Raw genomic sequence first — 57,671 nt, 5'->3', positions numbered from 1 at the left:
CTCGGAGGGCACGGCGCGAATCCCGGCGTAGACCGTCACCATCACGAACGGGAAGGAGCACCACACCACTTCGAGCAGCACGAGGAAGAACGCGCTGAGGCGCCCGTACGTCCAGGAGTGGTCACCGAGGCCCAGGATGCGGTTCACCGGCCCGAAGTCCGGGTCGAAGAGCAGCAGCCAGACCGTCGAACCGGTCACCGCCGGCGTCGCCCACGCCCCCAACGCGGCCAGCATCAGCACGAGTCGGGGCACGGCACGCACGCGCGTGAGCAGCACGGCGAGCGCACACCCGACGGCGAGCGTCGACACCACACACGCCCCCGCGAACAGCACGGTGGCCAGCAGTACTTGCCAGAACTGACTGTCCGAGAAGAGCGCGGAGTAGTTCCCGACCCCCTCGAAGGTCGTCGGTTCCCCACCACTGACCTGGGCCTGTGTGTACTGGAAGAAGGAGATCAGGCCGAGCTGATAGATGGGGTAGACGAGCAACCCACCTAGGACGACGAGAGCCGGGGCAAGATAGATCCAAGGAGTCGTCCAACCCCCCAAGGGGCGCGGGGAACTGCGCGATCGGCCACGACGGGCCCGCGCCCGCGAACGGTCCGCGGTCAACGAGCTATTGGGCGCCATCCGCTCAACCCGCGGAGCTGAACGCGTCGTTCATCTTCTTGGCCGCGTCCTTCGAAGCCGCCGCCACGTCCTTCTTGCCGCTGATGACCTCCTGCAACATCGTCGGCAGCACCAGCGAGGAGTCGATCTCGGACCAACCGGGCGACGCAGGAACGAACTTCGTCCCCGCGGCCAGCGTCTGAACGAACGGCTTCTCGAACGGCACCTTCGCCGCAGCCGCGTCCCGGACGTCGGTGAACGTCGGCAGGAACCCCATCGCGTCGAACATGGACGCCTGCGTCGTCTTCGAGGTGAGCTGCTCCATCAGGTCCACCGCGAGCGTGCGGTGCGAAGTGCTCTTCAGGACACCGATGTTGTTGCCCCCGGCGAACGCAGGGGCGACAGACCCGGACGCGACACCCGGCAACGGCACGACCGCGTACTTGCCCTTGACCTTGCCCGCCTCGACAGCCGTGTGGCTGAAGTCGCCCCCGATCGCCATGCCCGCCCTGCCGGCCGCGAACGCGGTGATCGTGTCGTTGCCGCCCATCACCGCGCACTTGGCGGCGGGACAGTTGTCGCTCGTGAAGAGGGAGGTGTAGGCCTTGATGCCCTTCTGGGCGGCGGCGCTGTCGATCGCGGAGGTGTACGAACCCCCCTCGGCCGTGGCGAGTTCGCCGCCGTTGGCCCACACGAAGGGCATCGCGCCGTACGTGTAGGCGCCGCCGACGACAAGGCCGTAGAGGTCGGACTTCGCCTTGTGGATCTTCCGGGCGGTGGCCGCCAACTCGGCCATGGTCTTGGGGGGTTGGAGGCCCAGGTCCTTGAAGACGTCGGTGCGGTAGTACAGGGCGCGGACGCCGACGTAGAACGGGGAGCCGTACATCTTGCCGTCGACCGTGACGGACTGCTTCGCGGTCGGGTCGGTGTCCTTGGCCTCGCTCCACGCGCCGAAGTCCTTGGTGACGTCGAGGAGTCCGCCGTCCTTCACATAGCCGGCCGTGTCGGTGTTGCCGTACTCCATGACGTCGGGCGCGGACTTCGGGTCGTTGAAGGCGGCCTTCACGCGCTGGGCGCGGGTGTCGATCGGGATGTACTCGACGTCGACCTTGGTGTCCTTGTGCGCCTTCTCGAAGGCGGCGACCACGGAGTCGACGACCTTCGCCTTCGGGTCGTTGCCGACCTCCTGGAAGAGCCACACCCGCAGGGTGCCGCTCTGGTCGTCCTTGTCGGAGGACGAGTTGTCGGAGGTCTGGGGCGCGCAGCCGGCGACGACAGCGGCGGCCGCCACGAGTACGGCGAATCGGGGGGCGAGCTTCATGGAGCGTTCCTCCGGGAATCCGGGCGTGCGTTGCAACATATGCAATGGGCGTTTCGCGCTGCACAACACCACGGAGATTAAGGAGTAGATGAACGCCGCCACAAGAGGTCTCAACCACTTCGTGACACGCGAAAGCCCGCCGAAAAGCCGTCGAAACATGCAAAAGGCCCTCGGGGCGCACCGAAGCGCGCCCCGAGGGCCTCAGAAACCGAGAGCCTCAGAAAGTCGGACCGGCCGAACGGCTACTTGTCGCCGCCCTTGCCCTTGTCGCCGTCCCCGCCCGAGCCCATGGACTCGTAGATCTCCTTGCACATGGGACACACCGGGTACTTCTTCGGGTCGCGCCCCGGCACCCAGACCTTGCCGCACAACGCCACCACGGGAGTGCCGTCGAGGGCGCTCGCCATGATCTTGTCCTTCTGGACGTAATGGGCGAAGCGCTCATGGTCCCCGTCACCGTGCGACACCTGGGGCGTCGGCTCTACGAGGGTCCCCGTACCAGTCCCGCGCTCGGGCTCAAGAGTGCTCATAGTGCCAAGGGTACTGAAGCCCACCGGCATCAGTTCCGCGAAGGGCCCCTCAGTTCAGGGAAGGGTCGTCCGGATACGTCGCCACCATCGCCAGCTCGCTGCGCTGGCGGCGCAGCACCTCGCGCCAGAGTCTCTCCGGGGACGGCGAGGACACGTCACCGGGCTCCGACTCGACGACGTACCAGGCGCCCTCCACCAGTTCGTTCTCCAGCTGCCCGGGCCCCCAACCCGCGTACCCGGCGAAGATCCGCAGCGAGCCGAGTGCCGCGGCGAGCAGCTCCGGCGGGGCCTCCAGGTCGACGAGTCCGATCGCTCCGTGCACGCGCCGCCAGCCGAGCGGGGTGCTCTCGCCGGTCGCGCCGCCCGGGATGACGGCGACGCCGAGGGCCGAGTCCAGCTGGACCGGGCCGCCCTGGAAGACGACGCCCGGTTCGCCGGCGAGATCCGCCCAGCCCTCCAGGATGTCGCCGACGTCCACGGGCGTCGGGCGGTTGAGGACGACACCGAGGGAGCCCTCCTCGTCGTGGTCGAGAAGGAGCACCACCGCGCGGTCGAAGTTCGGGTCCGCCAGGGCGGGTGTTGCCACGAGCAACCGCCCTGTGAGCGAGGACACCTCGGTCATGCCTGACATGATCCCGCATCTTCCCCGTGATGGGGGAGGCAATGCGGGTACCTGAGTGAACGCAGCTCAGGGCGCACCGAAGCGTCCGAAGCGCACACCCCCACCCTGTGACCCCATGTGCCCGATTGGGAACGGTTCGTGTTGTGACACAGCTATGACGTAGCTGGGTACTCCTTGGGCTTACAGGAGGGGGGTGGGCGGCCATTACGCTTACGTCTTCGGCCCCTGCCCAACTCCACGGAACGCGAGATTCATGACCGTCAACGGCTCAGACGACGTACTGCTTGTCCACGGCGGAACCCCGCTGGAGGGCGAGATCCGTGTCCGCGGTGCGAAGAACCTCGTACCCAAGGCCATGGTCGCCGCCCTGCTGGGCAGTGAGCCAAGTCGACTGCGCAACGTTCCGGACATCCGTGACGTTCGTGTCGTACGCGGACTCCTGCAACTGCACGGGGTGACGGTCCGTCCGGGTGAGGAGCCGGGCGAGCTGGTGCTCGATCCGTCGCACGTGGAGAGCGCCAACGTCGCCGACATCGATGCCCACGCGGGCTCGTCGCGCATCCCGATCCTGTTCTGCGGTCCGCTGCTGCACCGGCTCGGGCACGCGTTCATCCCGGGGCTGGGCGGCTGCGACATCGGCGGCCGGCCGATCGACTTCCACTTCGAGGTGCTGCGGCAGTTCGGCGCGAAGATCGAGAAGCGGGCGGACGGCCAGTATCTGGAGGCCCCGCAGCGGCTGCGCGGCACGAAGATCCAGCTGCCGTACCCGTCCGTGGGCGCGACCGAACAGGTGCTGCTGACCGCGGTGTTGGCGGAGGGCGTCACCGAACTCGCCAACGCGGCCGTGGAACCGGAGATCGAGGACCTCATCTGCGTACTGCAGAAGATGGGCGCGATCATCGCCATGGACACCGACCGCACGATCCGCATCACCGGTGTGGACTCGCTCGGCGGCTACACCCACGCGGCCCTCCCGGACCGTCTGGAGGCCGCGTCCTGGGCGTCGGCGGCGCTGGCGACCGAGGGCAACATCTACGTCAAGGGCGCGCAGCAGCGCTCGATGATGACGTTCCTCAACACCTACCGGAAGGTGGGCGGTGCCTTCGCGATCGACGACGAGGGCATCCGCTTCTGGCACCCCGGCGGCCAGTTGAAGTCCATCGCGCTCGAAACGGACGTGCACCCCGGCTTCCAGACGGACTGGCAGCAGCCGCTGGTCGTCGCCCTCACGCAGGCGACGGGCCTCTCCATCGTGCACGAGACGGTCTACGAGTCCCGGCTGGGCTTCACCTCCGCGCTCAACCAGATGGGCGCGCACATCCAGCTCTACCGCGAGTGCCTGGGCGGCTCGCACTGCCGCTTCGGCCAGCGCAACTTCCTGCACTCGGCGGTCGTCTCGGGCCCGACCCGCCTCCAGGGCGCCGACCTGGTCATCCCCGACCTCCGCGGCGGCTTCTCGTACCTCATCGCGGCGCTGGCGGCCCAGGGCACGTCCCGCGTCCACGGCATCGACCTCATCAACCGCGGCTACGAGAACTTCATGGAGAAGCTCGTGGAGCTGGGCGCGAAGGTCGAACTCCCGGGCAAGGCGCTCGGCTAGCAGCCGGTTGTACGACGATGGGGCGGCCACCCGGTCCGGGTGGCCGCCCCATTCGCGTTACTTGAGCCTCGTACGCAATCCCGTCGCGTACGCGAAGGCCTACTTGCCCTTGGCGGCTTCCTTGAGCTTCGAGCCCGCGGACACCTTGACGCTGTAACCGGCGGGGATGTTGATCGGGTCGCCGGTCTGCGGGTTGCGCGCGGTGCGAGCGGCACGGTGGGTGCGCTCGAAGGTCAGGAAGCCGGGGATGGTGACCTTCTCGTCACCCTTGGAGACGATCTCGCCGACGGTCTCGGCGAACGCGGCCAGAACGGCGTCGGCGTCCTTGCGGGTCACCTCGGCACGGTCGGCCAGCGCGGCCACCAGCTCACTGCGGTTCATGTTGTTACTCCCGTGTTCTTCTTGCCGTTTGAGGCGTGCCACGCGGCGGAGCCGCATATCGGGCACGGTGAAGCCGATGCTGCCAGGGTCCTCGGTGAGTCCCCGGACCCGGGTCCGTCGTCCAGACCCTCGCGCCCGAAGACGCATCCTGCCCCTACCTGCGGCGGGAAAGCCAATCCGGCACCCGTAGGAGTCGCGAGAACACCCTTGGGAGTCACACGAAGAGCGCCACGCCCTCTGCGTGATGACGCTCCGTCGGCTCCCGGCAGCGAGGGCCGGGCCTGGAAGGCCCGAAACCTGGCCGCCACGATAAACGGCTGCCGAAGGCCCCGGGTTCCGCGACGCGCCGGTGCGTGAGCGTCCGTGGCGATCCTCACAACCGCCGCACACCCGCCGTTCGAGGGGTTCTACGACGCGGAGGGCGCCGTCGAGGCCGCCACCACTCCCGCCGCCTTCGCCGCGTCACGGACCGCGCCCGCGACCGCGCCGGCGACCTTGTCGTTGAAGACGCTGGGGATGATGTAGTTCGCGTTCAGCTCGTCCTCGGTCACCACGTTCGCGAGTGCGGTCGCCGCGGCGAGCATCATCTCGGTGTTGACGGTGCGGGACTGCGCGTCCAGCAGACCGCGGAAGACACCCGGGAAGACCAGCACGTTGTTGATCTGGTTCGGGAAGTCCGAGCGGCCCGTGGCCACAACCGCCGCCGTCTGACGGGCGATCGTCGGGTCGACCTCGGGGTCGGGGTTCGCGAGCGCGAACACGATCGCGCCCTCGGCCATCGCGGCCACGTCGTCGCCGTCGAGGACGTTCGGGGCGGAGACGCCCACGAAGACGTCGGCGCCGCGCACGGCCTCCTTCAGGGTGCCCGTGAGGCCCTCGACGTTGGTGTTGTCGGCGATCCAGCGCAGCGGCGAGTCGGGCTTGGCGTCCACCAGGTCCTCGCGGCCGGCGTGCACGACACCGTGGATGTCGGCGACCACCGCGTTCTTGACGCCGGCGGCGAGCAGCAGCTTGAGGATGGCCGTACCGGCCGCGCCCGCGCCGGACATGACGACCCGGATGTCACCGATGCCCTTGCCGGCGACCCGCAGGGCGTTCGTCAGCGCGGCGAGGACCACGATCGCGGTGCCGTGCTGGTCGTCGTGGAAGACGGGGATGTCGAGGGCCTCGCGCAGCCGGGCCTCGATCTCGAAGCAGCGCGGCGCGGAGATGTCCTCCAGGTTGATGCCGGCGAAGCCCGGGGCGATCGCCTTGACGATCGCGACGATCTCGTCGGTGTCCTGGGTGTCCAGGCACAGCGGCCAGGCGTCGATGCCGGCGAACCGCTTGAACAGGGCCGCCTTGCCCTCCATGACCGGGAGCGCGGCCATGGGACCGATGTTGCCGAGGCCCAGCACCGCCGAGCCGTCCGTCACGACCGCGACGGAGTTGCGCTTGATGGTGAGGCGGCGCGCGTCCTCGGGGTTCTCCGCGATCGCCATGCACACGCGGGCCACGCCCGGGGTGTAGATCATCGAGAGGTCGTCACGGTTGCGGATCGGGTGCTTGGACTGCATCTCGATCTTGCCGCCGAGGTGCATGAGGAACGTACGGTCCGAGACCTTGCCCAGGGTGACGCCCTCGATGCCGCGCAGCTGCTGGACGATCTCGTCGGCGTGGGCCGTCGAGGACGCCGCGATGGTGACGTCGATCCGGAGCTTCTCGTGGCCGGAGGCGGTCACGTCGAGGCCGGTCACCGAGCCTCCGTGGGACTCCACGGCCGTGGTGATCTGGGATACCGCCGTTCCGCTGGCGGGCACCTCCAGACGGACCGTGATCGAGTAGGAGACGCTGGGCGCCGTAGCCATGGCCGACTTCCTCTGCTTTCACCGTTGAGCTGAGTACGCGCTCCGATGGTCGCACCTACTGTCGGGTAGGCGTTAGCCGCCCCCGATTGCGAACGTTTTGTTCTCAACGGTTCGCGAGAAAAAGAGGCCCCCGTCACTTTTCCCGTGACGGGGACCTCTCTGACAAGCAATGACACCGACCCGCCATGCTCGCCTCGCGGCAAGTGGTCGCTCTAAGCGACGAAGGTTGGGCCCGGGGGCTTGGATCGGGCCGGTGTCACATCCAGGCTAACAAACAGATCCCGTAAGACCATTCCCATCCCGAAGGTTCACCGTATTAGTCCCTGAGAAGGTCCGGCACCCCGTTCGCGTCCGGCTCGTCCCGCTCGGCCGAGACGACCGTGAGTTGCTGGGTCGCACGGGTGAGGGCGACGTACAGGACACGGAGCCCGGCGGGCGACTCGTCGGCGATCTCCGCGGGCGATACGACGACCGTCGCGTCGTACTCCAGACCCTTGGCCTCCAGGCTGCCGAGGGCTACGACCCGGTCCCCGAGGCCGGTGAGCCAACGGCGGGCCTCCTCACGGCGGTTCATGGCGACGACCACGCCGACGGTGCCGTCGACGCGGTCGAGCAGTTGAGCAGCCTCCGCGCGGACGGACTCGGCGAGCGAGTTCCGTACGACGGCGAAGTGAGGCTTCACTCCCGTCGAGCGGACCGCGGACGGGGACTCGGAGCCGGGCATCGCCAGGGCCAGGACCTTCGCCGCCAGTTCGGCGATCTCGGCGGGGTTGCGGTAGTTGACCGTGAGGGTGAAGCGGCGGCGGGGGCGGGAGCCGAGGGCCTCGTCGCGGGCCTCGGCGGCCTCGTCGGGGTCGGACCAGGAGGACTGGGCCGGGTCGCCTACGACCGTCCAGGTGGCGTGCCGGCCGCGGCGGCCGACCATGCGCCACTGCATCGGGGTGAGGTCCTGGGCCTCGTCGACGATGACGTGCGCGTACTCGACGCGCTCCTGGGCGAGCCGCTCGGCCCGTTCGCGCTGCGACTCCTCGCGTACGGGCATCAGCTCTTCGAGGCCGGTGAGCTGGTCCAGCGGATCCAGGTCGCGCCGCTTACGGGGGCGGGCCGGGGTGCCGAGGATCGCCTGGAGTTCGTCGAGGATCGCCACGTCGTGGACCGAGAGCCCGTCCCGCTTCAGCGCGCGGGCGACCCTGCGGACCTCGCCGGGGTTGAGGATGCGCCGGGCCCAGCGGCCGAGCCTGCGCTCGTCGGACATCGACGCCAGGACGGAGCGCGGGGTGAGTTCGGGCCACCAGGCGTCGAGGAACGCGATGAAGTCGTCCTCGCTCGCGATGTCCTCGTCGAAGGACGAGCGCAGTTCGGCGGCCAGTTCGGGGTCGGTGTGCCGGCCTGCCGAACCGGAGCGCTCCCACAGGGCGTCCAGGAGCAGCTTGCGGGCGCGCGGCCGCAGCATGTTGACCGGGGCCGTACCGCTGAGCGCGCTCTGCCGGACGCGCTCCAGGTCGGCGGCCTCCAGTTCGAGCCGGCGCCCGAAGGCGACGACCCGCAGCCGGTTCGACGCATCGCTCCGCTCCAAGGCCCCGCGCGCGGCCTTCCGCAGCACCGCGAGCATCCGGTACGACCCCTTCGCGCGGGCCACGGCCGGGGAGTCGTACAGGGTGGCCTCGGCGCCGTCGACGAGCGAGCCGATGGCCCGGATGGCGACCTGGCCCTCCTCGCCGAGGGACGGCAGGACGCCCTCGGTGTACGCGACCAGCAGCGGGGTCGGCGAGACGATGAGGATGCCACCCGCGTACCGGCGCCGGTCCTGGTAGAGCAGGTAGGCGGCGCGGTGCAGGGCGACGGCCGTCTTACCGGTCCCCGGGCCGCCCTCGACGTACGTCACCGAGGCGGCGGGGGCGCGGATCACCAGGTCCTGCTCGGCCTGGATCGACGCCACGATGTCGCGCATGGTGTGGCTGCGGGCCTGGCCGAGCGCGGCCATGAGGGCACCGTCGCCGATGACGGCGAGCTGCTCGCCGTCGAGGGAGGCGGTCAACTCCGGCCGCATCAGGTCGTCCTCGACCCCGAGGACCCGCCGCCCCTTGGACCGGATGACCCGCCGCCGTACGACCCGCCCCGGGTCGACCGGCGTGGACCGGTAGAAGGGCGCGGCGGCGGGCGCCCGCCAGTCGATGACGAGGGGCGCGTACTCGGAGTCGAGGACTCCGATACGGCCGATGTGCAGCGTCTCGGCGATGTCGGCGGTGCTGTCGTCCCGGACAGCGCCTTCAGCCGGCTCCACGGCGGTGTAGGCGCCGTCGGGCCCCTTCTGGCCGTCCTTCCCGAGCAGGAGGTCGATCCTGCCGAAGAGAAAGTCCTCGAACTCGTTGTTGAGCCGGTTGAGGTGGATACCGGCGCGGAACACCTGTGCGTCCCGTTCGGCGAGCGCGCCGGGCGTGCCGACCTGGCCGCGCTTGGCCGCGTCGTTCATGAGGAACTCGGCCTCGTGGATCTTCTCTTCGAGCCGCTGGTACACCCGGTCCAGGTGTGCCTGTTCGACGCTGATCTCCCGGTCCCGTAGTGAATCCTGGGCGGATTTGTCGGACACCGTGTCGAGCGCGGTCTCCTGTTGAGCCTGTGCGGCCACCGGGCCCCCTTCTGACGTGCTGGGCAGCCGTCAACCGTACGCGAAAAAAGGCCTCGGTAGTGAGGGGCCTGCCCGGTGGATCTTGACAAAGACGCGGGGCCCGGCACGCGCACCTTCCGCGTTCCGGGCCCCACACACCACAACCGGCCGGTTGTACCGGTGCTTACGCGTCCACTGCCACGAGCTTCTTGCCGTCGAAGGTCATGACCTCGAAGTGGTCGATCTCGTTCGGCGTGAAGGCCGCGCCGCCCTGGGCGTAGAGCGGGTTCTTGGCCTCGGCCTTCGTGGCGTTCGCGATGCCGTAACCCCAGGCCGGGACCGACCAGGAGCTCATGGTCTCGCGTTCGCCGTTCTTGCCGACGGCGATCAGGGAGCACTTCAGCGGGCCCTTGACGTTCTTGAGCTCGACGACCCCGAGGGTGCCCCAGTCCTTCTTGGACATCGCCACGGTCGCGGTGACCTTGGTGCTCGCGTCCGTCGCCGTGACCTTGTCGGACAGGTTTTCGAAGGTGGTCTTCGCGGTGCCCACGGCCACCGAGCCTCTCTGGCCCGAACTGTCGCCGCCGTTGGCCGCGATGACGGCCAGCGGTCCCGCGATGATCAGGGCCGCCGCGGCGGCGATCATGTAGAAACTGCGCCGACGCTTCAGGGCCCGACGGTCGCCGACGTCGTCGACCAGCCGCTCCACCAGTCGTGGACTGGGTTTCGCGGCCAGGGACTCGGCGATGGCCGGGGTGCCGGTGCCCGGCAGATCCGCGAGCGCCGCCAGCATCGGTTCCATCCCGGCCAGCTCGTCGAGCTGCTGGGCGCACCATTCGCAGGTGGCGAGATGGGCCTCGAAAGCGGTTGCTTCGGTGTCGTCGAGAATCCCGAGGGCGTAGGCGCCGACGGTCTCGTGTTCGTTCGAGCCCTGAGATCCCTGCGTGGAACCAGGACTACCCGTTCCGTATCCCCCGTACATGCTCATGCCGTCACCCCCCGCTCCTCCAGAGCAAGCTTCATCGATCGAAGGGCGTAGAACACCCTTGAGCGCACCGTGCCACTGGGGATGCCAAGCGTCTCGGCCGCCTCATTGACGGTACGCCCCTTGAAGTACGTCTCGACGAGCACCTCCCGGTGGGCCGGGGTCAGGTCGTCCAGCGCGTCCGACAGTGTCATCAGCCACAACGCCTTGTCGATCTCGTCCTCCGCGGGGATGACCTCCAGCGGCGACGGGTCCACCTCCTGCGGCCGGGCCTGCCGGCTGCGGTGACCGTCGATGACGATGCGCCGTGCCACCGTCACAAGCCAGGGTCGTACCGATCCGGTCGCCCGGTTGAGCTGGCCGGCGTTCTTCCAGGCCCGGATGAGCGTCTCCTGCACCACGTCCTCGGCACGCTGCCGGTCCCCGGCGACGAGCCGCAACACATAGGCGAGCAAGGGTCCGGCGTGCTCTCGGTACAGGGCACGCATCAGCTCCTCATCAGGTTCCGAGGACTGGGACATGCGATGTCGGGCCCTCGGTGCGTGTTCATTGGCCACGACGGAATCCTTGCGCACGCCCACCTCCGGTGTCCGGGGGTTCCCCCAGTCGGTCGCTCAGGGAGAGGTACGCGGGCGGGTGGTCGGGTGTTCAACGTGAGGCGACAGTTTTCTTTGAACTGACGTGACGAGCGGGACATGAGTGCACATTCCCACCGTACGATCTTTACATTTCCACCACACGAGCAAGATCACGAGGGCTGCCCGGACCGTGCCGGAGTGAAACGCACTGTTGTCGAAATCACTTCGACAATTGACGTCCCGTCACTTCACAGAAGCCGCATAAGGGATTCTCAGGCTCGGGCGAGCGCGGCGCGCCGCCGATGCCGAGCCACTCTTTCGCGGTTCCCGCAGACCTCACTGGAGCACCAACGCCTCCGTCGCCCCCGGGACGAATCCAGATAAACGATCGGGCAGTTGTCCCCCGCGCACTCCCTCAGCGAGGCCCGCGCGACGGGATCGGTGAGCAGTTCCACGGCGTCCCGCGCGATGACCGCGAGCAGCGCGTCGCACCCCGGAGTCCCGTCCAACTCCCGCACCAGCACGCCCTCTTCATCGCGTACGGCACGGGGGGCGGGGGGTGCGGCGCGGGCGAGGTCGTTGACGCGGGCGAGGGCGAGGTCATAGGTCCGGGTGTCGGAACCGCTGCTCCTGCGCACCAACTGACCCACCTGCCCCCGCAGTTCACGAAACCCGACAAGCCAGCCGGAATCGACGTGCGCGAGCGGGGTGGCCGCGGGGACGAGCCCCGATCGGACGATCCACGCGCGGAGCGGCTCCGGCACGTCGAGCCGTTCCTCGGGATGCGTGGTCGCGAGCAGATCCAGACAGATCCGCCCGGCGTCGAAACGCAGCTCGTACGGGGCGATGGTCGAACCCAGTGCCATGTGCCTGTCACCGCCTAGGGATTACCCCGGTCGTCGGGTCGGTCGGTGGGGGTGAGTGAGTGGGGTGAGGAGGGGTGAGGTGAGTGGGGCGAGGTGAGTGGGGCGAGGTGGGATGCGGGTGCGGGATGCGGGTGCGAGGTGCGGGTGCGGGAAACCGTTCTCTCTACAGTGCCTGCCCGCTCGCGTGGCCGTAACCCCTTGTGCGGGGCGCGCGTGGACATCGGTGTGGACGGTCGCGTATGCGGTCGCGCGTCTCGGCGATGTCCGGCGGGGTGCCCTGTCCGTTGACTGGAGGGCATGACAGAGAAACAGGGCACGATCGGCACGGGTTGGGTACTGGGTGCGGCCACCGTCGCGATGGGGTTGATCGCCGGGGTCTTCTACGTGTTCGCCTGCGCGATCATGCCGGCGTTGGCGCGCAGCGACGACCGGGTGTTCGTGGAGGTGATGCGCAACATCAACGACGTGATCCAGAACCCGGTGTTCTTCCTGAGCTTCATGGGGGCGTTGGTACTGGCCGGGGTGTCCGCGTGGCAGGTGCGCGGGAGGCCGTTTCGGGGGTGGGTGTGGGCGGGGTTGGTCGCGTATGCGTTGGCGTTTCTGGTGACGGTTGCCTTCAACATCCCGCTGAATGACGGCCTGGCGAGCACGGCTGATGTGGGGGTGGCTCGGGAGCGGTTCGAGGGGGCGTGGGTGGGGTGGAATGTGGTGCGGGCGGTGTTGTCGACGGTGGGGGTGGGGTGTTTGGTGCGGGGGCTGGTGTTGTACGGGGGGTTTCGGCGTGGGGGCGCTTCTTAGTGCGGGGCGTGCCTTCAGTGCCGGGGGGTCTGTCGGTGCGGGGTGGGGCCATTCAGCGCCGGGTGTTCTCTCGGTGCAGGCCGGGGGCTTCAGCGCAGGGCGGGGTCTTGTGCGGGGTGACGCGTTCGATGCCGGGTGGGCGCTTGGTGCGGGGTAGCGCCTTCAGTGCAGGGCAAGCTCCTGGCGCAGGCCGGCGCCATCCCGCTGGTGGAGGGCTACTTGTCAGCGCAGGCCGACGCAATCCAGCCGGTGCAGCCTCGCTTCTCGGTGCAGGGCGGGTCCTGGTGCGGGGGCACCTTCAGTGCCGGGAGGGCGCTCGGTGCAGGTCCGCGCCAACCAGCCTGCGGGGGCTCGCTTCTCGGTGCAGGGCGGGTCCTGGTGCGGGGGCACCTTCAGTACCGGGAGGGCTCTCGGTGCAGGCCGGCGCCAACCAGCCTGCGGGGGCTCGCTTCTCGGTGCAGGGCGGGTCCTGGTGCGGGGGCACCTTCAGTGCCGGGAGGGCTCTCAGCGCAGGTCGGCGCCATCCAGCTTGCGGGGGCTCGCTTCTTGGTGCAGGGCGGCGTCATCCGGGTCAGTTCGTGGTGGGTCGCTCGCTTCTCAGTACAGGTCGGCGAGATTCAGCCCGTCCGGCGTTTGAGGACGAGGCCCCTTCAGGGCCGATGGGGGTCTGGGGGCGGAGCCCCCGGGTACGTCGGCATCGACACCCCGCACCATCAGCCCCGTACCGACACCGGTTCACACGTCGGCGTACTTCGTGTCGGCCGACGGGTCCAGTGCCAGGCGATAGCCCCGTTTCACCACCGTCTGGATCAGCTTCGGGGAACCGAGTGCTGTGCGGAGGCGGGCCATGGCTGTTTCTACGGCGTGTTCGTCGCGGCCGGCGCCGGGGAGGGCGCGGAGGAGTTCCGCGCGGGCGACGACCCAGCCCGGGCGGCGGGACAGGGCGCGGAGCAGTGACATGCCGGCCGGTGGGACCGGCCGTAGCGCGCCGTCCACCAGGACCGCGTGGCCGCGGATCTCCACGCGGTGGCCCGCGATGGGCAACGTGCGGGCGCGGCCGGGGAGTTCCTGGCAGAGGAGTTGGACGAGGGGGCCGAGGCGAAAGCGTTCGGGCTGGACCGTGCTGATGCCGTGGTTCTGGAGCGGGAGCGCGGTGACGGGGCCGACGCAGGCCGGGAGGACGTCGTGGTGCAGGGCGGCGAGGAGTTCGGGCAGCAGGCCCCGGGTCTCGGCGCGGGAGAGCAGCGACGCGGCGGCCGGTGCGCTGGTGAACGTCAGCGCGTCCAGGCCGCGGGAGACCGTGGCGTCGAGGAGCCGGTCCAGCGGGGCGATGTCCTCGGGCGGCATCCACCGGTACACGGGAACGACGACCACGTCCGCTCCCCCGGCCCGGAGCGACTCCACGAACCCGGGCAACGGTTCGCCGTGCAGCTGGATCGCGACCCGGCGCCCCTCGACACCCTCCTCCAGCAACCGGTCCAGCACCTCCGCCATGGACTCGGACGACGGCGACCACTCCTCGGTCAGCCCGGCCGCGCGCACCGCCCCTTTGACCTTGGGCCCGCGCGCGAGCAGTTCCACCCCGCGGAGCCGGTCGAGGAGCGCCTCGCCGAGCCCCCACCCGTCGGCTGCCTCGATCCATCCCCGGAACCCGATCGCGGTCGTAGCCACCACGACGTCCGGCGCCTGGTCGATCAACTCCTTGGTCGCGGCGAGCAGTTCGCTGTCGTCGGCGAGGGGCACGATGCGCAGCGCGGGCGCGTGCACGACCACCGCGCCGCGCCGCTGGAGCAGTACCCCCAGCTCGTCGGCACGGCGCGCGGCGGTGACGCCCACGGTGAACCCGGAGAGGGGCCCGTGTTGCGCGCGCTCCGCTGGCTGCTGTTCCTCGTGCATGGCTCTCGTCCCGAACGTAGTCGTACACACAGTCTTGTTCGTACACGCAGTCGTGTTCGTACACGCAGTCGCGTATGGAATGACCCGGTGCCTACATGCCGAACGAGCCTGTCAACGGCGCGTGACAGGCTCGGTTCGGCTTTATGTCGCCGGTGTTACGTCACACCTCGGCATAGCTGAGCTGCGACTTCACCTCCGATGCGGAAGCCTTGGCCTGAGCCTGGGCGGTCGGGCGGCGAAGGTATACGGCCCAAGTCACCCCGAAGCAGAGGCCGTAGAAGACGAGGAAGGTGACGAACGCGCCGGTCCCCGAGCCGGAGGACAGGAACGACTGCCGGAAGGCGAGGTTGATGCCGACCCCGCCGAGCGCGCCCACGGCCCCGATGAGCCCCATGGAGGCCCCGGAGAGCCGACGCCCGTAGGCGGCGGCCTCGTCCCCTTCGAGCCCCTTCGCGAGCGCCTTGGTCTGGAAGATGCCGGGGATCATCTTGTACGTCGACCCGTTGCCGAGCCCGCTGAGCACGAACAGGACGATGAACACGGCGACGAACAGCGGCAGTGACTTCTGCATGCTGGCGACGACCAGGACGGCGGTCGCGGCGGCCATGGCGACGAAGTTCCACAGGGTGATCCGCGCACCGCCGTAACGGTCCGCGAGCCAGCCGCCGACCGGGCGGATGAGCGAGCCGAGCAGCGGGCCGATGAAGGTGAGATACGCGGCCTGCAACGGCGTACGGCCGAACTGGACCTGAAGCACCTGCCCGAACGCGAACGCGTACCCGATGAACGACCCGAACGTGCCGATGTACAGGAACGCCATGATCCAGGTGTGCCAGTCGCGCGCGGCGTCCTTGGCGGCGCCGGTGTCGTTCTTCACGGAGGTGAGGTTGTCCATGAAGCGGGCGGCGAGGACGGCGGCGACGAGGATGAGCGGGATGTAGATCCCGAGCAGCACGCGCGGCCCGCCACTGGCCCCGATGATCGCGAGGGCGACGAGCTGGATGACGGGCACGCCGATGTTGCCGCCCCCGGCGTTCAGCCCGAGCGCCCACCCCTTCCTCCGCAAGGGGAAGAAGGCGTTGATGTTGGTCATGGAGGAGGCGAAGTTGCCGCCGCCGATGCCGGCCAGCAGGCCGATCCAGAGGAAGGTGTCGAAGGAGGTCCCCGGCTTCATCACGACGAACGCGGCGATGGTCGGGACGAGCAGCAGGCTCGCGGAGACGATCGTCCAGTTCCGCCCGCCGAAGACGGCGACCGCGAAGGTGTACGGCACCCGGACGACCGCGCCGACGAGCGTGACCATCGACGTCAGCAGGAACTTGTCGGCCGGGGTCAGCCCGTACTCCGGGCCCATGAAGAGCACCAGCACGGACCACAGGGTCCAGATCGAGAAGCCGATGTGCTCGGAGAGCACGGAGAAGACGAGGTTGCGCCGGGCGACCTTCTCACCGGTCTCCCGCCAGAAGGTCTCGTCCTCCGGATCCCAGTGCTCGATCCACTTGCCGGGGGCGGGAGTTGGGGCCGGGGCTGTCATGACGCCTCCACGATGCACTACGGGGTAACGAGCAGTGATGCATCCCGAAGGTAGGGAGGGCGGGTTTCCGCGCTGTGGCTGTGGGTGACCGGAAGGGAACGTTGCTCTCACGGGCGGGGGGTGGGCGCGGTGAGGTGACGGCACCCTGCCCCCGCCGCCTACGACAAGTGCTGCTTGAGGAACGCGTCGATCCTGGCGATGGCGGGGCCGACGTACTCGGGGCGGTCGTAGAGGTCGAAGTGGGTGCCGCCCTCGATCAGGAACAGTTCCTTGGGCTCGTGGGCCTTGGCGTAGGCGGCCTCGCTCTGGGCCAGGGTCTCGGCCGCGGTCCCGGCGATCAGCAACAGCGGTGTGGGGGCGAGGAGTTCGATGGTGTCCAGGGCGGAGAAGTGGACCATCTTGTCGTAGGACCACAGCAGGGTCTCGTTGCGCCAGTTCGGGTCCTGGTTGCGGTCGGTGAGGTAGAACTTCTTGCCGTTCTCCCGCCACGGGTCGAGTGGGCCGTCCGCCAGGAACGGGACGTGGACGGGTCGGCCGGTGGCCCGGTAGGACTCCCGGGCGCCCTGGGCAGCGTCCATGATCGCCCGCCAGTCGCCCGCGGCCAGGACGGTGGCCCGCAGATCGGGCAGGCCGCTGGCGGTGGCCACGGCCTTGATGCGCCGGTCGGCCACGGCGGCGGCGGGCGCGTAACCGCCGCCCGCGCAGACACCGACCGCCGCGATCCGGGCGGCGTCCACCTCGGCGCGCGAGGTCAGGAACGTGACGGCGTTCTTGACGTCCTCGATCTTGGCGAACGGGTCCTCGTCGCTGCGCGGGTAGCCCTCGCTCTCGCCGTAGCCGGTGTGGTCGAAGGCGAGGGCGGCGTAACCGAGTGCGCTCAGCCGCTCGGCGTAGACCGCCGGGACCTGGCCCTTGGTGCCGGAGGCCGGGCCGACGACCACGACGGCCGGCAGCCGCTCGCCCACGGTGTGCTCGTCGGGCAGATACAGATGGCCGAGCAGATGGCGGCCGTTGCTGCGGAAGCCGATGTCCTGACGCATGGTGACTCCTCTGGTCCAAGGCTCCGGGGATCCGGTGATCCGGTGATCCGGGGAGGGAAACGGGGGGATTTCCTCCATCGTTGCTCCACTCCACACCGCTGACCAGGGCAGACTCTTTCCTGGGAAGGATCCTTCCTAGGAAGGAATTGGACCAGGCTGCTCACTCGTCCGCGGGAGAGAATGGTGGGTATGACCACGAGCAGCCGCCGTCCCGAGGAGCCGGGGACGGAGTTGGGGGCCTTCCTCAGGGCCCGCCGCAGCAAGCTCGACCCCGGCACGGTCGGTCTCGCCGAGACCGGCGGGCCGCGCCGGGTGCCGGGGCTGCGGCGCGAGGAGGTGGCGCAGCTCGCGGCGATCAGCACCGACTACTACACGCGCCTGGAACAGGGCCGCCTGCCCGGCGCCTCGCCCGCGGTCCTCAACGCCCTCGCCACCGCGCTGCGCCTGGGACCGGACGAACGCAGCTACCTCTACCGGCTGGCCAACAAGAGCGACCGGCAGCCGCCGAGCGGCCCTCGCACGGAGCGGGTCCTGCCGCACACGCGGATGTTGCTGGACAACCTGCGCGACAGCCCCGCCGTACTGCTCGGCCCCTACCTCGACGTCCTCGCCTGGAACGGGCTGGCCACCGCGGTCTTCACCGACTTCGCCGCCCTCCCCCGGCGCGAGCGCAACTTCCTGCGCCTGCTCTTCCTCGACCCCACCGTGCGGGGGCGCTACGTGGACTGGTCCGGCATCGCCCGGATCTGCGTCGCGTACGTCCGCACCGCGGCCGAGGGCCACGACGATCCCCGCCTGTCGGCACTGATCGGCGAACTGTCCCTGCGCGACCCGGACTTCCGCACCTGGTGGGCCGAGCGCCACGCGACGTACCAGAGCCACGGCACGAAGACCTTCGTCCACCCCGCGGCCGGCCGGTACACCCTCCACTGGCAGACCCTCCGCATTCCCGACACCCAACAGACCCTCATGGTGATGACGGCTCCGGCCGACAGCGAGGACCTTGCGGTGCTACGGCGGATCGAACGCCTGGATACGTCCACCGCTACCGGTGCGCCGTGACACAGCGCCCGCCGACCTCGAACCACAGCAGCTTCCCCGCGCCCCGGTCCATCAGCCCACCGTCCCCGATCGGCCAGCCGCCCCAGGAGGTGGCGTACGTCTGGACGAGGTGGAGGCCGCGTCCGTTGTCGGCGTCGGTCGGAGCGGGCGGGAGTTGTTCACCGGGCCGTTTGTCGAAGGGGGCGGGGATGTGGGGGTTCGAGTCCCAGACGCCGACGCGGAGCCGTCCGTCGCCGAGGGCGGTGAGGCGCAGTGACGCGGGGCCGTGGGTGTGCCGGTAGGCGTTGGTGACGAGTTCGCAAGCTACTTGCGAAAGTGTGTCATCGAATCTACTGGTCACGCGCTGATCCCGGTCCGGCCAGGCTTGCCGAACTCGCGTTGTGCGGTTGGCGCATGGGCATACGCTTGTTGTGAGGTGAGTGCTGATGTCCACAGGATTGGCCGACAACGTCAGGAAGTACCGCCGCACGGCTGGACTGAGCCAAGAGGGCCTTGCCGAAGCGGCGGACCTGTCACTGAGCACTGTCCGGAAGGCTGAGCAGGGCGGGCACGTGAGCATGGAGACGCTCGCCGCGCTGGCGCGTGCGCTGGGGGTCTCCACCTCTGCGCTGTTCGCGACGGAGACGCCAAAGTCTGTGCTGGGCACGGAGGATGAGGCGAACCGCCGATCTTTGGCGGAGCTGCGGCGGGCCCTGATGCCTCCCATCGGACTCTCTGCATCCTTGTCGGAACCCGGGGTGGCAGGGGAACTGTCTGCGATCCGGCGAAGCGTTCAGGACGGTCACGCGCTCTACCAGGCCGACCGCTACACATCTGTCGCACGCATGCTGCCCGAGCTGCTGCGATCTTCCGAAGCGGCCGTGGCAGCTCTCGAAGGTGAAGAGCTGCAACATGCCATGATCGCCCGGAGCCATGCGCTGCTGCTCACCGGCAAGTACCTCACACAGGTGAGGCAGTACGACATGGCCTATTACGCGCTGGCCGAGGCGATTCGGCTTGCCCGTGAGGCGGGGCAAACTCAGCTTGCGGCCACGGGAGTTGTGGGGCTGTGCTGGCTGCTGCTGCGGCAGGACCGGTTCGACGAGAGCGAGCAGCTTTCAGCGCAGACTGCGGCGGAGATCGAACCGCGTATGTCCGAGGCGACGCCCGCGCACCTTGCCGTGTGGGGTGAGTTGTGGCTCAGGGTCGCTGCGGCATCGGTACGAAACAACCGGCCGGACGTGGCGCAAGAAGCCCGCAGGATGGCACGCACTGCCGGGGGCGCACTGGACAGTGAGCACCTCGACTTCCCGGCGCACTGGAGTGCGTTCGGGCCAGTGACGGCTGAAGCGAAGGCCGTTGAAGACCTGTCGCTCGTGGGTGATGCGCGCGGCGTACTCCGACGGGCCGATGACGGGCCGCTGAGCGCCAAGGCGATGCGGAACTACGGAAAGTTGAGCCCGAACAACTGGGGCCGTCACCGCCTGGACGTCGCTCGTGCCAACGTCGCGCTCGGGTCGCACCAGGACGCCATGGACGAGTTGAACAGGCTGCGCCGTACGTCGGGCGAGTGGCTGACTCATCAGCCCATGGCACGACGCGTGATGGGAGACCTCCTCAAGACCCGTAAGCGGACGCTGACGGAGGACATGCGCAGCATGGCGACTCATCTCGGGGTCGCCGGATAGCCGCTGCGGAGCGTGGTAGTTCGGCGTTGCGAGCTGCTGAACTACCGCTCTGTGCCCGTGGGTTGGGGATCTGGGCGCCCGTACGTTCTCTCTACCGATCAGCGGCAGAGGGGACCGAAGCGATGCAGAGAGCGGATGGCGACCGGCAACGGCGGCAGGAGCTTGCCGACGTGTCATCGGGGCATCTACCCCGATTGCTGCCCTGGACGACAGATGACGGCAAGCGGTGCCTGTTAAGCGCCGATACCGAGGGCGGGTTCCTGTCCCGTCTCGCTGATGACTTCGAAGCCGCGCAACTCGGCCTGGGCTCGGACATGGTCACGGAAGCGTCCACGGTGCTGGGCAACCCCATGGCCACGCACGCCGAGGTGCGCTACGCGACGCTGCGCCTGTCCGAGTGTCTGACTGATGTGCTGCGGATCGCTGAGAGCCGAGGGCTGCGTCTGTCGGTGCCTGACGGCGACGAGGACGACGACAGTCCCGCAGCGTCCGCTGAGGCGGTCGGATGACCACCGCCCCGGTACGACCCCGGAAGCCGACAGTGCAACGGGAGTTCGCGGGCATGCCGCTGGAGGATCTTCCGGGGCACTGCAAGCGGTGCGTCGGGCGCCGGGCGGTGTGGTGTCCGGGGTGCTGCGGCTTCGGCGGATGCTCCCGCTGTCAACAGACTGGGATGCTGCCCTGTCCCGAGTGCGCGGGCGGCCCCCATGTCCCCGTGATCATGTGGTGACTCCGGCACGCTGAGAACGGCCTGAGCAAGGCTCAGAGTGTCGGCTGCCCCGCCCGTGCGTCCTCCCCCGTGACGCTGGGCGGGGCTCTCCGCTGTCTCCACAATGCTGGTCCTGTTGATCCTGAGCTGGGGTCATGGTGCGCTGTGGGCACGCCGCCGGCCGTAGAGGCTTGGGGCGGGAGCTGCCATGGGGTGAGTGATCATGGCCCCGTAAGCTGATGGCGCGTCGGGCAGTTGGTGAAGCTGCCCGGTAAAGCACGACGTTGGGGCCATGATCTTCGAGGCTCGCCCCATGGTGGCTGCCTCAAGCCTCGTAGGCCGTCGGCCCCAGCCACAACCTGCGACCGGACACGCCACGGTCGCCGCCTTCAAGAACAGAGAAGAAGAGTTACGCCGATCAGGTCGGCGTGACCTTCCAACGCTCATGGTTGCCCGTGGTCGTCGCGCGGCTGCCGCCGGACCGGACCGGCCGAAGGCTGCACGCCGGGCCGAGCGGCACAGGCCGCACGCCGGGCCGAGCGGCACAGGCCGCACGCCGGGCCGAGCGGCACAGGCCGCACGCCGGGCCGAGCGGCACAGGCCGCACGCCGGGCCGAAGGCGCGCCCTTGAGCAAGTAAAGAGAAGTTACTCCGATTCGATCACGCGCTGCTCCGCGCCTCCTCCCTGTTCGCCGGAGAGCGGTCCGCCCTGCTGCTGGCCGAGTGCCCGGGGGTGGTCCTGGTGCCAGTGCGGTCCGTACGAGAGCTGATGGGCAGGGCTCAGCTGCGGGTGGTGCCGCGTTCTGGAACTCTGGGGCCCTGAGCGGACGTTGGGCAGGAAGAGACTCAGCAGAGACGAGACATTTGCCGTCACGACTTGGCGCGTCGTGACGGCCGCAGCGCAGACGCCACTTCTGACCGTCTGCCTGGAAGTGGAGAATTCCAGTGGCTGCGCGCCCAAATCGTTCTCGTCGTCCGCCCCGTGGTCCGCGTCTCACTCGTGAACAGTGGCTGTCCCTGCACGTGGCACGTGCTCCGAAGATAACGCCCGAGCAATGGCGTAAGACCAACGCGATACTGCATCCACGGGACGACACAGCACCTGAATAGCGAAGAGCCCCGGTGACCAAGAAGGCCATCGGGGCTCTTCGCTATTCGGTCGACGCTACCGGGGTCTTCGAAGTTGGGCAGTGCGCGGGGACGCTCGGCATCAGGAAGGCATGGCGAGAAAGTGTGACACTCCGCGCGGAAGTGTCACACTTTCTCGGGGAGGGTCCCCTCCAGGGGCACCGGCAAGGACCCACACCGCTCAAGTCCGAAGACCCCGTTACTGCGGCAGGGGCTTCCACACCGGCGCGTAGGCCTCGTGGTCGAACCCGCGTCCCTTGGGCCGTGCCGGGTGCACCATGGCGGCCTGCAAGTACTGGCCCAGGATGGCGCGTTTGCCGGGGATGGTGGCGGCCTCCCACTCGGCACGTACCTTGTCGGGGCTCTTGCCCCGCTGGTCCCGGTCCACCTGGACTCGCCGGGCCTTGCTCAGACTGGCGACCAGCTGCCTCTCCTGGGTCTCCAGACCGGGCACGACCGCGAAGAACGATTCCGGGCTGACCTTCCCGTCCCGCATGCCCTCCCTCATCATCTTCAACCGGCCCTGAACATCGGCAAGTTGGGCCGTCTTTGGCCAATAGAGTTCACAATTCCCTCTTGTGGGTGACCACGGGAGCGCGTCCGACGAGAGAGAGCCCCGTGCCGCCCAGCACCATCCCCACTTTGCGCCAGCAGCGCCTGGGCACAGAGCTGCGCAAACTGCGGGAGCACGCGGGACTGACGTCCAGCGCCGCCGCGGGACAACTCGGCGTCAAGCAGGCGCAGATCAGCAGCATCGAAGCGGGCCGGTACGCCGTGAGCGCCGACCGGGTCCGTACGTTCGCCCGTGCGTACAGCTGCGCGGACCTCGCGTTGGTAGAGGCGTTGGCGGAGATGACCGGCGGACGCATGCGTGGCTGGTGGGACGAGTACCGAGAACACCTACCGGCCGGGTTGATCGACCTGGCCGAACTGGAGCACTACGCGGCCGAGTTGCGCGTGGCCATGGTGATCCACATCCCGGCCCTGCTCCAGACCACCGACCACGCTCGCGCGCTCTTCCGTGGCGTCTTCCCGCCGCTCCAGCAGTACGAGATCGAGCACCGCCTCACCCATCGCATCAAGCGGCAGGGCATCCTCCACCGGAACGACCCCACGCCCTACACGGCGACCATCCACGAGGCAGCACTCAGGATGGGTTATGGCGGCCGGGACATCGCCGCCGCGCAACTCAAGCACCTCATCGGCATGAGCGAACTGCCCCAAGTCACCGTCCGGGTCGTCCCCTTCGGCAGGGAGAGCTTCCACGGCACCGGCCAGGGCATCGACTACGTAGCGGGAGCGGTGCCCCAACTCGATACCGTGCAGTTGGACACTCACCACGGCTGCGAATTCCTGGACGGTGAGGCCCAGTTGAGCAAGTACCGGTCGGTCGTGGATCACATGGAGGCGAACGCCCTGGCTCCTGAAGCGTCCCGCGATCTGATCCACCGCATCACGCACGACCTCTGAGGGGCACACAGCATGACCACGCACTGGCAGAAGTCCACCTACAGCGGCGACGCGTCCAACTGCGTCAACGTCGCCACCTCGGCCCCCGACACGATCCATCTCCGCGAAAGCGACACCCCGGAAGTCATCCTGACGACGACAACCGACCGCCTACGGCACCTGATACGCACCCTCAAGTCCGCCGACCGGCGCTCCGCGTAAGGCAGTTCAGCGGACGGCCGTAAGCCGACCAGCAGATGTCATGAGTTGCGGGGCCCGGTACTCCAGCTCGACCACCTGCCCATCGCGGACCTCGACGGTCGCACCGGCCTCGCAGCAGCGGGTCTTGAACAGGTAGCGGAAATAGACATCGACCCGATGCGAGCCGGGAGTCAGCGGTACGAAGCGGCTGCTCCACGCACCCTTCTGGGCCTGGCCGTCGACCTCGACCGTCAGAGCGGTGAAGCGGAGAAAGAACTGCATCGGGTTATGACGCCCCTGAAGGGAAAAGCCCGTTCGCGTGGACAAAGTCGCACCTTCCTGAACCGACAGACCGTACGGAGTGGAGACCATCGGAGGTCGGAGCCACCGTAGCCCTCGTCGAGGTCGAGACCCCTCCCCTCAGCGCCCCAGCCGTACGCCCCCGAGTCATCCGTGAACTACGCACCCGCACAGGTACGGCTTCCAGGACGCGGCCGGCAGCCCTTGCCCGTTTCCGCGTCACCGGCCTCACGTATCTGCCCGGCCCGGGGCCTGTACACGATGACGGATGTGATGGCTCTCCAGCAGCAGATGGTGAACCTGTTCGGACCGGTCGCCGTCGCTCTCTCCGTCCCCGTCTCCGTCACCCGCCGCCTAAGAAGACGCCACCTTCCGCCGACTCCGCCCCCGCACAACCCCGTTGGGCCACAACCTCGGACTCCGCTTGGCGGCGATGTCCTCGATCCACCCGAACGCGAGGATCGCCACCGCGATGAGCGGCCAGATCAGCAGGAACATCAGGAACGTGTCCGTCTTGTCGAGGAGGGCGGTCGCCGCGTCGCTCTCCATGAACGGCAGGTTGTACAGCTGGTCGATCATCGGGACCGTGGCCATGATGAGGAGGTTGTGCCACAAGTAGATCGTGACGGCACGGTTGTTGGACAGCGTCACCAGCTTGTCCCAGCGAGCCAACCGCCCCGGCAACGTCTGCCAGGACGGCGCGTACTGGAGCAGGATCACCACGACGCCGAAGGACCAGGCCGCCTGCGCGAGCGGGATGTCGTTCAAGTCCCAGCCGTCCGGGCCCAGATGACCCGACGCCCACCACAGCCCGAAGCCCATGATCAGGGTCGCGCCCGACACCGCGAGGTAGCGCGGGACCTTCTTCAGTACGCCCTCGTGGTGTGCGAAGCCCAGGACCCAACAGCCCCCGTACACCGCGAAGTCGGAGACCGCGTTGCCCGTCTCGCCGGGGATGGTCACCAGGCCCGTGCCTACGACCGCCGTCAACGCCAGAGGTGCCAGCAGCGTCGCCCAGGGGACCCTGCGGAACGCCCACAGCAGCAACGGCGACGCGATCACGAACCACAGATACGCCCGCAAGTACCACAACGGGCCCGCCGCCTGGTCCGCCCACGTGCTCTCCAACAGGCCCGACTCCGACCCCAGATGCTCGGGATACGGCGGCGCACCGAACGGCACGAGGTAGTCGAAGAGCTTCAGCACACCCCAACTGCCGCCCAGGTCAGGGTCCTTGAGCGGGTTCCAGCCCATCCCGAACATCATCACCAGCACCACCGCGCCGAACGCCCAGAGCGGGGGCAGCAGTCGCCGTAGCCGACCCCTGATCACACCCAGCGCGGGACGGTTCAGGGAGCGGGCCATCAGCGAACCCGCCAGCGCGAACATCACGCCCATGGAAGGGAACAGGACCGACAGCCACGCCCAGCCGAAGAGGTGGTAGATGACGACCCGGACGAGAGCGATCGAGCGGAGGAGGTCGAGGTAGCGGTCCCGACCGCCGCCCCCAGCCCCCTTCGCCTTCTTCGACTCCGGTGCCAACTCCCGTTCATGCTGGCGCTGTTGGGGTATCCCGTACGCCGGCGTCGATTCCGGATCCGGGTTCGTGCCCGTACCCGCCGTGTATCCGTGCGTCATGCCACAGTCCTCCGGTCACTACCGCTGCCGCTGCCGCTGCGCGCCCCCGGCACCGCACCCCCCGGCGTCCCCACAACCCCCGTCCGCCGCAGCTTCTGCCAGCGCAGGCGGCCTCCGGTGAGCGCGGTGATCCAGGACTGGAGCAGGACGACGTACATGAGTTGGCGGTAGAGGATCTGTTGCAGGGGCAGGGAGACGAGGTGGGTCATGCGTTCGCGGTCGAGGCGGAAGGCGTAGGCCGCGCAGAACGCCTGGATCGCCAGCACGCCCAGCCAGGCCAGGAACGTCTTCTCCGTCGGGCCGAACACCAGGCCGTAGAGCAGGAACACGTCGATCAGCGGGGCCAGGATGGGGGCGATGACCATGAAGAGAGCCACCAGGGGGAGGCCCACGCGGCCGAAGCGGCCGGACGGGCCCCGGTCCAGGAGCGCGCCCCTGTGCTTCCAGATCGCCTGCATCGTGCCGTAGGACCAGCGGTAGCGCTGGGACCACAACTGCTGGACCGTCTCCGGGGCTTCCGTCCAGGCCCGGGCCTTCTCGGCGTAGACGACGCGCCAGCCGTCGCGGTGCATCGCCATCGTGATGTCGGTGTCCTCGGCGAGGGTGTCGTCGCTCATGCCGCCGACCCGCTCCAGCGCGCTTCTCCTGAAGGCCCCCACGGCGCCCGGGATCGTCGGCATGCAGCGGAGGACGTCGTACATACGGCGGTCGAGGTTGAAGCCCATCACGTACTCGATGTGCTGCCAGGCCCCGATCAGGGAATCCCGGTTGCCGACCTTGGCGTTGCCCGCGACGGCGCCGACGCGCGGGTCGCCGAAGGGCTGGACCAACTCCCTTACGGTGGCGGGTTCGAAGACCGTGTCGCCGTCCATCATGACGATGAGGTCGTGACTGGCGTTCGCCAGACCGCGGTTGAGGGCGGCCGGTTTGCCCGCGTTGACCTGGCGCACGACGCGCACGTTGGGCAGGAACAGCGCCTCCACGATTCTCGCCGTACCGTCGGCCGAGCCGTCGTCGATGACGATCACCTCGACGGGATGCTCGCTCGCCATGAGTGAACGGACCGTGTTCTCAATGCACTTGGCCTCGTTGTACGCCGGGACGAGGACCGTGACCGGTTCGGTGACCGGTGGGCCCCAGGCGAAGTCCTTGCGGCGCACCCGGCGGGCGTGGATGCCGGAGAGCAGGAGCATCAGCGCGAAGCGGGCGATGACGAGCGAGCCGGTGATCGCCAGGCCCACCACCAGGACGCCCGTGATGTCGTCCGCGGCCTGGACCAGGAAGATCCACGCCTTGCCCTTCCACAGGTTGACGCCGGTCACCGGGGTGAGCGCGCTGCGCGCGCCGAGTGCCTGGGTGAGGTTGTCGAACCTGTAGCCCTTGGCCTGCATCTCCGGCAGGAACTTGTCCAGCGCCTGCACGGTCTCGTGGCGGTCGCCGCCCGAGTCGTGCATCAGGACGATCGCGCCCTTGCCGCCGCGCGGGGTCGCGTTGCTGATGATCTTCGCGACGCCGGGCTTCTGCCAGTCCTCGCTGTCCGTGTTGTTGACGACCGTGATGTAGCCGCGGGTGCCGATGTACTCGGTCACCGGCCAGGACAGGTTGTCCATCGCGTCGGCGGACGACGAGTACGGCGGGCGGAAGAGCGAGGTACGGATGCCCGCCGCGCCGGTGATCGCCAACTGGGTCTGGGACAGCTCCCAGTCGATGCGCTTCTTCGACTGGAAGGAGAGGTCGGGGTGGCTGAAGGTGTGCACGCCGACCTCGTTGCCCTCCGCCACGATGCGTTTGACCAGCTCCGGGTAGCGCGAGGTCATCGTGCCGGTGACGAAGAAGACGGCGTGCGCGTGGTGCTTCTTGAGCACGTCCAGGACCTTGGGCGTCCAGGTCGGGTCGGGGCCGTCGTCGAAGGTCAGCACGATGTCGTGGTCCGGCACGTCCAGGCTGGTCGTACGGCCGCTGCGAGTGTCGATGACCGGGCCGCCGTCGAGGATCTTGTCCGGCACCTTGTCGGTCGCCGCCTCGGGGCGGATGCGGTGGTCGGCGAGGATCTCGCTGTGCACATAGCCGCGCAGCATCAGCATCGCGAGCAGGGCGACGAGGAGCAGCATCGGCAGCAGGAACCGCATGGACAGCCGGCGGCGCCGGAGCACGCGCGGGGCGCGCGAGGCGGCGCGATGCGGGGCGCGGGGCACTGAGGAGTGCGCGGCGCGCTGCGGGTCTCCGGGCGCCGGTGGCCGGCTTCCGGACACGGGTGCCGCCACGGACCCCGGTTCGGCTCCGAAGCCGGCTCCAGGCCCGATTCCGGACTCGGAAGCTGATCCGAATCCGGGCTCACCTCCGGAGCCGGCTCCGGACCCTGCCCCAGAGCCGACCCCAACTTCCCCCCGACCGGACGGAGTTGTGCCATGGCGCCCGCCCGGGGCCGGATTCGCGGGCCTGGGGCGGCGGTTGTGCGATGCCATCAGAGGATGTGCTCCGGGGTCTTGGACGGGGCCGGCGCCGGTTCCGAAGGCGCGGCCGGCCCCTGCGCCACGGGCGACGGGGTGCTCGGCGCGTCGGCCACCGTGCCGGTGCCCGTCGTGGCGCTCGGGGTCGGTGTCGGATCGACCGGCGTGCTCACGCTGGCGGACGGGGACGGGTCGGACGACGGCGCGGTCGACGACCGCGAGGGCTGTACGACCGGGTTGTTGCTCGCACCGCCACTCGTCGGCGCCGAGGCGCTCTTGCTCGCGGACGCCCCGGGCGACGCGGACGCGCTGGTCTTGGCCCCGGGCTTCGCGGACGCGCCGGCCGTGCCGCTCACGCTCGCGCCCGGCGACGGTGTCGTACCGTCGCTCGCCGTCGGGATGTTCCCCGGCGCCACGCTGTCGCTGCCGCCGGACGGTTGCCCCGACCGGCCGGGCGACGGCGAGGTGTCGACCTTGCCCGCGGGCGCGTCGTCCTTCTGCCCCGGCACCGGCAACCACGGCGCGTCCGAACTGCCGGACAGCAACGTGATGACGATGACGACGGCGTACACCGCGCACGCGATACCGACGGCCATACCGAACCGCCGGTACCTACGGCTACGACGGCCGGACTCGTCGACGAAGACGGGCCGGTCTGACCCGTCGTTACCGGTGCCGGTGCCGCTCTTGCCCCCGGCCGCCGCGTGCTGGGCGGGCCCGTCGAGCTGGACGGTCACCTCGTCGGGATCGGCCGCTCCCCCTTCGGACCCGGACCCGGACCCGGACCCGGTCCCCGTCTCCGGTGCCGCGCCCCAGGGATCGGCGAGGATTCCCGCACCGATGGCGGACACGTCCTTGCCGGCGGGCGGCTCGGGCCACCCGGTCCGTATACGACGACCGTCCTTGGCCGTACGACGGCTGTCCTTGCCCGCATGACGACCATCCGCGCCGCCATGCCGACCGTCCGTGCCGATATTTCGACCGACCTTGGCGGCATGCCGTCCGCCTTCCAGGATTTCTGGTCCTCTGGTTCCCCTGGTTCCTCCGACCGCTCCGGTCACTTCGGTGTCCGGGAACGCCTCCTCGGCCTCTCCGCCTATGACCGGTACGTCTCTGGTCGCGGATGCGGCTTGGGGCCATTCCGGTTGGGCGTCTTCTCGCCACTTTTCCATGCGCACGCACATCCCCCCACGGGACTGTTCCGGGTGCGCAAACGACCCTGAGCACACGCCGCCGAACCGGGCCCCCACCCGGTCCTCGCGCCCCCCTTACCACACCGTGCTCAGGCCCTGAAGGTAGCGCACGGGAGCACTCCATGTGCCGGGATGCGTCATTTTCTCCTTTTTAGCATGTCCACGTCGATGGCTGGAATCCATCCACTAACCGGCCGCCGCAGCCATCCTTCGGCGTTGCCGATCTCCACCGCAGCACGTCGAAGCGCATCGAATCCGGGGTGCACCAGCCCCTTTCGCCACACGAGCGACACCACGGACAACGGCACCGGGTTCACCAGTGGTCGCAGCACCGTCCGGGGCATGGCCGGAAAATCCACCACGGCGAGAATCGGGGTCCCCGTCTTGGCCATGACCCGTTCGAACTCCTCTTCGCCTACGGCCATGGGTGCGGGCGCGGCAACCTCGATGTCACGCCCCTCGAACAATCGACGCGCGAGATCCGTCCACTCCGGGGTACGAGGATTCCCGGCCCCGGCGTACACGGCCTCCCCCGCGAGCGCGTCCACCGGCACCGCGTCGAGGGACGCCAGCCGATGCCCCTCGGGCAGCAGCACCGCCATCGGCTCGTACCGCACGAGCTGATGATCGAGCCCGGCCCGCAACCCCGGCTCCAGCCCGGCGAACCGCCCGAACGACACATCGAGCCGCCCAGCCGTCAACTCCCTTGCCGCGCCCGTCAGTCCACTCTCATAGCGGGCCATCAGCTCCTGCTCCGGGGCGAGTTCACGGGCCCGGTGCAGCACGCGGCGCCCGGTGAGGAGACCCGGCGAGTTCAGATCGACGAGCAGCGGCCGGGCCCCGGCCTCCCGAAACGCGGCAAGCAACTCCTCCTGCGCCCCGAGCGCCCGCCGCGCATACGGCACCAGCCGCTCACCGTCCACCGTCAGGGCCACCTGCCGAGTGGTCCGCACGAACAACTCGACCCCCAACTCCCGCTCCAGCCGCCGCACATCACGACTGAGCGCCTGCTGGGCGACATACAGACGGGCGGCGGCACGGGTGAAGTGCAGTTCCTCGGCTACGACGAGAAAGGCACGGAGGAGTCGGGGGTCCAGGTGGGCAGACATCCGGCGAACCTACAACGCAGGTGCGTGAATCGACCCGGACCAGGTGTTGGACCCGGTGATCCACTTCGAACGACGCTTGCCCCATGCCACGCCCTACACCCCAACAGCCCACCTACCGCCGCCTGTTCACCATCCCCGGCGCCCGAGCCTTCACCGCCGGCAACCTCATCGCCCGCCTCCCCGCAGGCATGTTCAGCGTGAGCGCGGTCGTGATGATCGCCGGCACCCGGGGCTCATACGCCCTGGCCGGCGCGGTGACGGCAACGGGCTTGGCGGCGACCGCGGTGACCGCCCCCTGGATCGCCCGACTCACCGACAGACACGGCCAGTCCCGAACGGCCGTACCAGCGACGGCAGTTGCGGCACTGGGCTCCCTCTCCCTCCTCCTCTGCGTCCACTACGACGCCCCCGACTGGACCCTGTTCGCGGCCTACGCGGCCACCGCGACAACCCCCAACACCGGCGGCATGTCCCGAGCCCGCTGGGCCCACCTCCTGGCCGACGACCCCGACGCCCTCCACACGGCCAACTCCTTCGAGCAGGCGGCCGACGAGCTGTGCTTCATGCTGGGCCCGGCCCTGGCGGCCTTCCTGTGCGGCACGTTCTTCCCGGAGGCGGGCACGCTGGCGGGGGCGGTCCTGCTCGTGACGGGCATCCTGATCTTCACGGCCCAGCGCGCCACGGAACCCCCACCAAGTGCAACCCCAAAGGGCAGTTCACCTCTCCGCACACCGGGCATCCCACCCCTGATCGCCGGCTTCATCGCAACCGGTGCGGTGTTCGGCGCGATGGAGGTCGCGACACTCGCCTACGCGGACGCGGCAGGCCACCGCACGGCGGGCGGCGCGGTACTGGCCCTCCAGGCGGCGGGCTCCTGCGCGGCGGGCCTGATCTACGGCACGCTGAATCCGACGGGCCCACCGGAACACCGCCTGCGGTGGTGCCTGTTGGCGATGACGACCCTGATGCTCTTGCCCCTACTGGCGGCCCACACCTTCAACTCCCTCCCAGCACTGGCAATCGCCTTGCCGGCGGCTGGCATGGCAACGGCCCCCGCGATGATCACCGCAATGACCTTGCTCCAACACCGCACACCTGAGGGCAGGTTGAACGAAGGCATGAGCCTGGCGGTGACGGGCTTGCTGCTGGGAATCGCCTGCGGCTCGGCGGCAGCGGGCTGGACAACGGACCATGCCTCACCAACGGCGGCATTCTGGCTGCCAGTTGCGGCAGCGGCAAGCGCCCTGCTGGCCGGATTTCAGGGCAGGACAACCCCGTAGGGGCGCGGGGAACTGCGCGACCAGCCACAACGCACCCGCACCCGACACACAAACTCATCGAACCGCTTGCCCCAATCCCTGCCGCACCCATTGACGCCCTCACAGCCCCTACATACCTTCCTCCATCGAAGCGCTTCGACGCCCCTCGTCGAATCGATTCGACCCCCTCCGACTCCCCTGGAGGCACTGGATGCTGACGACACCACGGCGAGCAACGACAGCCGCACTGATCCTCACCGGATCCCTGCTCCTCACCTCCTGCGGCGGCTCCGACACCAACTCCTCGGACAGCAAAACCCTCAAGCTCTGGCACTACGAGGGCCCCGACAGCGCGATGGGCGTCGCCTGGAACGAGGCCATCAAGGAGTTCGAGGCCCAACACCCGGGCGTCAAGGTCAAGTTCGAGGAAAAGGGCTTCGAGCAGATCCAGAAGACGGCCCCCATGGTCCTCAACTCCTCGGACGCGCCAGACATCATGGAGTACAACAAGGGCAACGCGACGGCAGGCCTGCTCTCGAAACAAGGCCTGCTCACAGACCTCACCGCCGAGGCGACGAAGCGCGGCTGGGACAAGAAGATCCCGGCGAGCGTAGGCACGACAGACGTCTACAACACCGACGGAGTGATGGGCTCCGGCAAGTGGTACGGCGTCACCGACTACGGCGAGTACACGATGGTCTACTACAACAAGGCCCTCTTCAAGAAGTACAAGATCGCCGAGCCGAAGACGTTCGACGAACTGACCACCGCCTTGGGCGAGTTCAAGGCGAAGGGCATCACCCCCCTCGCCAACGCCGGCGCCGAGTACGTGGCCCAGCAGTACCTCTACCAACTGGCTCTCTCGAAGGCCGACCGCGCCTGGGTCGACAAGTACGAGCTGTACAAGGGCAAGACGGACTTCCACGACCCGGCCTGGACCTACGCGGCGACGACCTTCGCCGACTGGGTGAAGAAGGGCTACATCGCCAAGACCTCCAGCTCCACCAAGGCCGAGGACGCCGGAGTCTCCTGGATCCAGGGCAAGGCCCCGATCCTCTTCTCCGGCAGCTGGTGGTACGGCCGCTTCCAGACGGAGGCCAAGTTCGACTGGGACACGACGCTTTGGCCCGGCTCGAACCTCACCCTCGGCTCCGGCGGCAACATCTGGGTCGTCCCCAAGGGCGCCAAGAACAAGCAACTCGCCTACGACTTCATCGACATCACCCTGTCGAAGAAGATCCAGAACCTGATGGGCAACAAGGGCGGCATCCCGGTCGCGGCCGACACCTCCGCGATCACCGACCCCAAGTCCAAGGAACTCATCGCCAACTTCAACACCGTCTCCGCCCGTGACGGCCTGGCCTTCTACCCGGACTGGCCGGTCCCCGGCTTCTACGACGTCCTCGTCTCCGAGACCCAGAAGCTGATCACGAACAGCGAGAAGCCCGACGCCTATCTCAGCAACCTCCAGAAGGCGTACGACAAGGGCGTCCCGTCGACATGACGGTCACCGTCGAGAAGGGCGCGCGGGCCACCCGCAAGAACCGGCACCCCGGCCCGCGCAACCCTCGTAGCCCCCACCCCCGCAACTCCTACGCCCTCTTCCTCCTCCCCGGCGCCCTCGCCGCCCTCGCCGTGATCGTCATCCCCTTCCTGATGAACACGGCCGTGAGCTTCACGAGTTGGCAGGGCGTGGGCGACCCCAAGTGGACCGGCCTCGCCAACTACCGTGACCTGCTGGGCGATTCGGAGTTCTGGGCGTCCTTCCGCCACAGCCTGTTCATGGTCGTGGCCATGGCAGCCGTACCGACACTGGTCGGACTCGTCCTGGCCGCCGCCCTGTTCGACTACATAGCCAAACACTTCGGCACCCGCATCGCCGCGATCCTCCGCGCCTGCTTCTACCTCCCCCAGGTGCTCCCGATCGCGGTCGCCGGCATCGTCTGGAGCTGGATCCTCGCCCCCGACAACGGCTCCCTCAACGCCCTGTTGAAAGCAGTCGGGTTGGGCTCCTGGCAGCAGGACTGGCTGGGCGACCCGGACATCGCGCTCTACAGCGTCATGGGCGTCATGGTCTGGGTCCAACTCGGCTTCCCGCTCGTGGTGTTCATGGCCGGCCTGCAACGTGTGGACCCCCAGCTCTACGAGGCGGCCGAGCTGGACGGCGCGGGCTGGTGGCGCCGCTTCTGGCACATCACGCTGCCGCAGATCCGCCCGGAGATATACGTCGTCCTCACCTGGTGCACGATCGCCGCGCTCAAGGTGTTCGGCGCGGTGTACGTCCTCACGAAGGGCGGCCCGGGCGGCGCGACCGATGTCCCGTCCTACTTCTCCTTCACCACGTTCTTCGAGAAGACCCAGGTCGGCTACGGAGCCGCGATATCAACGGTGTTGACGGTGATCATCCTGGTGCTCTCCCTCGCCTTCCTGAAACTCCAGACCCGCGCGGAGGACGCCGAGGAAGGGGCCCGCACATGACGACCGCCCTGCGCCGCTACCCCGTACTGATCGCCCTGTGCCTCGCGGCCCTCTTCATGGTCGTGCCGTTCCTGATCGTCGTGGTCAACGCCGTGAAGTCACCGGCCGAGTACTCCGAACACGGCCCGCTCAGCCTCCCCAAGGGCCTCTACCTGGACGGCCTCAAGGACTTCTGGCAGCGCGTCGACTATGGCCAGAAACTCTTCAACTCGGCTTTGATCAGCGGCTCGGTGGCCCTCCTCGCCGCCGCGCTCTCCGTCCTCAACGCGTACGCGATCGGCATCGGCCGTATCAAGGGCCGTACTTGGGTCCTGGCGTTCTTCGTCCTCGCCAACATGCTGCCGCAGGAGGCGCTGGTCTACCCGATCTACTACCTGAGCAAGCAAGTCGGCCTCTACGACACGAGGTTGAGCGTCATCATCGTCTTCACGGTGATCCAGGCGGCGTTCGGCACGTATCTCCTCTCCTCCGTGCTCGGCCAGTTCCCCCGCGAGATCCTCGAAGCGGCCCGGATCGACGGCGCCAACAAGTGGCAGGTGCTGTGGCGGATCGTGGTCCCGGTCAGCCGCCCCACGATCGGCGTCCTGCTGGTCTTCTTCTTCATCTGGACCTGGAACGAGTTCCTGCTCCCCCTCGTCATGCTGATCTCCAACGACAACCAGACCGTGTCGGTGGCCCTCGGCGTCCTCCAGGGCCAGCGCCTGATGGACGCCACGATGACCAACGCGGCTGCCCTGCTCGGTGTGTTGCCCGCCATCGTCTTCTTCCTCGTCTTCCAGCGGACCCTCACACGCGGCATCGCCGTGGGTGCCGTCAAGTAGTAAGGGGACCCCCACATGAAGTTCACCGACGGCTACTGGCTGCTGCGCGAGGGCGTCACCGCCGCCCACCCGGTCGAGGTCCTCGATGTCACCGCTCCGGACGGGGCGTTGGAGATCCACGCGCCGACCATGCCGATCCGCCACCGCGGCGACCTGTTGAAGGGACCGGTCGTGACGATCAGCGCCCACGCCCCGATGCCCGACATCATCGGCGTCACCTTCACCCACTTCGAGGGGGAACAGCCGCGCGGCCCCCAATTCGACGTGCGGAAGGAGGAGTTTGCCGTACACACCTCCTACGACGACGAGCACGCGACCCTCACCTCCGGCGCGCTCTCGGTCAAGGTGGCCCGTACCGGCCCCTGGCACGTCGACTTCCTCGCCCACGGCCGCACCCTCACGAGCAGCGGCCCCAAGGGCATGGGCATCATGCGCGACGCGACCGGCGCCCACTACCTCCGCGAGCAGCTCGGACTCCAAGTGGGCACCTCCGTCTACGGACTTGGCGAACGCTTCGGCCCGCTCGTCAAGAACGGCCAGGTCGTCGACATGTGGAACGCCGACGGCGGCACCGCCACCGAACAGGCCTACAAGAACATCCCCTTCTACCTGACCGACGCGGGCTACGGCGTCTTCGTCAACCACCCCGGAAAGGTGTCCTTCGAGGTCGGCTCGGAGGCGGTCTCCCGGGTCCAATTCAGCGTGGAGAGCCAGCAGTTGACGTACTACGTCATTTACGGCCCCACCCCCAAGGACATCCTCCGCAAGTACTCCGCCCTCACCGGCCGCCCGGCACTCCCGCCCGCCTGGTCGTTCGGACTGTGGCTGTCGACGTCCTTCACCACCTCCTACGACGAGGAGACGGTGACGTCGTTCATCGAGGGCATGCGGGAGCGCGAACTCCCGCTCTCCGTCTTCCACTTCGACTGTTTCTGGATGCGCGAGTTCAACTGGTGCGACTTCCAGTGGGACCCGAGGGTCTTCCCCGACCCGGAGGGCATGCTCACCCGGCTCAAGGCCAAAGGCCTCCACATCAGCGTCTGGATCAACCCGTACATCGCCCAGCGCTCCCCACTCTTCGCCGAGGGCAAGGCACTCGGTCACCTCCTCCGCCGACCGGACGGCAGCGTCTGGCAGTGGGACCTGTGGCAACCCGGCATGGCCCTGGTCGACTTCACCAGCCCGGCCGCCCGCGACTGGTACGCCGGAAAGCTGGAGGCGCTCCTCGCGCAGGGCGTCGACTGCTTCAAGACCGACTTCGGCGAGCGCGTCCCCGTCGATGTGGCCTACGCGGACGGCGCCGACCCCGAGCGGATGCACAACTACTACACCTACCTCTACAACCGCACCGTCTTCGACGTCCTGCGCAAACACCGGGGCGAGGGAGAGGCGGTCGTCTTCGCCCGCTCGGCCACAACCGGCAGCCAGAAGTACCCCGTTCACTGGGGCGGCGACTGCGAGGCGACGTACGAGTCGATGGCCGAGTCGCTGCGCGGCGGCCTCTCGCTCGGCCTCTCCGGCTTCGGCTACTGGAGCCACGACATCGGCGGCTTCGAGGGCACCCCGACCCCCGCCCTCTTCAAACGGTGGCTGGCCTTCGGCCTGTTGTCCTCCCACAGCCGCCTGCACGGCAGCTCGTCGTACCGCGTCCCGTGGCTCTTCGACGAGGAATCCGTGGACGTACTACGGCAGTTCACCCGCCTGAAACTGAGCCTCATGCCGTACCTCTACGAGACCGCGCGCACCGCCTCCGCCGAGGGCGTGCCGATGATGCGGGCGATGGTCCTGGAGTTCCCGGACGACCCCGGGTGCGCGCACCTGGAACGGCAGTACATGCTCGGCCCGGACCTGCTGGTCGCGCCGGTGTTCAGCGACGACGGGGACGTCTCGTACTACGTCCCCGAGGGCACCTGGACCCACTACCTCACCGGCCGGACGGTCACCGGACCGCGCTGGGTGCGCGAGAAGCACGGCTTCGACAGCGTGCCGCTCCTGGTCCGGCCCGGCGCGGTGCTCCCGGTCGGCGCGGTGTCCGACCGGCCCGACTACGACTACACGGACGGCGTCACCCTGCGGGCGTACGACCTGGGACGGGGCGCGCAGGTGACCGTGCCGGTCGGCGAGGTGACCTTCACCGTCGTACGGGAAGGGGACACGCTCCGGGCATCTTGCAGCGATCCGTCCATCTCGTGGGCGCTGGCCGCCGGTTCGCGGTCGAAGTCGGGCAGCGGGTTCCTGACCCTGGAGCTGGGCTGATGGTGAAGATCACGGATGTGGCCCGGCACGCCGGCGTCTCCCCCAGCACCGTGTCGTACGCCCTGAGCGGCAAGCGCCCGATCTCCGAGGAGACCCGGCTGCGCGTCGAGGCGTCCATCCGCGAGCTGGGCTACCGCCCGCACGCCGGCGCCCGCGCCCTGGCCAGCAGCCGGTCCAATGTCCTCGCCCTGGTGATCCCCTTACGGACCGGCATCCACGTCCCGGTCGTCATGCAGTTCGCGGTCTCCGTGGTGACCACCGCCCGCCGCCACGACCACGACGTGCTGCTGCTCACCCAGGAGGAGGGCGAGGAGGGACTGCGACGGGTCGCGGACACGGCACTCGTCGACGCGATGATCGTGATGGACGTACAACTCGACGACCCCCGACTGCCGTTGCTCCGTTCCCTGGACCGGCCGTCCGTGATGATCGGCTTCCCCGCCGAGGCGGACGGGCTGACCTGTATCGACCTCGACTTCAAGGCGGCCGGTGAACTGTGCGTGGAACGCCTCGCGGGCCTCGGCCACCGGGTCGTCGCCCTCGTCGGCTCACCGCCCGAGGTGTACATCCGCGGAACCGCCTTCGCCCAGCGGGTCGTTCAGGGCTTCACGGCCGCCGCCGACCGCAACCGGCTCGCCTCCTCCGTCCACCCCTGCGAGGCGGCACCGGGCGCCGCGGCCGCCGTAGCGGAGCAACTACTGCGTAAGCAGCCCGCGTTGACCGGAGTCGTCGTCCACAACGAACCCCTCCTGGAACCCCTCATCGACGCCTTCGAGCAGCTCGGACTGCGCGTCCCCGGCGACCTGTCGATCACCGCGATCTGCCCCGACGAACTCGCCGAGTCCGTACGGGTCCCGGTCACGTCGGTGGCGCTGCCGACCGCCGAACTGGGCGCGCGGGCCGTCGAGTTGCTGATGCAGAAGCTGGGCGGCAAGACCGTGCCCGACGCGACGTTCCTGTCCCCCCGGCTGACGGAGCGCGCGAGCACGGCACCGCGCAACGCGCCCTGAGGTCTCCGAGTTCCGTAATGCCCGCAGGCAAGGCCCTACTTGAGGAGCCGCGACATGAGAGGCAAGAGAAGAAGACACAGCACGAGAAGACTCAGAACCACGCTCGTCGTCGCCTTCGCCCTGGTCGCCGCCCTGGGAGCGACGGTCCCGGCGACGGCCGACACCCCGTACCCCTTCCGCGACCCAACTCTCCCGGTGAGCAAGCGCGTTGACGACCTCCTCGCCCGTCTGGCCCTCGACGAGAAGATCTCCCTCCTCCACCAGTACGAACCCGCGATCCCGCGCCTCGGCATCCAGTCCTTCCGCACCGGCACCGAGGCCCTGCACGGCGTCGCCTGGCTCGGCAGGGCCACCGTCTTCCCACAGGCCATCGGACTCGCCTCGACCTGGGACCCGGCGCTGATGGAGCAGGTCGGCTCGGCGGTCGGCGACGAGGCGCGCGGCTTCCAGCAACAGCGCCCGGACGGCTGGGGGTTGAACCTCTGGGCCCCGGTGGTCAACCTCCTCCGCGACCCGCGCTGGGGCCGCAACGAGGAGGGCTACAGCGAGGACCCGCAACTCACCGGCGCCCTGGCGACGGCCTACGGCGAGGGCCTGACCGGCGGCGACCCGAACCACCTCAAGACGGCCCCCACCCTCAAGCACTACCTCGCCTACGACAACGAGGTAGACCGCGCGACCACGTCCTCCGATCTCCGCCCCCGGGTGGAGAAGGAGTACGACGAGGCCGCCTTCAAACCGGCGATAGAGGCGAACGCGGCGACCGGCGTGATGACGTCGTACAACCTGGTCAACGGCCGCCCCAACACCGTGAATCCGGACCTGAACGACGTCGTACGGAAATGGACCGACCAGTCCCTGCTGAACGTCACAGACGCCTTCGCCCCCGGCAACCTCGTCACCCCGCAGCAGTACTACCCCAGCATCACGGAGGGCGACGCGGCCGCGTTGAAGGCCGGCATAGACAGCTTCACGGACAACAGCGCCGACCCCGGCCCGACGACGACGGCCATCAACTCAGCCCTCCAGCAAGGCCTGTTGAAGCCCTCGGACATCGACGCGGCCGCCTCCCACATCCTCTCCGTCCGCGTCCGACTCGGTGAATTCGACCCGGGCGGCGGCAAATACGGCTCGATCGACGCGTCGGTCATCAACAGCCCGGCCCATCAGCAGCTGGCGCGCAAGGCGGCGGCCGAGGGGACTGTGCTGCTGAAGAACAACGGGGCGCTGCCACTGAGGAGTTCGGGCTCGGGTCCGGCGAAGAACGTCGCCGTGGTCGGCCCGCTCGCCGACACCCTCTACACCGACTGGTACTCGGGCACACTCCCCTACGCCGTCACCCCGGCGCAGGGCATCTCCTCAAAACTCGGCACCGCGGTGTCCACCAGCGAGGGCGTGGACCGCATCGCCCTGCGCGACACGGCAACCGGCAAGTACGTCACGGCTGGCACAGGCGACACCGGCGCCCCCTTGCAGGAGACCACCAACACCCCCACAACAGCGGCCCAGTTCGACGCCTTCGACTGGGGCTCCGGCATCGTCACCCTGCGCTCGGCCGCCAACGGCAAATACGTCGGCTACAACTGGTCGAACTTCGTCAACGACCAGACACAGCCCAATGGTTGGTACGTCCAGCAGCAGTTCAAGCTGGAACAGCGGGACGACGGAACGTACTTGCTGAAGTACGCGGGCTACGAGACGTCGGAGTCCTGGTGGTCGAGCCTCCTCTACCTCGGCCCGACCGACGCGAACGGCACCCTGGGCCTGGTCCCCGAGGACCAGGCCGCGCACTACGCGAAGGACGTGGTCCGCAGCGGAGTCGCCGACGCGGTGGCGGCGGTCAAGGGCAAGGACACGGCGGTCGTGGTCGTCGGCTCCATGCCGTCGATCAACGGCCGCGAGGCCCACGACCGCACCGACATGGCTCTGGCCCCGACCCAGGAGTCCCTGGTCAAGGCGGTCCACGCGGCCAACCCGAAGACGGTGGTGGTGGTCGAGAACAGCTACCCCACCACGCTGGGCGCGTTGCAGAAGGAAGTCCCGGCCCTCCTCTGGACCTCCCACGCGGGCCAGGAGACGGGCAACGCCCTGGCCGACGTCCTCTACGGCGACGTCAACCCGTCCGGCCGCCTCACCCAGACCTGGTACCGCTCGGAGTCGGACCTCCCGTCGATCCTCGACTACGACATCATCAAGTCCGACCGCACGTACGAGTACTTCCAGGGCACCCCGCTCTACCCCTTCGGCTACGGCCTCTCGTACACGACCTTCCGCTACGGCGCCCTGAAGCCCGTCGCCGGCGGCTACGAGGTCCCGGTGACCAACACGGGAACGCGGGCGGGAGACGAGGTCGTACAGCTCTACACACACCAGCGAACGTCCCGCGACAAAGAACCCCTGAAGCAATTGAAAGCCTTCCAACGGGTTTCATTGAAACCGGGCCAGACAAAAACAGTCCGCCTGAAAATCCAGCAGAAGGACCTCGCGCACTGGGACGTCACCCGCTCGAAATGGGCGGTGGAAAGCGGCACGTACGACGTCATGGCGGGGGCGTCATCGGCGGACATCCGCGCCCGTACGACCTGGCGCGTCCACGGGGAGACCATTCCACCCCGGAACCTGTCCCGAACCACCCGCGCCGAGAACTTCGACGACTACTCCGGCATTCACCTCGTGGACGAGTCGAAGGCGAGCGGAACGGCGGTGGGTGCGGCTGCGGACGGGGCGTGGCTGAAGTTCGCGGATACGCAATTGGGCGCGGGGGTAAAGAAGTTCACGGCTCGCATCGCCGGAACGTCCCCCGGCACGATCGAGGTCCGGCTCGGCTCTCCGACCGGCAGCCTTGTCGGTACGGCACACGCGGACGGAACGGCGTCGTCGTACGACTATGAGACGGTGACCGCCGACCTGTCAGGTGCGGCGAAGGGTCGTACGGACGTGTATCTGGTCTTGAGCAATGGGTTGCGAATGGCGGCCTTCACTGTCCGGTGACAGACAAAGGCCCCCGCTGCCGAAGCAGCGGGGGCCTTTGCCCACATGGGATGAGTGGAGATGGCGGGAATCGAACCCGCGTCCACCGGTGCAGAATCAGGGCTTCTCCGTGTGCAGTTCGCTGTGATTTTCTCGGCCCCGGTGATCACGCGAACAAGTCGCCGACGGGCCCAGTCACTGTTTGATTTCCCATCGAACCCCGTGACCGGGCTCGATGGTTTAGTTCCCTAGATTATGCCAGGGTCCGGGTCGGGAACACTCCCGGGCTGACACCCTTTTAGGGTCCTTCAGTCGCTGTTATTAGGCAGCGAGGGCGAAGGACTGGGAATCGCTCTTGGAATTGGCGATTATTGGTTGCGACATATGGTTAACGAGATCATTGCCGCTTCCTCGACACGCTTCACCTGCTTCGACAGCCGCTGTCGAAACCGATCATCCCCATGTTGTTTTTTCAAACCGCTACACACCCGCTGTGGGGTGCAGTAGCCATCGTACGTGACCAACGCGCGCCGATGCCACCGTATTCCCGGCGACCCGCGGCCTACTCGCCGCGCTGCTTCCGCTTCGCCGCCGCGATCGCGCGGTCCGACTCACGACGGTCCTGCTTCTCGCGCAGGGTCTGCCGCTTGTCGTACTCCTTCTTGCCTCGGGCGAGGGCGATCTCGGCCTTGGCCCGGCCGTTGCTGAAGTACAGGGCGAGGGGCACGATCGTGTGACCCGTCTCCTGGAGCTTGGACTCCAGCTTGTCGATCTCCTCTCGGTGCAGCAGCAGCTTGCGCTTGCGGCGCACGGAGTGGTTGGTCCAGGTGCCCTGGTGGTACTCGGGGATGTGGGCGTTGTGCAGCCACGCCTCGCCCCCGTCGATCTGGACGAAGCCGTCGGTCAGCGAGGTCCGGCCCTCACGCAGCGACTTGACCTCGGTGCCGGAGAGGACGATCCCGGCCTCGTAGGTGTCGATGATCGCGTAGTCGTGCCGGGCCTTCTTGTTCTGGGCGACGATCTTGCGCTTGCCGCCCTTCTCGCCGTCCCTGGCCTTGCCGGCGGCAGCCCCGCCGCCCTGCTTGGGCTGGGACTCCTTGGGTACGTACATTCCCTTGCTCATAGTGCTGCCCATTTTCGCACTACAGAGGGGTCCGAGGGAAAGGCGATTACAGACGGGCGTCCGGAACGCCTACGAGGCGTCCCCGAGCCCGCTCAACACCGTCTCGGCGCGCTCCACGGCGGCCTGTCCCTGTGCGGTGACGTCGAGGTCGGGGGTGATGCCCCGGCCGTCGACGGTATGGCCGGAGGGGGTGCGGTAGTGGCCGACGGTCAGTTCGGCGACGACGCCGTCGGGGAGTTTGCTCGGCATCTGAACCGAGCCCTTGCCGAAGGTCCTGGAGCCCACGACGACCGCGCGGCCGCGGTCCTGGAGGGCGCCGGTGAGCATCTCGGCCGCGCTCATCGTGCCGCCGTCGACCAGCGCGACCAGGGGTCTGATGGTGTCGCCGCCGGTGGCCGCGTGCAGGGCGCGCTGCCGGCCGTCGACGTCGTACGTGGCGACGAGGCCGCCGTCGAGGAAGGCGGAGGCGGTGGTGACGGCCTCGGTGACCAGTCCGCCGGAGTTGCCGCGCAGGTCGAGGATGAACGCGGAGTCGGTGGGGGCCTGCCGTACGGCGGTGCGGACGAGGTCGCCGACGCCCTTGGTGAACGCGGCGATCCTGATGACGGTGACCTCACCGGCGAGCTTGCGGACGGTCACGGAGTCGGTGGAGAGGCGCGCGCGCCGTACGGTCTCGCTCCACGCGTGCGTGCCGCGTTCCAGGCCGAGGGTGACGGCGGTGCCGGCGGCGGCGTCCTGGGCGTCCCCCCGTAGTAAGGACACGACTTCGGTGACGGGCTGCCCGTCGACGTTCTCCCCGTCGACGCTACGGAGGCGGTCGCCCTTGCGGACGCCTGCGGTGGCGGCGGGCGACCCGGACTGGACACGGGTCACCTCGATCCGGCCGTCCCGCTCCCGGCGGGCCCAGAGTCCGACGCCGGTGTACCGGCCGTCGAGGGCCTCCTCGAACTCCTCGTACTCCCCTTGGGAGTACACGGCACCCCACCGGTCCCCACTGCGGCTGACGGCGCGCTCGGCGGCCTCCATGGGCGACTTGCCGTCGGCCTTGGCCTCGGCGGCGGCCTTCGCGACCTCTTCGGTACGGGCGACCGGCGCCGAACGGGCCGTACCGGCCGCCGATTTCCGGTCGGACCGGTCGGGTTCGTCGAACGATCCGGCCGCCGCACCGGCCACCAGCACACTCGCGAACACCAATGTCAGGGCGGCCCCGCGGCGGATGCGGCGGGGCTGACAGAACAGGTCACGACCTGACATGGCGGTGAGTCTAGGACAACGCGAAGGGCCGCACGGGCGGTTGCCCGTACGGCCCTCTTGGCATGTGTCACACCTTCAGGTATTTGCGCAGCGCGAAGAACGCCGCAAGCGCGGGCATCAGGAGGCTCGTCGCGAGGATGAGCGGGAGCTTCGTCAGGACGGCGTCCCAGCCGATGAAATTGATCAGATTCAGCTTGTGGGACAGGTCCAGCCCGTGGTCGATGATGAAGTACCGGCCGACCACCAGGAATCCGCAGGCGACCGTGCCGCCGATCAGGCCGGCGACCGCGGCCTCCATGATGAACGGGGCCTGGATGTAGAAGCCGGAGGCGCCGACCAGGCGCATGATGCCGGTCTCGCGGCGGCGGCTGAACGCCGAGACGCGCACCGTGTTGACGATCAGCATCAGGGCGACGACCAGCATCAACGCCATGACCGCGCGGGCGGCCCAGTTCATGCCGTTCAGGAGGCCGAAGAGGTTGTCCAGGATGCCCTTCTGGTCCTGCACCGACTGGACGCCGCCGCGGCCGTCGAAGGCCGTCGCGATGACCTGGTACTTCTCCGGGTCCTTGAGCTTGATGCGGTACGACTCCTGCATCTGGTCCGGAGTGAGCGAACTGGCCAGCGGGGAGTCGCCGAACTGCTGCTTGTAGTGCTTGTACGCCTCGTCCTGGGACTCGAAGACGACCTTCTGGACGACCGCCATCTTGTCGAGGTCGGAGACGATCGACTTCTTCTGGTCGTCGGTCACCGCGCCCTTGGCGCAGTTGGGGTCGGACTCGGCATCGCTCTTGTTGCAGAGGAAGATCGAGACATTGACCTTGTCGTACCAGTAGCCCTTCATCGTGGTCACCTGGTCGCTCATCAGGAGCGAGCCGCCGAAGAGGGCCAGGGACAGGGCTACGGAGACGACGACCGCGAAGGTCATCGTCAGGTTGCGGCGGAGACCGACACCGATCTCGGAGAGTACGAACTGGGCGCGCATGGCGGCTTCTTCAGGCCTTTCCGTGGACGGACATCAGACGGCGGTCGGTCGGCTGTCAGTGCTGGTAGCCGTAGACGCCACGCGCCTGGTCACGGACGAGACGGCCGCCCTCCAGCTCGATGACGCGCTTGCGCATCTGGTCCACGATGTTCTGGTCGTGCGTCGCCATCACCACGGTGGTGCCCGTCCGGTTGATCCGGTCGAGGAGCTTCATGATGCCGACGGAGGTCTGCGGGTCGAGGTTGCCGGTGGGCTCGTCCGCGATGAGGAGCTTGGGCCGGTTCACGAAGGCTCTCGCGATGGCCACACGCTGCTGCTCACCACCGGAGAGTTCACCGGGCCTGCGGTCTTCCTTGCCGCCGAGCCCGACGAGGTCGAGCACCTGGGGCACCGACTTGCGGATCTCGCCCTTGGACTTGCCGATGACCTCCTGCGCGAAGGCCACGTTCTCGGCGACCGTCTTGTTCGGCAGCAGGCGGAAGTCCTGGAAGACGGTCCCCAGCTGGCGGCGCATCTGCGGCACCTTCCAGTTGGAGATGCGGGCGAGGTCCTTGCCCAGCACGTGCACCTGGCCCTGACTGCACCGCTCCTCGCGGAGGACCAGCCTCAGGAAGGTGGACTTTCCGGAGCCGGAGGACCCCACGAGGAACACGAACTCGCCCTTCTCCACTTCCAGGGAGACGTCCCTGAGGGCGGGGCGGGTCTGCTTGGGGTAGACCTTGGAGACACTGTCGAATCGGATCACGGGTGCACCACGGGTAGCCGGGGGTAGGTGAGCGTGACCATACGCGACCCGGGTGTGCCCGCGCAGTCGGCGTCCGGGGTTGTGCGACGCTTGCACGTTTTGTCGCCGATTTGAAGGGCTGGAACGCACAGGGTCGGGGCAGGATAAGGCGAGCCGCGCCGAATCCCGCGGAACCTGGCACAGTGGAGGGGAACGTTCGGGAACGTTCTCGTGTCCCGCGGCGTTGTGTCTGTGATAGCCGGTGCAAGGAGGGCGAGCGCATGACGTACGACCGGTTGGTGTGCGCGAACTGCGCGGCGCCCGTGAACGAGGGCCGCTGTCCCGTCTGCCGCGCGAACCGCGAGCGGCTACAGCAGGAGAATCCCTGGGGCAATCTCAACCCCATGGCGTTGATCGCCCTGCTCGCGGTACTGATCGCGGCGCTGGCGCTGGTGGCGCACCAGACCGCGTAAGCGGCCTGTCACCGCGTAGGCGGCCTGTACAAGGACATGCAGAAGGGCCCGGAGCGACACGCTCCGGGCCCTTCGTCGTACGACGTGCGTACGGTCCGTACGGGGACGGCTACCGTCAGGCGATCGTGCCGCCGCGGTTGCTGCTCGCGAGGCGCGGGAGCACGCGGAAGGCGATGCCGCCGGCGATCATCGTGGCGGCACCGATCAGCAGGAACGCGGTCTGGCCGGCGCCCGTCTCGGCGAGCTCACCGCCGTTGCCCTGGGCCGACGTGTCGGAACCGGTGTCGGTGAGCGCGGAGGTGCCCGCCTCCTGGGCGGAGGAGCCGCCGTCGGGGTCGGTGTTGTTGCCGCCGGTGGAGCCGCCGGAACCGCTGGTGGCGGTGTCCGAGGGGGCGGCCGTGGTCGGCTCGTCCGTCGGCTCGGTGGGGTTGTCGGTGGGCTCGGTGGGCTCGTCCGTGGGAGGGGTCGAGGTCGGCGTGGCCGGCGGCGTGCTGTCCGGGACGCTCGGGATCCCCGAGTCGGTCGGAGTCGCGGGCGGAGTCGACTCCGGAGGAATCGTCGGGTCGTCGTCGGTGGTGACCGACACGTTGAGGCCGTCGTCGCCGCCGAGGCTCACGCCGATACCGACCGCCGAAGCGGCACCGGCGGCGGTCAGCGAGGCGCCGCCGGCGATGACAGCGGTGGCCGCTATGCGTGCGACACGGATCCGCGTCTTCTTGGTCATTAGGTTGCTACCCCCAGTAGCTCGTCGTCAGGGTGGCGCGTCGGTGTCCGGGGCCGTGATCGACGGGGGTGGCAGCTGGCGAAAGCTCACGTCCCCCGGTTCACATGCGCCCCGGAGACACGCATGCCACGCTTCACCCTTCCCAGTTTTCACAGCAACGTCAAGGCCGTTGCGAGCGCAATGTCCAACTACGGGTTCTTTGCTGGGGGATGGAACCTGTGAGTGTGATGTAAAACCCAGACATCAGGGATCAAGAGCGGGACGAAAAAGGCAACTACCGCCCGGTGGGCGGCAGTTGCCTTGTCGACAAAGTCATCCTCGAAGTTACTTCTCCTGCTGCTTGCGCCAGCGAATTCCGGCCTCCAGGAAGCCGTCGATCTCACCGTTGAACACGGCCTCGGGGTTGCCGACCTCGTACTCGGTGCGCAGGTCCTTGACCATCTGGTACGGGTGCAGGACGTACGAACGCATCTGGTTGCCCCAGGAGTTGCCGCCGTCGCCCTTGAGGGCGTCCATCCGGGCCTGCTCCTCCTGACGACGGCGCTCCAGCAGCTTGGCCTGGAGCACGTTCATCGCGCTGGCCTTGTTCTGGATCTGCGAGCGCTCGTTCTGGCAGGAGACGACGATGCCGGTGGGGAGGTGGGTCAGGCGCACCGCGGAGTCGGTGGTGTTGACGCCCTGGCCGCCGGGGCCGGAGGACCGGTACACGTCCACACGCAGCTCGGACTCGTCGATCTCGATGTGGTCGGTCTGCTCGACGACCGGCAGGATCTCGACACCGGCGAAGGAGGTCTGACGGCGCCCCTGGTTGTCGAACGGCGAGATCCGGACCAGGCGGTGGGTGCCCTGCTCGACGGAGAGCGTGCCGTAGGCGTACGGCACGTGCACGGCGAAGGTGGTCGACTTGATGCCGGCCTCTTCGGCGTACGACGTCTCGTAGAGCTCCGTCTTGTAGCCGTGGCGCTCGGCCCAGCGCAGGTACATGCGCTGGAGCTTCTCGGTGAAGTCGGAGGCGTCGACGCCGCCGGCCTCGGCGCGGATGGTGACGACGGCCTCGCGGGAGTCGTACTCGCCGGAGAGGAGGGTGCGGACCTCCATCTCGTCCAGCGCCTTCTTGACGGCGGTCAGTTCACTCTCCGCCTCGGCGCGGGTGTCCGGGTCGTTCTCCTCCTCGGCCATCTCGAAGAGGACCGAGAGGTCGTCGATCCGGCTGCGCAGGGCCTCCGTCTTGCGGATCTCGGCCTGGAGGTGGCTCAGCTTGCTGGTGACCTTCTGCGCCGCCTCCGGGTCGTCCCACAGGGAGGGCGCTGCCGCCTGCTCCTCAAGGACGACGACATCTGCCCTCAGCGTGTCCAGGTCCAGGACGGCCTCGATCGACTCCATGGTCGAGGAGAGGGACTTCAGCTCTTCGGATACATCGACGACTGCCACGCCTCCAGCGTAACGGCTCCGCCAAGCGGGGAGCGCCGGGCCTGAAGCCGGGCTCTGTTCCGTCCACCCCAGCCCGTCCGGCGTTTGAGGCCGAGGCCGTTCAGGCCGACCGGGGGTCCAGGGGGCGGAGCCCCCTGGGGTGGGACGGGTAGGGGCGGCGGGGGCGAAAACCCTTACGGCGAAGCCGGTGCCGAGTTCTTCGTGTCCGGGGAGTCCCCGCCGGAGTCCCCCGACGTCGCCGCCCACGTACCGATCCCGACCGCCGCGACCAGCACCACCCCCGCCGCCGCCAGCGTCAGCCGCCGGCGCCGCGTCGCCGCCCGGTGCCGGGCCGAGCCGGGGCGCGGGGCGCCCGCCGGGCGCGGGGCGCGGGCCGTGCCGCGCGGGCCGCCTGCCAGCTCGTCCGGTGCCGGGACCCGCATCGACGTATGGGTGTCCCGGTTGGAGTCGGCGGGCTTGGCGCCGGGGACCAGGGGCACGGCGCCCCGGCGTACCCGCTCGCTGCGCGCGGGCGCGGCCGCCGGGGTCTCCTCCTGCTCCGCTTCCTCCTCCTCGGTGTCCGGCTCGTCGACGTCCAGCGGGGGCATTCCGGCCAGCATGGGCAGTTGTTCGCGCAGGCGGGCGGCGAGTTCGGAGGCGCGCAGGCGGGAGGCCGGGGCCTTCGCCAGGCACTGGACCATCAGCTGCCACAGCTCGTCGGGGATCCCGGGCAGCGGTACGACGGTCTCGGTGACGTGCCGTCGTAGGACCGCACCGGGGTGGCCGCCGCCGAACGGGGTGAATCCCGCGAGGAGTTCGTACAGGACGGTCGCCAGGGCGTAGATGTCGACGGCCGCGCGCGGGGGCAGTCCCTCGACGATCTCGGGGGCGAGGTAGTCGGGCGTGCCGATGATCTTCGTGGCGCGGGTGCGGCGCGGGGAGTCGATGAGTTTGGCGACCCCGAAGTCGGTCAGCAGGGCGGGGTGCGCGCCGCCGGGGCCGAGCGGGCCCTGCATGTCGAGGAGGACGTTCTCCGGTTTCACGTCCCGGTGGACGACGCCGGCCGCGTGGGCCGCCGCGAGTCCGTCCGCGATGTCGGCGACGATCGCGACCGCCGCCTCGGGGGAGAGCCGGCGTTCCCGGTCCAGGCGGGTGCGCAGATCCGTGCCCCGGACCAGGTCCATGACGAGGGCGAGGTCGTTGCCGTCGACGACCATGTCCCGTACGGACACGATGTTCGGGTGCTCCAGGCCGAGCAGGGCCGTGCGCTCCTGCACGAAGCGGCCGACGAGTTCCTGGTCGGACGCGAGGTCCTCGCGCAGCAGCTTGACGGCGACGGGCCCTTCCGGCCCCTCACCCAGCCACACCGTGCCGGCACTGCCCCGCCCCAGGATCTGGTTGGCGGTGTACCGGCTGCCGATCTTCCGTGCCAAGGCTGCTCCTACCGACGCGTGTGTCGCTAAAACTACGCGTCGGATGAGCCAACCTTCACCGCCGAGGCGGAAATCACCCACTGGGTGTCGACAAATCCCCAACCCAGCGTCCGACAAGGGCGATTCGGGGGTCAATTGCCGACCGCGTCCAGAGTCGATTGCCGAGCGCGTCGAGAGTCAGTTGCCGGTCGCGGAGCTCAGATCCTTGACCCAGCCGCTGACCTGTCCGACGACGTGGCTGATCTCGTGCCAGTAGCTCCTGCCCGTGCCGATCCAGTCCTGAAGCGGGGTCAGCTCCCAGACCAGCCAGCCCGCGACGAACAGCAGGACGATCGTGAACAGGCAGCCCTTGAGGCAGCCCAGTCCGGGGATCTTCATCGGGTTGGCGCTGCGCTGCCGCGGCTGGCGGGGCTCGCGGGCGGGCTCCGGCGGCCGCTGGGGCTGCTGGCGGCTCGGCGGGGCGTACTGCTGCGGCTGGTGCTGCTGCGGATGGCCGTAGCCGCCGCCCTGCTGCTGCGGCTGCTGGCGCTGCGAGGGGCGCTGCTGCGGGCGTTGCTGGGCGGCCTGGCGGGGTTGCTGCTGGGGCTGCTGCGCGCGGGAGACCTGGCGCTGGGGGCGGCGGCGCAGCGGGTCCTCGCCCGGGTCGAGGTAGGGCTGGAACTGGGTCTGTTCGTTGCGGTCGCGGGCGGCGCGCAGCTGGTTCTGCCAGGGGTGCGGCTGCTCGGGGCCGGCGGCGGACTGGTTCTGCTGGTTCTGCTGGCCGTACTGCCCGGCCTGGTTCTGCGGCATGACCGTGGTCGGGTCGGCCGCGCCGCGGTTCGGCATCACGGTGGTCGGGTCGGCGGCGCCCACCGGGCCACTGGTGTGCGGGAGGACGCTGGTCGCCGCGTTCGGGTCGTAGGCGCCCGCGCTGTGCGAGAGGACCTGCGTCGGGTCGGCGGCGCCGGGCACGCCCGGTACGGCGGCGGGGGCCGGGTCGGGGGCCAGCAGCCTGCCGACGTTCTCGGCGGCGGCGATCTGCGCGGAGTTCGCGTGCACGCCGACGCCCTCGGCGACGACGCGCAGGCCGCGGGCGAGGTTCTCGGCGCTGGGCCGCTCGTCCGGGTTCTTGCGCAGGCAGCGCTCGATGACCGTCCACAGCGGGTCGGGGACCGTCGAGGGGCGGCGCGGTTCGGCGCTCAGGTGCTGGTGGAGGACTTCGAGGGCGGAGCCGCCGGAGAACGGCGGGTGGCCGGTGACCAGCTCGTACATCAGGATGCCGGCGCCGTAGATGTCCACGGCGGAGGTCTGCGGGCGGCCCTCGGCGGACTCCGGCGCGATGTACGCGGGCGTGCCGACGAACTCCTGCGTGCGGGTCAGGCCCGGGGAGTCGGCGAGGCGGGCGATGCCGAAGTCGGTGAGCAGCGGGTACATCTGGCCGCCGCCCTGCTTGAGCAGGACGTTCGCCGGCTTCAGGTCGCGGTGCACGACACCGTCGGCGTGGCTGGCGGCCAGCGCGTCGGCGATCTGCGCGGTGAGCAGCGCGGCGCCGACGGGGCTGAAGGGGCCGTTCTCGCGGAGGTAGTGGTGCAGGTCGGGGCCCTCGACGAGGTCCATGACGAGCGCCAGGAGATCGCCTTCCACGACGAGGTCGCGGACTCTGACGATGTTCGGGTGGGTCAGGCGCAGCAGCACCGACCGCTCGCGCAGGAACCGCATCACGATGTCGGGATCGCTCGCGAGCTCTTCTTTAAGAACCTTGATCGCGACGGTCTCGCCGGGCTGTCCCTGGACGGCTGCCTCGGCGCCCGCGGTCTCACGCTGGCGGGCCCGCCAGACGGTGCCCGTGGCGCCGCGTCCGAGTGGCTCCTCCAGGAGGTACTTGCTGCCTACCGGCCGCACGTCTGCGCTCCCTGCTGCTTGCCTGTGTTCCGGTCCACTGTAGTGCCGCCCCTCTTGCGGCTACCTACGTAAGCATCGCCGTACATGTTCGAAGGAAAGACGCTCTCCCTGGTCTCCCGGTTGCCCCAATGGTCACCGAAGGCGGACATGACCGGTCTCACTCGATCACCGGTGCGGCACTGGTCAGGCACTTTTGGGGACAGAGCTGACCAATCAAGATCACTTGCTGCCGGGCCCCGGGCGAGTTGTCAGTGGCAGGTGCGAGGATGCGTGCAGTACTGGCCGATTGCTCGCGCGGGGTGGGGGAAATTCCGTGCCCGGGCAGAAGGGACCGCTGACGGCGATGCAGATCCGGCTGACCGTCGTAGACCCGTTGGGGCCGCCCGCGCAGCCGCGGGGCCGCTCCGCGAGTCGCGATGTGCTGGTCACCGCGCCCGCCGGCACGGCCCTGGCCGCGGTGGCGTCCGCGCTGGCCTCGGCGGTCTCCGCCGACGGGGCCGCGTCGCAGTCCGAGCGGAGCCGTGAGTCCGGCGGCCCGATCGTGCTGTACGCGGGCGTGGAGCGCCTCGACACCCAGCGCTGCACCCTCGGCGAGCCGCCGCTGACGGACGGCGCGGTGCTGTCCCTGGGCGCCCCCGCCGAGCCCGAGGCGCATCCCGAGCTGGACGACGCCCCGACCCAGCTCCATGTGGTCGCGGGCCCGGACGCGGGCGGGGTGCACCTCCTGCACGGCGGCCAGATCCACATCGGCCGCTCCGGCGACGCCGACGTCCCGCTGGACGACCCGGACGTGTCCCGGCTGCACTGCGCGGTGACGGTCGACCCCGGAGGCCGTGTCTCGGTCGCCGACCTGGGCTCGACGAACGGCACGACGCTGGCGGGCACGCGCGTGGGCGCCCGCCCGGTGCGTTTCGCCCCGGGCGCGCTGCTCCGCATCGGCGAGTCGGCCCTGCGGCTGACCCCGTCCGGCGGCCCGGGAGCGCGCGCCGAAACGGCCCCCGACGGCGAGGGCCACGTGCGGGTGTCCCCCGGCACCCCGGCCGCCGCCCGCAGCGAACCCCTCGTCGTGCCGGGCCAGGGCAGCGCCCCGAGCATCGAGCACCGGGTCGTCCACGAGGGCGGCGACACCCACGCGGGCCGCTTCGGCGTGTTCGGCGAGCCTCTCGGCGACGAACGGTCGGAGGGCGCCGAGGACGTGTTCTCCGCACCTACGACGACCTCCCGCATCCCCCCGTACGACGACACCGACGACGCCCACACCGGACGCAAGGGCACCCCTCTCCGGGGCACCGACGTACCGCAGGGCGTGCGCAGGCGCGGCGGCATCGGCAAGTGGGCGCGGCGCCTGACGGGCGGACGCGGCGAGTCGAGCACCGAGGGCCCCGAGTCGGCGTACGACACCTCTTGTGACGGCGAGGTCGCCGACGAGAGCGTGCCGACCCCGCCCGTAGTCCTCCAGCAGCCGGACACCTGGCCCGACCCGGCGGCCCTGCTGCTGACCGCCCTGGGTCCGGGCCCCCGCCTGTGGGAGCGCGCCCCCGGTCACCCCGAGGCACTCACGGTGCGGCTCGGCACGGCGGACCGGGCGACTCCGGACGGCTCGGCGCTGCTGCCCGCGGTGCCGGTGACCTCCGGGCTCCGCGAGGTCGGCGCGCTGGGCCTGGCCGGTCCGCGCGCGCGGCTCTCGGGGCTGGCCCGCGCGGTGGTGGCCCAGCTCGCCGCGCTGCACTCCCCCGACGCCCTGGAGATCGTGCTGATCAGCACGGACCGCGCGCGTACGGTGGCCGAGCGCACCGCCGAGTGGTCCTGGCTCGGCTGGCTGCCGCACCTGCGCCCCGGACACGGCCAGGACTGCCGGCTGCTGCTCGCTTACGACCGCGAACAGGCGACGGCCCGGACGGACGAGCTGCTGCGGCGGCTTGAGGACCACGTCATGGACGCTCGGGGCGGGAGCCGACCGGGTGTCACCTCGGGCGCGACCAGCACCTCCGGCCGTCGTACTCCGGGCATCGGCGCGCAGCGCGGCTCGGCGGAGGGGCGGTCGGGTCTCTCCTCACCACACAGTTCGCTCGCCTCACAACACGGCTCAGCCGAAGGCCAGTTGAGTGCCGCCGCACGGCACACGGCCGACGACCGTCAGCAGCGCGGGGCGACGGGCGGCTCCGGGACCCCGACCACGTACAACACCACAGACGACGCCCACCACCACCGCTCCGGCACTTCGGACGACCCGGCCTCCGGTGCCACCCGGCCCCGGCCCGCAGGCTCCGACAGCTCCGCCGATTCCCTCCGCGGCGCCGCCCACCGCCCCGCGTGGGCCCGCACCGACGACGGTGACGGCTCGGCGGACGGTTTCGTGGGGCCGTACACCGTGCTCGTGGTGGACGGTGATCCCGGTGGCGCCGATGTGCGCGAGGCGGTGGCGCGGCTGGCCCATGACGGGCCTCGGGCCGGTATCCACGTCGTGTGCCTCGCCGAGACGGAAGCGGCCTCGCCCGTGTCCCCCGTGACGGAGACCTACGAGGCGGCCTGCGCGGCGGCGCCGACGTTCCGGGAGTGCGGGGCGGTCGCGCTGCTGAGCGGTGATGTCGCCACGGCGCTACGGCTGTTGCGGGTCGCGCACGGCGGTACGGGGGTGTCTCGGACCGGCGGTACGGGAGTGACGCGAACCGGCACGGAAGCGGCACGACTCGGTGCGGAGGCATCCCGACCCGGTACAGGCGCGTCACCTCCCCGCACAGAGCCGTCACGCCCCGGCCAGTCCGACCCCGACCAGGCAGACCTCGGCCAGAACGCCCCCTCCCGCCCCGGCCCCGTAGGCAATGGCACCATCGCCGCCGTGGACGCGGTGTCCCTCGCCTGGGCCGAACGCTTCGCGCGGGCGCTGGCGCCGCTCCGGGCGGACGGGCCCGCGAACGAGCGGCACGCGCGTGTGTCGGCGCCGTTGCCTCAATCGGCGCGGTTGCTGGACGAGTTGGGGCTGGCGCGGGCCACCCCGGCGTCGCTGCTGACGCGGTGGGCGGATGCCGGGGACGACAAGGACGCGGTCGGCGGGCGGGCCTGGGCGGTGCTCGGGGCCGGGCCGCGCGGGCCGGTTACCGCGGACCTCGCCTCCGAGGGGCCGCATCTGCTGATCGAGGGCCCGCCGGGCAGTGGCCGTACGGAGTCGCTGCGGGCGGTCGTCGCGTCCCTCGCCGCCGCCGAGCGCCCGGACCGGCTGGGCATCGTGCTGATGGACGGGCGGGACAGCGTCGGCGCTGGGGGTACCCCCTCTGGGGGAGGAGGGCACGGTGAGGGCCTGCGGGTCTGCACGGACGTACCGCATGTGACCACCCATCTCACCGCCAACGACCCTGTGCGCATGCGGGAGTTCGCGCAGTCGCTGAGCGCGGAGCTGAAGCGGCGGGCCGAGTTGCTGGGCCGGATCGGCTTCGTCGAGTGGCACTCGCGGCACGAGGTGTCGGGGCGGATCATCTCGCAGCGCGGCACGTCCGGTGCCGGGGATCTGGAGTCCCCGACCAGTTCGACGATCCGGCTGCGTCCGTCGGCGGCGGCGCGTCAACAGACGGAGGCGGCACCGCCGTTGCCCCGCCTTGTCGTGGTGGTCGACGACCTGGACGCGCTGGTGAAGCCCCCGCTCGGCTCCCCCGGGCGCCCGGCCGCCGGCTCGGTGATACGCGCACTGGAGGCGGTGGCCCGCGAGGGCGAGCGCCTCGGCGTGCACCTGGTGGCGGCGGCCGCCGTAGAGGCGCGTACGTCGGAGACGGAGCCCGCGCGGCACATCACCCTCCGGGTCAGCCTCGACGCGACGGCCCAGGGGCCGGACGAACCCGCCCCGGGGCGTGGCCGGTTGACGCTGCCGGACGGCCGGTCGACCCCGTTCCAGGGTGGCCGTGTGACGGGCCGTATCCCGCGTACGGCGACGCTCCGGCCCACGGTCGTGCCGCTGGAGTGGCAGCGCATGGGCGATCCGCCGGCCCGCCGCCCGGTCCGCGAACTGGGCAACGGGCCGACGGACTTGGCGCTCCTGGCCAGCGCGCTGGAGCGGGCCACACGCTCGGTGTCGGCGGCGGAGGTGCCGTCGCTCCTCTGATCGTTCACAGGTTGCCCACACAACCCCACGTCACGACCCAATCACGATCGCGTACTTGACAGCGAACGCCATCTTGCCGCGTTCAAGTACCGGGCGTAGACCAGTGCGCACGGAAGCGTTCGAGCGTTCGACGAGGAACGAAGAACGGGGCAGTGATGCGCAGCACGAGCAGCACACACCGGACACGCACCACCGTACGTACAGCGGCAGTTGTCGCCGCGGGGGCACTGACGCTCTCGCTCGCCGCCTGTGGAGGAAGTGACAACAAGAGCGACAGCGGCAAGTCGAGCAGTCCTTCGGAGACCGCCGGAACCGTCACCCTCCCGAAACTGAACGGCGCGAGCCTCGAAGTGGCCGCCGTGTGGACGGGTGCCGAGCAGAAGAACTTCAAGGCGGTGCTCTCCGAATTCGAGAAGCGCACAGGGGCCAAGGTCACCTTCGTGCCCGCGCAGGACCCGATCATCAACTTCCTCGGCTCGAAGATCGCGGGCGGCCAGCCGCCGGACGTCGCGATGCTCCCGCAGCCCGGCGCCATCAAGCAGGCCGTCGACAAGAAGTGGGCCAAGCCCCTCGGAGCCGACGCGCTCGCGGAGTTGCAGAAGAACTACTCGCAGGGCTGGCAGGACATCGGCAAGGTCGACGGCAAGCAGTACGGCGTCTACTACAAGGCCGCCAACAAGTCGCTGATCTGGTACAACGCCAAGGTCTTCGCGAACGCGGGCGCCAAGGAGCCCAAGACCTGGGCGGAGTTGCTGACCACCGCGCAGACGGTCTACGACTCCGGGGTCACCCCGTTCTCGATCGCGGGCGCGGACGGCTGGCCGCTGACCGACTGGTTCGAGAACGTGTATCTGTCGCAGGCCGGGCCCGAGAAGTACGACCAGCTCGCCCAGCACAAGATCAAGTGGACGGACCCCTCCGTCAAGCAGGCCCTCACCACGCTCGCCCAGATCTGGGGCAAGAAGGCCTATATCGCGGGCGGTCAGAACGGCGCGCTCCAGACCGAGTTCCCCGCGTCCGTCACCCAGACCTTCAACGGCGGCGACCAGCCGAAGTCCGCGATGGTCTACGAGGGCGACTTCGTGCAGGTCAACATCGGTGAGACCAAGGCGAAGGTGGGTACCGACGCGAAGGTGTTCCCGTTCCCGGCGGTCGGCTCCACCTCGCCCGTGGTCTCCGGCGGCGACGCGGCCGTCATCCTGAAGGACTCCAAGGCGGCCCAGGCGCTGGCCACTTTCCTCGCCTCACCGGACGCGGCGACGATCCAGGCGAAGCTCGGCGGCTATCTCTCCCCCAACAAGAACGTGCCGGACTCGGCGTACCCGAACGCGGTGCAGCGGACGATCGCCAAGTCGCTGATCGCGGCCGGTGACGACTTCCGCTTCGACATGTCCGACCAGGCCCCGCAGTCCTTCGGCGGTACGCCCGGCAAGGGCGAGTGGAAGGACCTCCAGGACTTCCTGAAGAACCCGACGGATGTCGCGGGCACGCAGGCGCAGTTGGAGAAGGACGCGGCGGCGGCGTACGCGAGCGGGAGCTGAGCCCGAGATGGCATCGGCAGCGGCGGAGGCCCCCGGGGCCTCCGTCCCTCCCCGCAACCGCAAGAGCGTGACCGGCACCCGCAGGACCGTGGCAGTGCTGTTCCTGCTGCCCGCCCTGGTGCTGCTGGGCGCGCTCGTGGTCTACCCGATCGGGTACTCGCTGGTCCGCAGTTTCGGCAACCAGGCCGGTGACGGTTTCGCCGGATTCGACAACTACAAGGCCCTGTTCACCGACGACGGCATCCGCACCGCCCTGAAGAACAACGTCATCTGGGTGATCTTCGCGCCGACGGTCGCCACCGCCCTCGGTCTGATCTTCGCGGTGCTGACCGAACGGGTGCGCTGGGGAACGGCGTTCAAGCTGGTCGTCTTCATGCCGATGGCGATCTCGATGCTGGCCGCTGGCATCATCTTCCGCCTCGTCTACGACCAGGACCCGCACAAGGGTGTCGCCAACGCGGTCTGGGTCGGCGTCCACGACACGTTCGTCTCGTCGTCGGCGTTCCCCAACGCCCACCCGGGCCGCGAATCTCCGCTGAAGGTGGACCACGGCGGCTTCATCACCAGTACGACGGTCCATACCGGCCAGACCGTGGTCCTCCCGCTGGTCGGCGTCGCCCCCGACCAGATGCCCGACGGCGCCAAGAAGGCCGTAGCGGCGAAGCCTGAGCCGGGGAAGATCACCGGCACGACCTGGCAGGACTTCACCCGCGGCAAGGGCGTCGGCAGGCTCGGCGGGGTCGACCCGTCCGAACTCGGCTACGGCGGCATGAAGATCGAGGCGGTGAAGGACGGCAAGGTGGTCGCCTCGACGAAGGCCGCGGGCGACGGCACCTTCACACTGCCCGCCAAGGCCGACGGGGCCCAACTCCGGCTCCCGGCAGGCAACTTCAAGGCGCCCTACAACGGAGTGGAGTGGCTGGGCCCGTCGTTGGTGACGCCGGCCATCATCGGGTCGTACGTGTGGATGTGGGCCGGGTTCGCGATGGTGCTGATCGCGGCCGGACTCGCGGGTGTGCCACGGGAGTTGCTGGAGGCGGCGCGGGTCGACGGTGCCAACGAGTGGCAGGTGTTCCGGCGGGTCACGGTGCCGTTGCTGGCGCCGGTGCTCGCGG

Annotated in this window: 47 protein-coding genes and 1 other RNA gene (2 of these 48 running past the window's edge); 20 read left to right on the top strand and 28 right to left on the bottom strand. The window is 69.2% G+C overall.

The genetic code is table 11. The features are described from left to right. From OG194_RS28575 to OG194_RS28560, 4 genes are all read right to left on the bottom strand, one after another. A protein-coding gene (locus OG194_RS28575) for a carbohydrate ABC transporter permease (RefSeq protein WP_327403649.1) crosses the window boundary here: on the bottom strand, nt 1-630 show its 5' portion. It extends 327 nt beyond the left edge of the window; the window shows 630 of its 957 coding nt (coding positions 1-630); the start codon lies at nt 628-630; the stop codon falls past the left edge of the window. A 4-nt stretch (nt 631-634) separates the two neighbouring features. Continuing rightward, the gene (locus OG194_RS28570; protein WP_327403648.1) at nt 635-1,930 is read right to left on the bottom strand and encodes an extracellular solute-binding protein; all 1,296 of its coding nucleotides are present in this window, start codon (nt 1,928-1,930) and stop codon (nt 635-637) included. Nucleotides 1,931-2,172: 242 nt separating this feature from the next. Beyond that, nucleotides 2,173-2,460 (bottom strand): DUF3039 domain-containing protein, encoded by a 288-nt coding sequence (locus OG194_RS28565; RefSeq protein WP_026178118.1) that lies wholly within the window; start codon nt 2,458-2,460, stop codon nt 2,173-2,175. A gap of 49 nt (nt 2,461-2,509) precedes the next feature. Beyond that, the gene (locus tag OG194_RS28560; protein ID WP_327403647.1) at nt 2,510-3,082 is read right to left on the bottom strand and encodes a YqgE/AlgH family protein; all 573 of its coding nucleotides are present in this window, start codon (nt 3,080-3,082) and stop codon (nt 2,510-2,512) included. Between the two features lie 253 nt (nt 3,083-3,335). On the opposite strand from OG194_RS28560, the gene murA reads away from it, so the two are divergent. Beyond that, nucleotides 3,336-4,682, top strand: a complete 1,347-nt coding sequence (gene murA / locus OG194_RS28555) for a UDP-N-acetylglucosamine 1-carboxyvinyltransferase (protein WP_033286008.1) — start codon at nt 3,336-3,338, stop codon at nt 4,680-4,682. A 99-nt stretch (nt 4,683-4,781) separates the two neighbouring features. Here the strand turns inward: murA and OG194_RS28550 are convergent, their stop codons facing one another. The 6 genes from OG194_RS28550 to OG194_RS28525 all read right to left on the bottom strand — a co-directional run bounded on the left by OG194_RS28550 (nt 4,782) and on the right by OG194_RS28525 (nt 11,947). Beyond that, nucleotides 4,782-5,063 carry an HU family DNA-binding protein gene (locus OG194_RS28550; protein WP_019056394.1) on the bottom strand — a complete coding sequence of 94 codons (282 nt, stop codon included), beginning with the start codon at nt 5,061-5,063 and terminating at the stop codon, nt 4,782-4,784. A 407-nt stretch (nt 5,064-5,470) separates the two neighbouring features. Then, on the bottom strand, nt 5,471-6,910 hold the full coding sequence (locus tag OG194_RS28545; RefSeq protein ID WP_327403646.1) for an NAD-dependent malic enzyme: 1,440 nt from the start codon (nt 6,908-6,910) through the stop codon (nt 5,471-5,473). A 316-nt stretch (nt 6,911-7,226) separates the two neighbouring features. Then, nucleotides 7,227-9,539 carry a HelD family protein gene (locus tag OG194_RS28540; protein WP_327403645.1) on the bottom strand — a complete coding sequence of 771 codons (2,313 nt, stop codon included), beginning with the start codon at nt 9,537-9,539 and terminating at the stop codon, nt 7,227-7,229. 163 nt (nt 9,540-9,702) lie between these two features. Next, nucleotides 9,703-10,500, bottom strand: a complete 798-nt coding sequence (locus OG194_RS28535; RefSeq protein WP_442811808.1) for an anti-sigma factor family protein — start codon at nt 10,498-10,500, stop codon at nt 9,703-9,705. A 2-nt stretch (nt 10,501-10,502) separates the two neighbouring features. Continuing rightward, on the bottom strand, nt 10,503-11,024 hold the full coding sequence (locus OG194_RS28530; protein WP_019056398.1) for a sigma-70 family RNA polymerase sigma factor: 522 nt from the start codon (nt 11,022-11,024) through the stop codon (nt 10,503-10,505). Nucleotides 11,025-11,353: 329 nt separating this feature from the next. Further along, nucleotides 11,354-11,947: a CGNR zinc finger domain-containing protein gene (locus tag OG194_RS28525; protein ID WP_327403643.1), complete on the bottom strand. Its 594-nt coding sequence runs from the start codon at nt 11,945-11,947 to the stop codon at nt 11,354-11,356. A gap of 297 nt (nt 11,948-12,244) precedes the next feature. On the opposite strand from OG194_RS28525, the gene OG194_RS28520 reads away from it, so the two are divergent. Then, nucleotides 12,245-12,745 (top strand): anthrone oxygenase family protein, encoded by a 501-nt coding sequence (locus tag OG194_RS28520; protein WP_327403642.1) that lies wholly within the window; start codon nt 12,245-12,247, stop codon nt 12,743-12,745. A gap of 735 nt (nt 12,746-13,480) precedes the next feature. Here OG194_RS28520 and OG194_RS28515 read toward each other — a convergent pair. The 3 genes from OG194_RS28515 to OG194_RS28505 form a co-directional block, all read right to left on the bottom strand. Then, nucleotides 13,481-14,641, bottom strand: coding sequence for a uroporphyrinogen-III synthase (locus OG194_RS28515; RefSeq protein ID WP_327403641.1), 1,161 nt, complete (start codon nt 14,639-14,641; stop codon nt 13,481-13,483). Between the two features lie 160 nt (nt 14,642-14,801). Continuing rightward, a complete protein-coding gene (locus OG194_RS28510) occupies nt 14,802-16,175 on the bottom strand; it encodes a nitrate/nitrite transporter (RefSeq protein WP_327403640.1) in 1,374 nt (457 codons plus the stop codon). A gap of 158 nt (nt 16,176-16,333) precedes the next feature. Continuing rightward, a complete protein-coding gene (locus OG194_RS28505) occupies nt 16,334-17,215 on the bottom strand; it encodes an alpha/beta hydrolase (protein WP_327403639.1) in 882 nt (293 codons plus the stop codon). Nucleotides 17,216-17,404: 189 nt separating this feature from the next. On the opposite strand from OG194_RS28505, the gene OG194_RS28500 reads away from it, so the two are divergent. Beyond that, a complete protein-coding gene (locus OG194_RS28500) occupies nt 17,405-18,277 on the top strand; it encodes a helix-turn-helix transcriptional regulator (protein WP_327403638.1) in 873 nt (290 codons plus the stop codon). Here OG194_RS28500 and OG194_RS28495 read toward each other — a convergent pair. Further along, entirely contained in the window at nt 18,261-18,710 is a 450-nt protein-coding gene (locus OG194_RS28495; protein ID WP_327403637.1) for an ATP-binding protein, read from the bottom strand. The two genes, OG194_RS28500 and OG194_RS28495, sit on opposite strands and share 17 nt — an antisense overlap. On the opposite strand from OG194_RS28495, the gene OG194_RS28490 reads away from it, so the two are divergent. Next, nucleotides 18,703-19,944: a helix-turn-helix domain-containing protein gene (locus OG194_RS28490; RefSeq protein WP_327403636.1), complete on the top strand. Its 1,242-nt coding sequence runs from the start codon at nt 18,703-18,705 to the stop codon at nt 19,942-19,944. The two genes, OG194_RS28495 and OG194_RS28490, sit on opposite strands and share 8 nt — an antisense overlap. Nucleotides 19,945-20,066: 122 nt before the next feature. Then, nucleotides 20,067-20,453 (top strand): hypothetical protein, encoded by a 387-nt coding sequence (locus tag OG194_RS28485; protein ID WP_327403635.1) that lies wholly within the window; start codon nt 20,067-20,069, stop codon nt 20,451-20,453. 1,527 nt (nt 20,454-21,980) lie between these two features. On the opposite strand, the gene OG194_RS28480 is transcribed toward OG194_RS28485, so the two are convergent. After that, nucleotides 21,981-22,277: a hypothetical protein gene (locus tag OG194_RS28480; RefSeq protein WP_327403634.1), complete on the bottom strand. Its 297-nt coding sequence runs from the start codon at nt 22,275-22,277 to the stop codon at nt 21,981-21,983. Nucleotides 22,278-22,399: 122 nt separating this feature from the next. Here OG194_RS28480 and OG194_RS28475 point away from each other — a divergent pair, with 122 nt between their 5' ends. Together OG194_RS28475 and OG194_RS28470 are read left to right on the top strand one after the other, a co-directional pair. Next, nucleotides 22,400-23,251, top strand: coding sequence for a helix-turn-helix domain-containing protein (locus OG194_RS28475; RefSeq protein WP_327403633.1), 852 nt, complete (start codon nt 22,400-22,402; stop codon nt 23,249-23,251). A gap of 12 nt (nt 23,252-23,263) precedes the next feature. After that, a complete protein-coding gene (locus OG194_RS28470; protein ID WP_327403632.1) occupies nt 23,264-23,452 on the top strand; it encodes a DUF397 domain-containing protein in 189 nt (62 codons plus the stop codon). Between the two features lie 6 nt (nt 23,453-23,458). Here OG194_RS28470 and OG194_RS28465 read toward each other — a convergent pair whose 3' ends face one another. The 3 genes from OG194_RS28465 to OG194_RS28455 all read right to left on the bottom strand — a co-directional run bounded on the left by OG194_RS28465 (nt 23,459) and on the right by OG194_RS28455 (nt 27,498). Further along, complete coding sequence (locus tag OG194_RS28465; protein ID WP_327403631.1) at nt 23,459-23,713, bottom strand: hypothetical protein; 255 nt, start codon at nt 23,711-23,713, stop codon at nt 23,459-23,461. Nucleotides 23,714-24,085: 372 nt separating this feature from the next. Further along, complete coding sequence (locus tag OG194_RS28460) at nt 24,086-25,369, bottom strand: acyltransferase family protein (RefSeq protein WP_327403630.1); 1,284 nt, start codon at nt 25,367-25,369, stop codon at nt 24,086-24,088. Next, a complete protein-coding gene (locus tag OG194_RS28455; protein ID WP_327407236.1) occupies nt 25,366-27,498 on the bottom strand; it encodes a bifunctional polysaccharide deacetylase/glycosyltransferase family 2 protein in 2,133 nt (710 codons plus the stop codon). The genes OG194_RS28460 and OG194_RS28455 overlap by 4 nt, the downstream gene beginning before the upstream one ends. Nucleotides 27,499-27,855: 357 nt before the next feature. Between OG194_RS28455 and OG194_RS28450 the strand changes: the two genes are divergently transcribed. Together OG194_RS28450 and OG194_RS28445 are read left to right on the top strand one after the other, a co-directional pair. After that, on the top strand, nt 27,856-28,755 hold the full coding sequence (locus OG194_RS28450) for a hypothetical protein (RefSeq protein ID WP_327403629.1): 900 nt from the start codon (nt 27,856-27,858) through the stop codon (nt 28,753-28,755). Continuing rightward, nucleotides 28,752-29,042, top strand: a complete 291-nt coding sequence (locus OG194_RS28445; RefSeq protein WP_327403628.1) for a hypothetical protein — start codon at nt 28,752-28,754, stop codon at nt 29,040-29,042. Before OG194_RS28450 ends, OG194_RS28445 begins: the two co-directional genes overlap by 4 nt. Before the next feature lie 107 nt (nt 29,043-29,149). On the opposite strand, the gene OG194_RS28440 is transcribed toward OG194_RS28445, so the two are convergent. After that, nucleotides 29,150-30,121 (bottom strand): LysR family transcriptional regulator, encoded by a 972-nt coding sequence (locus tag OG194_RS28440; protein ID WP_327403627.1) that lies wholly within the window; start codon nt 30,119-30,121, stop codon nt 29,150-29,152. 83 nt (nt 30,122-30,204) lie between these two features. Here OG194_RS28440 and OG194_RS28435 point away from each other — a divergent pair, with 83 nt between their 5' ends. The 7 genes from OG194_RS28435 (at nt 30,205) to OG194_RS28405 (ending at nt 40,936) form a co-directional block, all read left to right on the top strand. Further along, entirely contained in the window at nt 30,205-31,401 is a 1,197-nt protein-coding gene (locus OG194_RS28435; protein WP_327403626.1) for an MFS transporter, read from the top strand. Nucleotides 31,402-31,591: 190 nt separating this feature from the next. After that, on the top strand, nt 31,592-32,884 hold the full coding sequence (locus tag OG194_RS28430; protein WP_327403625.1) for an ABC transporter substrate-binding protein: 1,293 nt from the start codon (nt 31,592-31,594) through the stop codon (nt 32,882-32,884). Then, nucleotides 32,881-33,858 (top strand): carbohydrate ABC transporter permease, encoded by a 978-nt coding sequence (locus OG194_RS28425; RefSeq protein WP_327403624.1) that lies wholly within the window; start codon nt 32,881-32,883, stop codon nt 33,856-33,858. The genes OG194_RS28430 and OG194_RS28425 overlap by 4 nt, the downstream gene beginning before the upstream one ends. Next, on the top strand, nt 33,855-34,679 hold the full coding sequence (locus OG194_RS28420; RefSeq protein ID WP_327403623.1) for a carbohydrate ABC transporter permease: 825 nt from the start codon (nt 33,855-33,857) through the stop codon (nt 34,677-34,679). Before OG194_RS28425 ends, OG194_RS28420 begins: the two co-directional genes overlap by 4 nt. Nucleotides 34,680-34,694: 15 nt before the next feature. After that, the gene (yicI, locus tag OG194_RS28415) at nt 34,695-36,935 is read left to right on the top strand and encodes an alpha-xylosidase (RefSeq protein WP_442811640.1); all 2,241 of its coding nucleotides are present in this window, start codon (nt 34,695-34,697) and stop codon (nt 36,933-36,935) included. Beyond that, nucleotides 36,935-37,945, top strand: coding sequence for a LacI family DNA-binding transcriptional regulator (locus OG194_RS28410; protein ID WP_327403622.1), 1,011 nt, complete (start codon nt 36,935-36,937; stop codon nt 37,943-37,945). Before yicI ends, OG194_RS28410 begins: the two co-directional genes overlap by 1 nt. Before the next feature lie 54 nt (nt 37,946-37,999). Next, the gene (locus OG194_RS28405) at nt 38,000-40,936 is read left to right on the top strand and encodes a glycoside hydrolase family 3 C-terminal domain-containing protein (protein WP_327403621.1); all 2,937 of its coding nucleotides are present in this window, start codon (nt 38,000-38,002) and stop codon (nt 40,934-40,936) included. A 52-nt stretch (nt 40,937-40,988) separates the two neighbouring features. Here the strand turns inward: OG194_RS28405 and ssrA are convergent. The 5 genes from ssrA to ftsE form a co-directional block, all read right to left on the bottom strand. Further along, nucleotides 40,989-41,376: a transfer-messenger RNA gene (gene ssrA / locus OG194_RS28400) on the bottom strand. Nucleotides 41,377-41,477: 101 nt separating this feature from the next. Beyond that, complete coding sequence (smpB, locus tag OG194_RS28395) at nt 41,478-42,026, bottom strand: SsrA-binding protein SmpB (RefSeq protein ID WP_327407235.1); 549 nt, start codon at nt 42,024-42,026, stop codon at nt 41,478-41,480. Nucleotides 42,027-42,107: 81 nt separating this feature from the next. After that, complete coding sequence (locus tag OG194_RS28390; RefSeq protein WP_327403620.1) at nt 42,108-43,292, bottom strand: S41 family peptidase; 1,185 nt, start codon at nt 43,290-43,292, stop codon at nt 42,108-42,110. 67 nt (nt 43,293-43,359) lie between these two features. Next, nucleotides 43,360-44,277 (bottom strand): permease-like cell division protein FtsX, encoded by a 918-nt coding sequence (gene ftsX / locus OG194_RS28385; RefSeq protein ID WP_327403619.1) that lies wholly within the window; start codon nt 44,275-44,277, stop codon nt 43,360-43,362. A 55-nt stretch (nt 44,278-44,332) separates the two neighbouring features. Then, complete coding sequence (gene ftsE, locus OG194_RS28380) at nt 44,333-45,022, bottom strand: cell division ATP-binding protein FtsE (protein ID WP_019065989.1); 690 nt, start codon at nt 45,020-45,022, stop codon at nt 44,333-44,335. A gap of 260 nt (nt 45,023-45,282) precedes the next feature. Here ftsE and OG194_RS28375 point away from each other — a divergent pair, with 260 nt between their 5' ends. Next, nucleotides 45,283-45,474 carry a hypothetical protein gene (locus OG194_RS28375; RefSeq protein ID WP_043679302.1) on the top strand — a complete coding sequence of 64 codons (192 nt, stop codon included), beginning with the start codon at nt 45,283-45,285 and terminating at the stop codon, nt 45,472-45,474. A gap of 115 nt (nt 45,475-45,589) precedes the next feature. Here the strand turns inward: OG194_RS28375 and OG194_RS28370 are convergent, their stop codons facing one another. The 4 genes from OG194_RS28370 to OG194_RS28355 form a co-directional block, all read right to left on the bottom strand. Further along, nucleotides 45,590-46,198 (bottom strand): hypothetical protein, encoded by a 609-nt coding sequence (locus tag OG194_RS28370; protein ID WP_327403617.1) that lies wholly within the window; start codon nt 46,196-46,198, stop codon nt 45,590-45,592. 324 nt (nt 46,199-46,522) lie between these two features. Continuing rightward, the gene (prfB, locus tag OG194_RS28365) at nt 46,523-47,629 is read right to left on the bottom strand and encodes a peptide chain release factor 2 (protein WP_327403616.1); all 1,107 of its coding nucleotides are present in this window, start codon (nt 47,627-47,629) and stop codon (nt 46,523-46,525) included. Between the two features lie 173 nt (nt 47,630-47,802). After that, entirely contained in the window at nt 47,803-49,041 is a 1,239-nt protein-coding gene (locus OG194_RS28360; RefSeq protein WP_327403615.1) for a serine/threonine-protein kinase, read from the bottom strand. 177 nt (nt 49,042-49,218) lie between these two features. Then, nucleotides 49,219-50,922: a serine/threonine-protein kinase gene (locus OG194_RS28355; RefSeq protein ID WP_327403614.1), complete on the bottom strand. Its 1,704-nt coding sequence runs from the start codon at nt 50,920-50,922 to the stop codon at nt 49,219-49,221. Between the two features lie 343 nt (nt 50,923-51,265). Here OG194_RS28355 and OG194_RS28350 point away from each other — a divergent pair, with 343 nt between their 5' ends. The 3 genes from OG194_RS28350 to OG194_RS28340 all read left to right on the top strand — a co-directional run. Continuing rightward, nucleotides 51,266-55,015 (top strand): FHA domain-containing protein, encoded by a 3,750-nt coding sequence (locus OG194_RS28350; RefSeq protein ID WP_327407234.1) that lies wholly within the window; start codon nt 51,266-51,268, stop codon nt 55,013-55,015. A gap of 155 nt (nt 55,016-55,170) precedes the next feature. Continuing rightward, nucleotides 55,171-56,556: an ABC transporter substrate-binding protein gene (locus tag OG194_RS28345; protein WP_327403613.1), complete on the top strand. Its 1,386-nt coding sequence runs from the start codon at nt 55,171-55,173 to the stop codon at nt 56,554-56,556. 7 nt (nt 56,557-56,563) lie between these two features. Beyond that, nucleotides 56,564-57,671, top strand: partial view of a carbohydrate ABC transporter permease gene (locus tag OG194_RS28340; protein WP_327403612.1) — the 5' portion only. It continues 233 nt past the right edge of the window; the window shows 1,108 of its 1,341 coding nt (coding positions 1-1,108); it begins with the start codon at nt 56,564-56,566; the stop codon falls past the right edge of the window.

It is taken from the genome of Streptomyces sp. NBC_01288 (assembly GCF_035982055.1).
Lineage (GTDB): Bacteria > Actinomycetota > Actinomycetes > Streptomycetales > Streptomycetaceae > Streptomyces.
This window is presented reverse-complemented; position numbering and strand designations above follow the sequence as displayed.

Coding starts and splice junctions, on each gene's coding strand:
- OG194_RS28570 (WP_327403648.1), bottom strand. CDS start 1,930: ATGAAGCTCGCCCCCCGATTCGCCGTACTCGTGGCGGCCGCCGCTGTC.
- OG194_RS28565 (WP_026178118.1), bottom strand. CDS start 2,460: ATGAGCACTCTTGAGCCCGAGCGCGGGACTGGTACGGGGACCCTCGTA.
- OG194_RS28560 (WP_327403647.1), bottom strand. CDS start 3,082: ATGACCGAGGTGTCCTCGCTCACAGGGCGGTTGCTCGTGGCAACACCC.
- murA (WP_033286008.1), top strand. CDS start 3,336: ATGACCGTCAACGGCTCAGACGACGTACTGCTTGTCCACGGCGGAACC.
- OG194_RS28550 (WP_019056394.1), bottom strand. CDS start 5,063: ATGAACCGCAGTGAGCTGGTGGCCGCGCTGGCCGACCGTGCCGAGGTG.
- OG194_RS28545 (WP_327403646.1), bottom strand. CDS start 6,910: ATGGCTACGGCGCCCAGCGTCTCCTACTCGATCACGGTCCGTCTGGAG.
- OG194_RS28535 (WP_442811808.1), bottom strand. CDS start 10,500: ATGTACGGGGGATACGGAACGGGTAGTCCTGGTTCCACGCAGGGATCT.
- OG194_RS28530 (WP_019056398.1), bottom strand. CDS start 11,024: ATGTCCCAGTCCTCGGAACCTGATGAGGAGCTGATGCGTGCCCTGTAC.
- OG194_RS28525 (WP_327403643.1), bottom strand. CDS start 11,947: ATGGCACTGGGTTCGACCATCGCCCCGTACGAGCTGCGTTTCGACGCC.
- OG194_RS28520 (WP_327403642.1), top strand. CDS start 12,245: ATGACAGAGAAACAGGGCACGATCGGCACGGGTTGGGTACTGGGTGCG.
- OG194_RS28515 (WP_327403641.1), bottom strand. CDS start 14,641: ATGCACGAGGAACAGCAGCCAGCGGAGCGCGCGCAACACGGGCCCCTC.
- OG194_RS28510 (WP_327403640.1), bottom strand. CDS start 16,175: ATGACAGCCCCGGCCCCAACTCCCGCCCCCGGCAAGTGGATCGAGCAC.
- OG194_RS28505 (WP_327403639.1), bottom strand. CDS start 17,215: ATGCGTCAGGACATCGGCTTCCGCAGCAACGGCCGCCATCTGCTCGGC.
- OG194_RS28500 (WP_327403638.1), top strand. CDS start 17,405: ATGACCACGAGCAGCCGCCGTCCCGAGGAGCCGGGGACGGAGTTGGGG.
- OG194_RS28490 (WP_327403636.1), top strand. CDS start 18,703: ATGTCCACAGGATTGGCCGACAACGTCAGGAAGTACCGCCGCACGGCT.
- OG194_RS28485 (WP_327403635.1), top strand. CDS start 20,067: ATGCAGAGAGCGGATGGCGACCGGCAACGGCGGCAGGAGCTTGCCGAC.
- OG194_RS28480 (WP_327403634.1), bottom strand. CDS start 22,277: ATGCGGGACGGGAAGGTCAGCCCGGAATCGTTCTTCGCGGTCGTGCCC.
- OG194_RS28470 (WP_327403632.1), top strand. CDS start 23,264: ATGACCACGCACTGGCAGAAGTCCACCTACAGCGGCGACGCGTCCAAC.
- OG194_RS28465 (WP_327403631.1), bottom strand. CDS start 23,713: ATGCAGTTCTTTCTCCGCTTCACCGCTCTGACGGTCGAGGTCGACGGC.
- OG194_RS28460 (WP_327403630.1), bottom strand. CDS start 25,369: ATGACGCACGGATACACGGCGGGTACGGGCACGAACCCGGATCCGGAA.
- OG194_RS28455 (WP_327407236.1), bottom strand. CDS start 27,498: ATGCGGTTCCTGCTGCCGATGCTGCTCCTCGTCGCCCTGCTCGCGATG.
- OG194_RS28445 (WP_327403628.1), top strand. CDS start 28,752: ATGACGACCATCCGCGCCGCCATGCCGACCGTCCGTGCCGATATTTCG.
- OG194_RS28440 (WP_327403627.1), bottom strand. CDS start 30,121: ATGTCTGCCCACCTGGACCCCCGACTCCTCCGTGCCTTTCTCGTCGTA.
- OG194_RS28435 (WP_327403626.1), top strand. CDS start 30,205: ATGCCACGCCCTACACCCCAACAGCCCACCTACCGCCGCCTGTTCACC.
- OG194_RS28430 (WP_327403625.1), top strand. CDS start 31,592: ATGCTGACGACACCACGGCGAGCAACGACAGCCGCACTGATCCTCACC.
- OG194_RS28425 (WP_327403624.1), top strand. CDS start 32,881: ATGACGGTCACCGTCGAGAAGGGCGCGCGGGCCACCCGCAAGAACCGG.
- OG194_RS28420 (WP_327403623.1), top strand. CDS start 33,855: ATGACGACCGCCCTGCGCCGCTACCCCGTACTGATCGCCCTGTGCCTC.
- yicI (WP_442811640.1), top strand. CDS start 34,695: ATGAAGTTCACCGACGGCTACTGGCTGCTGCGCGAGGGCGTCACCGCC.
- OG194_RS28410 (WP_327403622.1), top strand. CDS start 36,935: ATGGTGAAGATCACGGATGTGGCCCGGCACGCCGGCGTCTCCCCCAGC.
- OG194_RS28405 (WP_327403621.1), top strand. CDS start 38,000: ATGAGAGGCAAGAGAAGAAGACACAGCACGAGAAGACTCAGAACCACG.
- smpB (WP_327407235.1), bottom strand. CDS start 42,026: ATGTACGTACCCAAGGAGTCCCAGCCCAAGCAGGGCGGCGGGGCTGCC.
- OG194_RS28390 (WP_327403620.1), bottom strand. CDS start 43,292: ATGTCAGGTCGTGACCTGTTCTGTCAGCCCCGCCGCATCCGCCGCGGG.
- ftsX (WP_327403619.1), bottom strand. CDS start 44,277: ATGCGCGCCCAGTTCGTACTCTCCGAGATCGGTGTCGGTCTCCGCCGC.
- OG194_RS28375 (WP_043679302.1), top strand. CDS start 45,283: ATGACGTACGACCGGTTGGTGTGCGCGAACTGCGCGGCGCCCGTGAAC.
- OG194_RS28370 (WP_327403617.1), bottom strand. CDS start 46,198: ATGACCAAGAAGACGCGGATCCGTGTCGCACGCATAGCGGCCACCGCT.
- OG194_RS28350 (WP_327407234.1), top strand. CDS start 51,266: ATGCAGATCCGGCTGACCGTCGTAGACCCGTTGGGGCCGCCCGCGCAG.
- OG194_RS28345 (WP_327403613.1), top strand. CDS start 55,171: ATGCGCAGCACGAGCAGCACACACCGGACACGCACCACCGTACGTACA.